Annotated in this window: 52 protein-coding genes, 1 pseudogene and 1 other annotated feature (1 of these 54 running past the window's edge); of the genes and pseudogenes, 10 read left to right on the top strand and 43 right to left on the bottom strand. The window is 32.3% G+C overall.

All coding sequences use genetic code 11. The annotated features are described in order from the left end of the window. The 5 genes from ABV008_RS04690 to glnA all read right to left on the bottom strand — a co-directional run. Positions 1 to 371: the 5' portion of a LolA family protein gene (locus ABV008_RS04690; protein ID WP_352418661.1), read on the bottom strand. Its footprint begins 280 nt before the window's first position; only the first 371 of its 651 coding nucleotides appear in the window; it begins with the start codon at positions 369 to 371; its stop codon lies off the left edge, out of view. A 16-nt stretch (positions 372 to 387) separates the two neighbouring features. Then, positions 388 to 1,698 carry an NAD(P)H-hydrate dehydratase gene (locus ABV008_RS04685; RefSeq protein WP_352418660.1) on the bottom strand — a complete coding sequence of 437 codons (1,311 nt, stop codon included), beginning with the start codon at positions 1,696 to 1,698 and terminating at the stop codon, positions 388 to 390. 71 nt (positions 1,699 to 1,769) lie between these two features. Then, positions 1,770 to 2,036 (bottom strand): hypothetical protein, encoded by a 267-nt coding sequence (locus ABV008_RS04680; RefSeq protein WP_352418659.1) that lies wholly within the window; start codon positions 2,034 to 2,036, stop codon positions 1,770 to 1,772. A 91-nt stretch (positions 2,037 to 2,127) separates the two neighbouring features. Then, the gene (locus tag ABV008_RS04675; RefSeq protein ID WP_352418658.1) at positions 2,128 to 2,739 is read right to left on the bottom strand and encodes a hypothetical protein; all 612 of its coding nucleotides are present in this window, start codon (positions 2,737 to 2,739) and stop codon (positions 2,128 to 2,130) included. A 170-nt stretch (positions 2,740 to 2,909) separates the two neighbouring features. Continuing rightward, the gene (gene glnA / locus ABV008_RS04670) at positions 2,910 to 4,262 is read right to left on the bottom strand and encodes a type I glutamate--ammonia ligase (RefSeq protein ID WP_352418657.1); all 1,353 of its coding nucleotides are present in this window, start codon (positions 4,260 to 4,262) and stop codon (positions 2,910 to 2,912) included. A gap of 332 nt (positions 4,263 to 4,594) precedes the next feature. Here glnA and ABV008_RS04665 point away from each other — a divergent pair, with 332 nt between their 5' ends. Further along, on the top strand, positions 4,595 to 6,235 hold the full coding sequence (locus ABV008_RS04665) for a SulP family inorganic anion transporter (protein WP_352418656.1): 1,641 nt from the start codon (positions 4,595 to 4,597) through the stop codon (positions 6,233 to 6,235). Between the two features lie 89 nt (positions 6,236 to 6,324). Here ABV008_RS04665 and ABV008_RS04660 read toward each other — a convergent pair whose 3' ends face one another. The 12 genes from ABV008_RS04660 to ABV008_RS04605 all read right to left on the bottom strand — a co-directional run bounded on the left by ABV008_RS04660 (position 6,325) and on the right by ABV008_RS04605 (position 18,512). Beyond that, positions 6,325 to 6,570: a FeoA family protein gene (locus ABV008_RS04660; protein ID WP_352418655.1), complete on the bottom strand. Its 246-nt coding sequence runs from the start codon at positions 6,568 to 6,570 to the stop codon at positions 6,325 to 6,327. After that, a complete protein-coding gene (locus ABV008_RS04655) occupies positions 6,551 to 6,742 on the bottom strand; it encodes a hypothetical protein (RefSeq protein WP_352418654.1) in 192 nt (63 codons plus the stop codon). Before ABV008_RS04655 ends, ABV008_RS04660 begins: the two co-directional genes overlap by 20 nt. Further along, positions 6,739 to 8,193: a nucleoside recognition domain-containing protein gene (locus tag ABV008_RS04650; protein ID WP_352418653.1), complete on the bottom strand. Its 1,455-nt coding sequence runs from the start codon at positions 8,191 to 8,193 to the stop codon at positions 6,739 to 6,741. The genes ABV008_RS04655 and ABV008_RS04650 overlap by 4 nt, the downstream gene beginning before the upstream one ends. Continuing rightward, positions 8,177 to 8,773: a FeoB small GTPase domain-containing protein gene (locus tag ABV008_RS04645; protein WP_352418652.1), complete on the bottom strand. Its 597-nt coding sequence runs from the start codon at positions 8,771 to 8,773 to the stop codon at positions 8,177 to 8,179. The genes ABV008_RS04650 and ABV008_RS04645 overlap by 17 nt, the downstream gene beginning before the upstream one ends. Before the next feature lie 320 nt (positions 8,774 to 9,093). Then, positions 9,094 to 9,732: an L-fuculose-phosphate aldolase gene (locus ABV008_RS04640; RefSeq protein ID WP_352418651.1), complete on the bottom strand. Its 639-nt coding sequence runs from the start codon at positions 9,730 to 9,732 to the stop codon at positions 9,094 to 9,096. A gap of 53 nt (positions 9,733 to 9,785) precedes the next feature. Next, the gene (locus ABV008_RS04635; RefSeq protein ID WP_352418650.1) at positions 9,786 to 10,979 is read right to left on the bottom strand and encodes a trans-sulfuration enzyme family protein; all 1,194 of its coding nucleotides are present in this window, start codon (positions 10,977 to 10,979) and stop codon (positions 9,786 to 9,788) included. Positions 10,980 to 11,035: 56 nt separating this feature from the next. Beyond that, entirely contained in the window at positions 11,036 to 11,803 is a 768-nt protein-coding gene (locus ABV008_RS04630) for an MTAP family purine nucleoside phosphorylase (RefSeq protein WP_352418649.1), read from the bottom strand. A 13-nt stretch (positions 11,804 to 11,816) separates the two neighbouring features. Then, positions 11,817 to 12,872 carry an S-methyl-5-thioribose-1-phosphate isomerase gene (gene mtnA, locus ABV008_RS04625; protein ID WP_352418648.1) on the bottom strand — a complete coding sequence of 352 codons (1,056 nt, stop codon included), beginning with the start codon at positions 12,870 to 12,872 and terminating at the stop codon, positions 11,817 to 11,819. Positions 12,873 to 12,908: 36 nt separating this feature from the next. Next, on the bottom strand, positions 12,909 to 14,192 hold the full coding sequence (locus tag ABV008_RS04620) for an amidohydrolase (RefSeq protein ID WP_352418647.1): 1,284 nt from the start codon (positions 14,190 to 14,192) through the stop codon (positions 12,909 to 12,911). 206 nt (positions 14,193 to 14,398) lie between these two features. Then, positions 14,399 to 14,686, bottom strand: a complete 288-nt coding sequence (locus tag ABV008_RS04615) for a hypothetical protein (RefSeq protein ID WP_352418646.1) — start codon at positions 14,684 to 14,686, stop codon at positions 14,399 to 14,401. A gap of 143 nt (positions 14,687 to 14,829) precedes the next feature. Further along, positions 14,830 to 16,689, bottom strand: coding sequence for an ABC transporter ATP-binding protein (locus tag ABV008_RS04610; RefSeq protein WP_352418645.1), 1,860 nt, complete (start codon positions 16,687 to 16,689; stop codon positions 14,830 to 14,832). A 35-nt stretch (positions 16,690 to 16,724) separates the two neighbouring features. After that, positions 16,725 to 18,512 carry an ABC transporter ATP-binding protein gene (locus tag ABV008_RS04605; RefSeq protein ID WP_352418644.1) on the bottom strand — a complete coding sequence of 596 codons (1,788 nt, stop codon included), beginning with the start codon at positions 18,510 to 18,512 and terminating at the stop codon, positions 16,725 to 16,727. 1,026 nt (positions 18,513 to 19,538) lie between these two features. Here ABV008_RS04605 and ABV008_RS04600 point away from each other — a divergent pair. From ABV008_RS04600 to ABV008_RS04590, 3 genes are all read left to right on the top strand, one after another. Further along, on the top strand, positions 19,539 to 20,750 hold the full coding sequence (locus ABV008_RS04600; protein WP_352418643.1) for an efflux RND transporter periplasmic adaptor subunit: 1,212 nt from the start codon (positions 19,539 to 19,541) through the stop codon (positions 20,748 to 20,750). 14 nt (positions 20,751 to 20,764) lie between these two features. After that, on the top strand, positions 20,765 to 23,827 hold the full coding sequence (locus ABV008_RS04595) for an efflux RND transporter permease subunit (protein ID WP_352418642.1): 3,063 nt from the start codon (positions 20,765 to 20,767) through the stop codon (positions 23,825 to 23,827). 340 nt (positions 23,828 to 24,167) lie between these two features. Further along, on the top strand, positions 24,168 to 24,629 hold the full coding sequence (locus ABV008_RS04590; RefSeq protein WP_352418641.1) for an Hsp20/alpha crystallin family protein: 462 nt from the start codon (positions 24,168 to 24,170) through the stop codon (positions 24,627 to 24,629). A gap of 84 nt (positions 24,630 to 24,713) precedes the next feature. Here the strand turns inward: ABV008_RS04590 and leuS are convergent, their stop codons facing one another. From leuS to ABV008_RS04565, 5 genes are all read right to left on the bottom strand, one after another. Continuing rightward, complete coding sequence (gene leuS / locus ABV008_RS04585; RefSeq protein WP_352418640.1) at positions 24,714 to 27,122, bottom strand: leucine--tRNA ligase; 2,409 nt, start codon at positions 27,120 to 27,122, stop codon at positions 24,714 to 24,716. A gap of 256 nt (positions 27,123 to 27,378) precedes the next feature. Next, positions 27,379 to 27,592 (bottom strand) — a binding site (T-box leader). A gap of 144 nt (positions 27,593 to 27,736) precedes the next feature. Beyond that, positions 27,737 to 28,273 (bottom strand): hypothetical protein, encoded by a 537-nt coding sequence (locus ABV008_RS04580; protein ID WP_352418639.1) that lies wholly within the window; start codon positions 28,271 to 28,273, stop codon positions 27,737 to 27,739. Positions 28,274 to 28,333: 60 nt separating this feature from the next. After that, positions 28,334 to 29,410, bottom strand: a complete 1,077-nt coding sequence (locus ABV008_RS04575; RefSeq protein ID WP_352418638.1) for a DUF58 domain-containing protein — start codon at positions 29,408 to 29,410, stop codon at positions 28,334 to 28,336. 8 nt (positions 29,411 to 29,418) lie between these two features. Further along, on the bottom strand, positions 29,419 to 30,360 hold the full coding sequence (locus tag ABV008_RS04570; protein ID WP_352418637.1) for an AAA family ATPase: 942 nt from the start codon (positions 30,358 to 30,360) through the stop codon (positions 29,419 to 29,421). Between the two features lie 390 nt (positions 30,361 to 30,750). Then, positions 30,751 to 31,071, bottom strand: coding sequence for an ATP-binding cassette domain-containing protein (locus ABV008_RS04565; RefSeq protein WP_352418745.1), 321 nt, complete (start codon positions 31,069 to 31,071; stop codon positions 30,751 to 30,753). A gap of 91 nt (positions 31,072 to 31,162) precedes the next feature. Here ABV008_RS04565 and ABV008_RS04560 point away from each other — a divergent pair, with 91 nt between their 5' ends. The 4 genes and pseudogenes from ABV008_RS04560 (at position 31,163) to ABV008_RS04545 (ending at position 34,859) form a co-directional block, all read left to right on the top strand. Next, positions 31,163 to 32,380, top strand: a complete 1,218-nt coding sequence (locus ABV008_RS04560) for a helix-turn-helix domain-containing protein (protein ID WP_352418636.1) — start codon at positions 31,163 to 31,165, stop codon at positions 32,378 to 32,380. Positions 32,381 to 32,888: 508 nt separating this feature from the next. After that, positions 32,889 to 33,008, top strand: a pseudogene (locus tag ABV008_RS04555) (helix-turn-helix domain-containing protein); the annotation flags it as partial. A 76-nt stretch (positions 33,009 to 33,084) separates the two neighbouring features. Beyond that, the gene (locus ABV008_RS04550; RefSeq protein WP_352418751.1) at positions 33,085 to 33,528 is read left to right on the top strand and encodes a hypothetical protein; all 444 of its coding nucleotides are present in this window, start codon (positions 33,085 to 33,087) and stop codon (positions 33,526 to 33,528) included. A gap of 542 nt (positions 33,529 to 34,070) precedes the next feature. Then, complete coding sequence (locus tag ABV008_RS04545) at positions 34,071 to 34,859, top strand: formate/nitrite transporter family protein (protein ID WP_352418635.1); 789 nt, start codon at positions 34,071 to 34,073, stop codon at positions 34,857 to 34,859. Positions 34,860 to 34,912: 53 nt separating this feature from the next. On the opposite strand, the gene ABV008_RS04540 is transcribed toward ABV008_RS04545, so the two are convergent. The 6 genes from ABV008_RS04540 to ABV008_RS04515 form a co-directional block, all read right to left on the bottom strand. Continuing rightward, positions 34,913 to 35,629, bottom strand: coding sequence for a hypothetical protein (locus ABV008_RS04540; RefSeq protein WP_352418634.1), 717 nt, complete (start codon positions 35,627 to 35,629; stop codon positions 34,913 to 34,915). A 2-nt stretch (positions 35,630 to 35,631) separates the two neighbouring features. Then, positions 35,632 to 35,973, bottom strand: a complete 342-nt coding sequence (locus ABV008_RS04535) for a PadR family transcriptional regulator (RefSeq protein WP_352418633.1) — start codon at positions 35,971 to 35,973, stop codon at positions 35,632 to 35,634. 259 nt (positions 35,974 to 36,232) lie between these two features. Further along, positions 36,233 to 37,408, bottom strand: coding sequence for a beta-aspartyl-peptidase (gene iadA, locus ABV008_RS04530; RefSeq protein WP_352418632.1), 1,176 nt, complete (start codon positions 37,406 to 37,408; stop codon positions 36,233 to 36,235). A 175-nt stretch (positions 37,409 to 37,583) separates the two neighbouring features. Continuing rightward, positions 37,584 to 39,413 carry an LTA synthase family protein gene (locus ABV008_RS04525; protein WP_352418631.1) on the bottom strand — a complete coding sequence of 610 codons (1,830 nt, stop codon included), beginning with the start codon at positions 39,411 to 39,413 and terminating at the stop codon, positions 37,584 to 37,586. A 135-nt stretch (positions 39,414 to 39,548) separates the two neighbouring features. After that, complete coding sequence (locus ABV008_RS04520) at positions 39,549 to 40,142, bottom strand: LysO family transporter (RefSeq protein ID WP_352418630.1); 594 nt, start codon at positions 40,140 to 40,142, stop codon at positions 39,549 to 39,551. Continuing rightward, positions 40,132 to 40,443: a LysO family transporter gene (locus tag ABV008_RS04515; protein ID WP_352418629.1), complete on the bottom strand. Its 312-nt coding sequence runs from the start codon at positions 40,441 to 40,443 to the stop codon at positions 40,132 to 40,134. Before ABV008_RS04515 ends, ABV008_RS04520 begins: the two co-directional genes overlap by 11 nt. Before the next feature lie 334 nt (positions 40,444 to 40,777). On the opposite strand from ABV008_RS04515, the gene lplA reads away from it, so the two are divergent. Beyond that, on the top strand, positions 40,778 to 41,770 hold the full coding sequence (gene lplA, locus ABV008_RS04510) for a lipoate--protein ligase (protein ID WP_352418628.1): 993 nt from the start codon (positions 40,778 to 40,780) through the stop codon (positions 41,768 to 41,770). 71 nt (positions 41,771 to 41,841) lie between these two features. Here lplA and ABV008_RS04505 read toward each other — a convergent pair whose 3' ends face one another. The 8 genes from ABV008_RS04505 to ABV008_RS04470 all read right to left on the bottom strand — a co-directional run bounded on the left by ABV008_RS04505 (position 41,842) and on the right by ABV008_RS04470 (position 47,919). Next, complete coding sequence (locus ABV008_RS04505; RefSeq protein WP_352418627.1) at positions 41,842 to 42,168, bottom strand: P-II family nitrogen regulator; 327 nt, start codon at positions 42,166 to 42,168, stop codon at positions 41,842 to 41,844. A 13-nt stretch (positions 42,169 to 42,181) separates the two neighbouring features. Continuing rightward, positions 42,182 to 42,880 (bottom strand): DUF1538 domain-containing protein, encoded by a 699-nt coding sequence (locus tag ABV008_RS04500; RefSeq protein ID WP_352418626.1) that lies wholly within the window; start codon positions 42,878 to 42,880, stop codon positions 42,182 to 42,184. Between the two features lie 124 nt (positions 42,881 to 43,004). Beyond that, positions 43,005 to 43,361 (bottom strand): hypothetical protein, encoded by a 357-nt coding sequence (locus tag ABV008_RS04495; RefSeq protein WP_352418625.1) that lies wholly within the window; start codon positions 43,359 to 43,361, stop codon positions 43,005 to 43,007. Positions 43,362 to 43,613: 252 nt separating this feature from the next. Beyond that, positions 43,614 to 43,994, bottom strand: coding sequence for an ATP-binding cassette domain-containing protein (locus ABV008_RS04490; protein WP_352418744.1), 381 nt, complete (start codon positions 43,992 to 43,994; stop codon positions 43,614 to 43,616). Continuing rightward, positions 43,984 to 44,427, bottom strand: a complete 444-nt coding sequence (locus tag ABV008_RS04485) for a hypothetical protein (RefSeq protein WP_352418624.1) — start codon at positions 44,425 to 44,427, stop codon at positions 43,984 to 43,986. Before ABV008_RS04485 ends, ABV008_RS04490 begins: the two co-directional genes overlap by 11 nt. Before the next feature lie 2 nt (positions 44,428 to 44,429). Further along, on the bottom strand, positions 44,430 to 45,641 hold the full coding sequence (locus ABV008_RS04480; protein ID WP_352418743.1) for an ABC transporter permease subunit: 1,212 nt from the start codon (positions 45,639 to 45,641) through the stop codon (positions 44,430 to 44,432). Further along, complete coding sequence (locus ABV008_RS04475; RefSeq protein ID WP_352418623.1) at positions 45,625 to 46,548, bottom strand: ABC transporter ATP-binding protein; 924 nt, start codon at positions 46,546 to 46,548, stop codon at positions 45,625 to 45,627. Before ABV008_RS04475 ends, ABV008_RS04480 begins: the two co-directional genes overlap by 17 nt. 9 nt (positions 46,549 to 46,557) lie before the next feature. After that, positions 46,558 to 47,919: a hypothetical protein gene (locus ABV008_RS04470; protein WP_352418622.1), complete on the bottom strand. Its 1,362-nt coding sequence runs from the start codon at positions 47,917 to 47,919 to the stop codon at positions 46,558 to 46,560. A gap of 415 nt (positions 47,920 to 48,334) precedes the next feature. On the opposite strand from ABV008_RS04470, the gene ABV008_RS04465 reads away from it, so the two are divergent. Then, entirely contained in the window at positions 48,335 to 49,639 is a 1,305-nt protein-coding gene (locus ABV008_RS04465) for a helix-turn-helix domain-containing protein (RefSeq protein ID WP_352418621.1), read from the top strand. A 79-nt stretch (positions 49,640 to 49,718) separates the two neighbouring features. Here the strand turns inward: ABV008_RS04465 and lpdA are convergent, their stop codons facing one another. The 7 genes from lpdA to ABV008_RS04430 all read right to left on the bottom strand — a co-directional run bounded on the left by lpdA (position 49,719) and on the right by ABV008_RS04430 (position 57,358). Beyond that, positions 49,719 to 51,104: a dihydrolipoyl dehydrogenase gene (gene lpdA, locus ABV008_RS04460; RefSeq protein WP_352418620.1), complete on the bottom strand. Its 1,386-nt coding sequence runs from the start codon at positions 51,102 to 51,104 to the stop codon at positions 49,719 to 49,721. 13 nt (positions 51,105 to 51,117) lie between these two features. Next, on the bottom strand, positions 51,118 to 52,431 hold the full coding sequence (locus ABV008_RS04455) for a dihydrolipoamide acetyltransferase family protein (RefSeq protein WP_352418619.1): 1,314 nt from the start codon (positions 52,429 to 52,431) through the stop codon (positions 51,118 to 51,120). Positions 52,432 to 52,444: 13 nt separating this feature from the next. Beyond that, positions 52,445 to 53,422: an alpha-ketoacid dehydrogenase subunit beta gene (locus ABV008_RS04450; RefSeq protein WP_352418618.1), complete on the bottom strand. Its 978-nt coding sequence runs from the start codon at positions 53,420 to 53,422 to the stop codon at positions 52,445 to 52,447. Further along, positions 53,422 to 54,507 (bottom strand): pyruvate dehydrogenase (acetyl-transferring) E1 component subunit alpha, encoded by a 1,086-nt coding sequence (pdhA, locus tag ABV008_RS04445; protein WP_352418617.1) that lies wholly within the window; start codon positions 54,505 to 54,507, stop codon positions 53,422 to 53,424. Before pdhA ends, ABV008_RS04450 begins: the two co-directional genes overlap by 1 nt. 205 nt (positions 54,508 to 54,712) lie before the next feature. Then, positions 54,713 to 55,405 carry a response regulator gene (locus ABV008_RS04440; protein ID WP_352418616.1) on the bottom strand — a complete coding sequence of 231 codons (693 nt, stop codon included), beginning with the start codon at positions 55,403 to 55,405 and terminating at the stop codon, positions 54,713 to 54,715. Between the two features lies 1 nt (position 55,406). After that, complete coding sequence (locus ABV008_RS04435; RefSeq protein WP_352418615.1) at positions 55,407 to 56,981, bottom strand: ATP-binding protein; 1,575 nt, start codon at positions 56,979 to 56,981, stop codon at positions 55,407 to 55,409. Between the two features lie 26 nt (positions 56,982 to 57,007). Beyond that, entirely contained in the window at positions 57,008 to 57,358 is a 351-nt protein-coding gene (locus ABV008_RS04430) for an FMN-binding protein (RefSeq protein WP_352418614.1), read from the bottom strand. Positions 57,359 to 57,671: the final 313 nt, after the last annotated feature.

Raw genomic sequence — 57,671 nt, 5'->3', positions numbered from 1 at the left:
CTTAAGAAATATCCAACGAAAAGATTTTTGTCTAAGGATTGTTCAAAATCCTTAATTATAAATGATTCGTCTATTTGTTTATTATATAGCCAAGCTTGTTGTCCATTATATAAGACAATATTTCCTTTATTGTCTGAAGGTTCTAGAATTTCTATTACATACTTGTCTGGTTTTTTAAATACATGCTTTGACTTATAAGATTCAGCATCTTTGTTTCCCTTTACCATAACATCTGCAATACATCTATAAGTATCTATCTTATTGAAAAATTTCTGTGCTTCATAAAAAACATCCTCTTCTGAAGGCTTTGAACAGCCATAAGTATTAAAAATTAGTATCATTACTAAAAAAAAAGCTAACCAGTATTTCATAAAGCACTAAAACCTCCTAATCATTTATAGAATAAGACTTTATATATTTAATAGCATAAGGTATATTTTCTACTATATCTCCTGCAATAAGACCATATTCCCCTTTTTCCTTAGCTCCTATATCTCCAGCTAATCCATGTAAAAAAACTCCTGCAATGGCTGCATATAGAGGTGCTATTTTTTGCCCTATAAAGCTTGCAATCATTCCGCTTAAAACATCTCCACTTCCTGCAGTAGCCATTCCTGGGTTTCCAGTAGTATTAATATAAGTATTACCACTTGGACTAGAAATTACTGTATTAGCTCCTTTTAATACAGTGATTGCGTTGAATTTTCTAGCAGCATATCTGCAGTAATGCACCCTGTTTGATTGAATTTCTTCAACTGATACACCTAATAATCTTGATAATTCTGCTGGATGGGGAGTGATTACTGTTATGCCTTGTCTTAGAGATAAAGCCTCATTGTCCATTGAAATGCAATTTAAACCATCAGCATCTAAAACTATTGGCTTATTGGTAAAAAGCAAAATCTCTTTGACAATCTCTATCCTTTCCTTGCCTACTCCCATACCTGGCCCTAGGACTATACAATCCAACTTATCAATTGCTTTTTTAATATCATCAATAGAATTTCTATTGAAATATTTTTTATTATCACAGTTTATAGGATAATTCACTGATTCCGTAACTAAAATTTCAACTATATTATTTAATGGTTCAGGTACAAATGAATAAACTAATCCACTTCCACTTCTAAGACAAGCTTTTAGGGCTAAAGCAACAGCACCTGTCATTCCATTGCTACCTCCGATTATTCCTACCCTACCATATGTTCCCTTATGAGTGTCCTTTTTTCTTTTGGGGATAATACCACTTATCAGCTTCTTGTCAAGAATAAAGCAATCTTCTCCTGTGTAAGGTTTGTAAATAATTTCTTCTTGTAAACCATCAATATCTTTTTCTGCTACTGCAAAAGCTACTGCATCGTCCTTGCTATGACTTATTGAAATATGTATATTAGATATCTCCTTTTTCTCTGCAAGTTCCAATGCTTTGCCATGTAGCCTTATAGATGGTTTACCTGATGCTTCTAAGTAAATCTCGATATCAGTCCATTTAAAACCACTGATTCCGCTTCCTAAGGCTTTGCTTACTGCTTCTTTTGCAGCAAAGAGTCCAGATATAGTATTCATACTATTGTTTTTTGACTCAATATAGTTGATTTCATTTTTTGTAAATATTCTCTCTATAAATCTATTATTATTATTTATAGCTTTACGTATTCTTTCTATTTCTATTATATCTATTCCACTACCTTTAATCATTATTCCACACCACCATAAAACTAATAATAAGTAAAAATATTGTTCAACATCTCATTTTCTATTATTCAAAGTTATTCAAAAATATCTAAAATGCTTTTATTAAGATTTATTCCAAGCCATGCTGCCATCACCTTTACAAATTCAGCCAAAAAAAATATCACTGAAATCATAAAAATAATAACAAAAAAAAACTTTAGAATACTAGCAGTTTTCTCTTTAATCTTAAAATTTTTATAAAACAGACCTATAAATTTATTCAATAAAACAGATATAATATTAAAAAAGATTTCTAATATACCAATAATTAGAAGTATTAGCATAATAAATTTTATAGTCAATTTTAATCCTTCCTTTTCAAAGATATATTAGAATTATATCACAAAAGCTTACAAAAAATAGGCATAAAAAAAGAATGCTTTAAAGCATTCTTTAATCCAGTATGTCTTTGTCTAGCTTTTCCATTTCCTCACTACCTAATATCCCATGCAAAAAACTATATGTAGTATTTATTTTTTCCTCATAATCATTCTTTTTTTCAATTAACTCTCTTAATTTATTTCTCAAAAATTCTATTTCAGAATTAAAGGGCTCTATGCTGCTTTCCCAATCAGCTAGTTGCTTATATGCTAGCTTTACAGTGGCTTTAATTAAATTAAGGTTTGCCTCTCTTATATCCTTTGGAAGCATTTCTAGCTCAAATGTTAGATTGTCTATTTCATCATTTAATGAATATATTTCTTGTTGATACTGTCCTAACAATTCTGTTCCTTCAGTATAAGAATTATTATTATTTATTTCATCTGAAAGCATTATTATTTTAGTCATTACTTTTTTCTTTTCTCTGTCTTTGTCCTTAAGCTGTTTCTCTGTTAAATGTTGTTTTTCAAGAAGCTCCTCTAGCTCTTTTCTAGCATTATTAATTAGCCTGTCTCCTGTATCTCCAAACAGTTTTAGCCATGTAGCATCTTTAATTAGAATAGGGATTCTATTTTTAGCAATTATAGTTTCTTCTATGTCAATTTCTGGACCTTTTAAAAACATATGCAACCCCTCCTAGTATAATACTACTAGAAAAAAAGCTATAATCATATAAGCTGTTATTACTAATTTAGACAATGATTGTTGTGTTCTACTATTATACCATTTTTATATAAATAAAAATACATGCTATGAACAATAGTCTATTATTCATAGCATATACTTAAGTGTAGTTAATATGCTCTTAAATATCGTTCTATCTCCCATTTATGAACCTTAGCCACATATTCTTCCCACTCTCCTAGTTTGGCAGAAATAAATTTATTAGTTACATGATTTCCTAGTGCTTCTTTGACTACCTCATTTTTAGACAATTCAGCTATTGCTTCATATAAGCTCTTAGGTAAAGCTTCAATATGATTTTCTTGTCTTTCCTCTAAGCACATTTTATATATATTTTTGTTTACAGGTTCAGGTGGTGAAATTCTATTTTCTATTCCATCAAGTCCAGCAGTTAAAGCTGTAGCAAGTGCTAAATATGGATTACATGATGGATCTGGATTCCTCAGCTCGACTCTTGTGCTTAAGCCTCTTTTAGCAGGTATTCTAATAAGGGGGCTTCTATTTTTTTCTGACCAAGCTATGTTTACTGGAGCTTCAAACCCACTTACTAGTCTTTTATATGAGTTTATCAAAGGATTTGTAATAGCTGTAAAGCCCTTCACATTTTTCAATAATCCTCCTATAAAATACATTGTCTCATCGCTAAGGCCATTTTCCTTGTTTTCATCAAAGAATATATTCTTTTCATTATTGAATAAGGACATATTAAGATGCATTCCAGACCCTGCAATACCTTCTACTGGCTTGGGCATAAAACTAGCAAATAATCCAAAGTCATCAGCTATTTTTTTTACAACATATCTAAAAGTCATAATATTATCTGCTGTAGTAAGTGCATCTGCATATTTGAAATCTATTTCATGCTGGCCTGGGCCACATTCGTGATGAGCAGCTTCAACCTCAAAACCAAAACCTTCTAACGCAATAGTTATAGCTTCTCTTACATCTTCACCTTTATCTAAAGGCGCCATATCAAAGTATCCTGCCTTGTCATTATTCTCTAATACAGGATTCCCTTTTTCATCTACATTAAACATATAAAACTCAGGCTCTGGTCCAACATGAAAGGTAAATCCCATGCTTTCAGCTTTCTCTAATGCTCTTTTAAGCACATATCTAGGGCATCCTTCAAAAGGCTCCCCGTTAGGCATATATACATCACAAATCATTCTAGCTGTTGTATATCCATTATGAGTTTGCCATGGTAAAATAATAAAGGTAGATAAGTCTGGATGAAGATACATATCAGATTCTTCTATACGCGCAAATCCATCGATTGATGAACCATCAAACATAACTTCATTGTTAATAATTTTATCAATCTGACTTACAGGTAGTGTAGTACTTTTTACAGAACCAAGTATATCTGCAATCTGTAATAGAATGAATCTAACATTTTTTTCTTTAATTAAGGCTTTAATAGACTTAATTTGTTCATCTCTTTTTGCTAATGCTTTTTTCATATGCAACTTCCCTTCCATAGAAAATAAAATCATATAATACATTATACATTATCCTTAATAAATATAAATACATTTTTTATATATTAGATAGTTTTACTTTAAAATTAGTATTGACTTCCCTCTAACTATTATGTTTCTAAACTCGCTATTTAAACTATAGTCAAATTATTATTTTAAAACTAAATTGAAGCATTTAACTAATATGCCATTTTTTAAATTCTAAAAAACGACAAAAACTATAAATATTCGAGGTTTTTTTCAAAAGCAATATTTACATTACAAGCAGATAGGATTATAATGCTAGTGGTAATAAAACGAAGGGAGTTTTTACATTGAAACCAAAACTGTGTACAACATTAAAAAAGTATTCGAAGCAAGAATTTTTCAAAGATTTAAGTGCAGGCGTCATCGTGGGTATCATTGCCATTCCTCTTTCCATAGCACTGAGTATAGCTTCGGGAGTTCCCATTGAAATGGGTCTCATCACAGCAATTGTGGCAGGATTTTTCGCCTCACTACTAGGAGGAAGTAGAGTTCAAATTGGAGGACCTACTGGAGCCTTTGTAGTCATTGTCTATGGCATTGTAGTTCAATACGGTATAGAAGGTCTAGTAGTAGCCACCATTATGGCTGGACTTATCATGATTTTACTAGGTATCCTCAAGCTAGGCACCATAATCCAATTTATTCCTTATCCTATTACCACAGGATTCACCACAGGAATTGCATTTATTATTTTTTCATCTCAATTGAAAGACTTTTTTGGACTGACCATGGCAGAAGTACCTTCAGAAATAGTACCTAAGTATGTGGCTTATTTTAACGCATTGGGCAGCATCAATTGGATCAACTTAGCCATAGGTGTTCTAGCCATTTTGATTATTTCATATTGGCCTAAAATCAATCAAAAAATACCAGGTTCACTGATTGCTATTATTTTAACTACTGTTATTGTCACCGTGTTTCAATTAGATATAGATACTATAGGTAGCCGATTTGGAGTATTGGGATCCCCTGTCCCACATTTTCAGTTACCTGTCTTAAACTTGGATATGGTGCAAAGCTTAATTCAACCAGCCATATCAATAGCATTGTTGGCAGCTATAGAATCTCTGTTGTCAGCAGTCGTAGCAGATGGCATGATTGGAGACAAGCATGATTCTAATATGGAACTTGTAGCCCAAGGTTTTGCAAATATTGCTTCAGGATTTTTAGGAGGCATCCCAGCTACAGGAGCTATAGCTAGAACTGCCGCAAATATAAAAAACGGCGGACGTACACCTATTGCTGGTATTGTCCACGCTTTGACAGTACTTGTGGCCATGGTAATATTCATGCCATTAGTTAAACTTATTCCAATGACTACATTAGCTGCTATTTTGATTGTTGTGGCTTATAATATGAGTGAAATTCACAGATTTGTAGGTTTGTTTAAATCAACTAAAAGCGACATAGCCATTTTGCTGATAACTTTCTTATTGACTGTATTCATGGATTTAGTTGTAGCTATTGAAGTAGGAATGGTATTGGCAGCACTTTTATTTATGAAGCGTATGGCAGATGTCACAGAAGTTGGCTCTATAGAAAAGATGCTCCATGAACGCTATTCAGAGTCTGAGCATATACGCAAGACATTGATGGATAAAGATGTTCTCTTCTATCAAATCAAAGGACCATTTTTCTTTGGGGCAGCAAGTAAATTTATTGATACTATAGATGAAATAAAGGTAAGACCTAGAACATTGGTGCTTAAAATGAAGGATGTATCAGTTATGGACGCTACTGGCTTTAATGCACTGAACACTATCCAAAAGAGATGCGAAAAGCATAATGTAAGGCTAGTCCTTACTAATGTACAAAAACAACCCTATGAATTAATGAAGAAAAATGGATTTTTTGAAAAAGTAGGCGAAAAGAATATTTTCGTGAATATTGATTTAGCTCTTAAGGAATTAACATCAAAAGCGTCATAAAAAATACCTCCAAGTAGATAGTCTTATTTTAATTAATTAGACTGTCTACTTTGGAAGTATCATATCACATCTAGACACCTTTTTTTCATTTATTTATCTATTATTATCACAGAAGCTATTTCCTTATCTACTGCTACTTGAGTGTAGCCTACTTGAAATACATAAGATGGAAATGTTTGAATCATTTTAAGATTCATGCCAGGCATTATTCCCATAGCCATTAGTTTTCTTAGTATGTTGCTACTTTTAGTGTTAAGCTCTGCTATAATTCCTTCTTCACCTTTTTTTAAATTAGTTACTGATATTAAGTCCTTATTAGTTTCTAATCTCTGCATCTTTTTTACCCCATTTCTTAAGAACTTTTATTAGCTTAGGCTCTTTTAAAACTTCGTAGCCACAGTTAGGGCATTTGTGCTTGTTACATGATTTATGCATAGGACAGCTTGCGCAACCAGCTACACTTTGTTCTTCTGTGAATTCATGACCACAAAAGCTACATTTTATCATGCTAACACCCCAGTTATCAATAATATTTTATTTAGAAAATATCCTGCTGTAAATGAGAATACCAATATAAATGCTGACATAGCTAATGCTACCTTTAAGCCTCTTTCTTTTATCATCATTGCAAACTGTGCTACACAAGGTAAGAACAATGTAAGCGTAGCAGCTGATACTACAAGCTGTCTAGGATTTAGAATATTTGCCTTTTGCAAATCAAATAATCCTGCTGCACCATAGTCTCTTCTAAAGAATCCAAATAAAAACACCTCTGCAGCTTCATTCGGGAGTCCAAGTGCATTTACAATAGGTTCAAGCCAACTAATTAATAAACCAAATAAGCCTGTAATATTTCCAATCCATATTAATACACTAGCAAATATGAATAGTGGAATGATTTCAACAAAATACCATTGCATTCTAGTATATGTTTTTGAAAGTACATTTGTAAGCTTTGGTAGTCTTAGCGGTGGCACTTCCATATAAAAGCTTGGTCCATCTCCTGGTAAAATCTTCGAAGTAAGGAAGCCTATAAATAGAAATACTAGCATAATAAATATAAACCAAATACCTAATGCACCTGAATTACCTGATAATAGTGACATAATAACTCCTAGTTGAGCTGAGCAAGGAATTGCTAATGCAAGTAAGAGAGTTGCAATAACTCTTTCTCTTTTAGTTTCTAATGTTCTACTTACCATAGTAGCCATAGTGTCACAGCCAAATCCTAAAACCATAGGAATAACTGCACGTCCATTAAGACCAATTTTCTTAAATACTCTGTCAACAAGCATTGCAAGTCTTGGTAAATATCCACTGTCTTCAATGATTGAAAACACTAGGAAGAATGCTCCTACAATAGGTAGTACGATAGCTACTGCATACCTGACTCCAAGAGTAATTATTCCATATTCATTAGCAACTAAATCCTGTAGCCAAGTCCAAGGTATTATAGAATTTACTATATTGTCTACCCACGGGTTAATATAGGCTTCAAATATATTGGTTTCTAAAAAATCTACTACTGTTCCTGCTCCAAACTCTCCAACAAACTTATAGAAGCCAAAATACACTACTAATATAAGTATAGGTATGCCTGTAATAGGATTCATTGTTAATTTGCTTAAAAACTCTGATACACAATTCTTTTCAGTTTTTTCTTTTTTAGTAACTACTTTATTAGTCAACTTGTCTACTTCTTTTTGTCTAGACAAGGATATTATATAGCTTAATGGTTTATCACTCTTTGACTTTGTATTTTTAATAATATCTATAATTTTAGTATAATTACTTCCTTCTTTAGTCCTGACTAGTTCTAACATATCTTCATCTTCTTGTAGTAATAATAAAGCAACAGATCTTTTTGAGATGACATAATTATGTTTCAAAATATCTACTATTTTTCTAGTAGAATTTTCTACTAGTTCATCATAAGAAATGCTAAGCTGATTTGACATATTTATCTACCCTTTCTTTTAATTCATCTAATCCTTTGTTTAATGCGGCAACAGTAGATATTACAGGTATTCCTAGTTCTCTTTGAAGTCCCTCTATATCTATTTTCAGTCCCATTTTTTCAGCTTCATCCATTATATTCAATACTAATATTACTGGACTACCTGCTTCTATTAATTGCATAGTTAGAGGCAGCATCCTATTAATGTTTTTTGCATCTATTACATGTAATAAAGCCTTAGGTTTCTCACTAAACAATAGCTCCTTTGTTACTTTTTCTTCCTCTGTTATACACATGAGGGAGTACATGCCGGGAGTGTCAATGATTTCATATTGAGTTCCTCCTATTATTCCTTTACCTCTTGATACTTCAACTGTTGTTCCTGGGTAGTTTGAAACAGTCACATAGGCACCTGTAAGCTTGTTAAAAATAACACTCTTACCTACATTAGGACTCCCTACTAAAGCTATTTTTTCTAAACCATATGTGTTTTGACTTACTTCTCCATGGCAGTTTCCTGTTCCAAGTAGTACACTTGCAAGTTTTTTATACCAAGGCACTTTGTTTTCGCAGCAATCCATGCTTATCCCTCCTGTCTTATTGATAATAATTCTCAATGATAATTTAAAAATATACTCTCTATTTAAAAATATCTATTAGAGAGTTAAAAGAATTTTTAAATTAAATTATTGATTATGTATGCTAAATGATATTGATTTTCATTGTAATATTAGTTTACATTATATAAGATAAAATTGCAATATTTTTTAACAAAAAGATGTAAAACTTATTTAAAGAAGCTGTCCAAAATTATTAAATCAATTCTAGACAGCTCTACTTATTTGCTTAAAGATTTTAGAAATAAGTATCTTACTTTGTTAGATTTAACTTAATATCCTTATTATCTTTTTTGCCCATATGTTTTAAATTTATCTAGCATTAAAGTCATTTCTTCTACTGGAAGTATAACAGGCTCTCCTATGCATTTAGTTCTATAGTAAAGTTCTGCACAGTACTCTATTTCCTCAGTAATATTGAAAGCATTTAGTAAATCATTTGCTCCTGCTAAAAGACCATGATTTGCCAATAACACTGCCTTTCTATCCTTCATAGCCTCAAAGGCATTTTCAGCTAATTCCTTCGTTCCATAAGTAGCGTATTTTGCACATCTTACATCTAATCCTGCTAATGCTACCATATAGTGAACTGGTGGCAATAACCAGTTTAGACATGCTAAGGTTGTAGCATACATAGTATGGGTGTGAATAATGGCATCTATATCAGTTCTTCTTTCATAAAACACTCTATGCATTTCAACTTCACTTGAAGGTTTTTTATCTCCATCTATCTGTTCACCTTTAATATTCAATACAACTACATCCTCTGGTTTAATCTGAAAATAATCAATTCCAGTTGGACTTATTGCAAATAATCCTTTTTCACGATTAAATATGCTCAAGTTCCCACCTGTTCCTTTTGTTAAACCAGATGTCAAAAGCTTTTTACCATACTCTACAATTAGCTCTCTTTCTTCCTTCATTAACATGTAAGCATCAGTCCTTTTCAATTTTTAATAAAATGCACAATCTTAATCTACTTAATTACCGATAATGCATTATCTAAATCTTCGATTATATCTTTTACATTTTCCAACCCTACAGATATTCTTATCATACTTTCGGTTAATCCAAACTTTGCTAACTCCTCTTTTGGATATCCTATGTGTGTCATGGCTGCAGGAAGTTCTATTAAGGTTTCGCAATCCCCTAAGCTTACAGCAAGCTGTGCTAGTTTAACAGAGTTAACAACCTTTTTGGCATCTTCTAAGTTACCATCTATTTCAAAACTAATAATAGCTCCGAATCCACTCATCTGTGCTTTAGCTATTTCATGGCCTTTAAAATCTTCAAGTCCAGGATACATAACTTCTTTAACTTTTGGATGATTTCTCAAAAATCTTGCTACTTCTAGCGCATTTTTCTCATGCTCTCTCATTCTCACTCCAAGAGTTTTAAGACCTCTAAGTAAAAGCCAAGCGTTAAATGGACTCATGACTCCACCAAATTCGCACATGTAATCAAATTTTAGTGAGTGAATATAATCTAAGTTTTTAGAAACTGCTACACCTCCTACTACATCTCCATGACCACATATGTATTTAGTAGCACTATGAACTACTACATCTGCTCCTAGAGTTAATGGTCTTTGAAAATATGGTGTAGCAAAAGTGTTATCTACTACTACCTTAACATTTTTCTCCTCTGCTATCTGAGAAATCTTCTTGATATCTATAATAGTCAAATTAGGATTTGAAGGTGTTTCAAAGTAAATAACTTTTGTATTTTCGTCTATTAGTTCTGAAAGCTTATCTGTATTGCTTAAATCGACAATTTTATAGCTAACATTATATTGAGGAAGAACATGAGTAACTACATTGTAGCTAGAACCATATAATGTTCTATTTACTATTACATTGTCACCAGGTTTGAGAAATGAAAATAGTACAGAACTTATAGCTGCCATACCTGAAGCAAAAGCAACTGCTCCATTTCCTTCCTCCAAGGCAGCCATTCTATTTTCGAAGAGTCTTAGGGTAGGGTTATTTCCTCTAGTATACACATAGTCATCGCTTTCAAAGGACATCACTTTTTCTACATGCTCAATATTATCAAATACAAAAGTAGATGTCTGATAAATAGGTGGATTCAATGCATTATTTGCATTTCTACCTTCACTTCCAGCATGTATTGACATGGTTTCAAATTTATATTTTTTATTCTTGTCCATGGGTTTCCCTCTTTTCTATCATATTCGATTATTTGAAAACAGCTGTTTGTAGTAGATTAAAGCTCAATAATGGAGTTATTACACCGGCAATGCTCTTGATTAAGTTTTCCAGCAAAAGCTCTTAAAAAGGCTCTACTAATTTTCTCCTTGTTTGCAGACAAAGTTCCTTGAATGTCATGTATAGTAATATCTCCTTTTATACCTGTACACCAATTGGTGATTATTCCAACAGCTGCATAGCACATTCCTAGTTCCTTTGCTAATATTACTTCCGGTATATTTGTCATACCTACGACATCTCCACCTAAGCTTTTATACATCCTAATTTCATATTCTGTTTCAAATCTAGGTCCTTCAGTACATACATAGACAGCATCACCTTTTACATCAATTCCTTCAACTTTTGCTACTTCATAAAATTTATTGCTTAGATTTTTACAGTATGGATCTCGCATATCTGTATGCTTAACAGGCTCATCTCCACCTTCGAAGAAAGTAACAGGTCTTTGTTTAGTAAAGTCAATGAAGTTCTTTATAACGACAATATCACCAGGAGAGTAACTTTCGTTACAAGAACCAACTGCAGCAGTTGCATAGATATACTTAATTCCTAATTGCTCTAAAGCTTTCATGTTTCCTCTATAGTTTATTAAATGTGGAGGAGTTGAATGTCTTTTTCCATGTCTTGCTAAGAATGCTATTTCTTCACCATTAATATTAACTATATCTAGTTCTACGTTTCCATACTTTGTTTCAACTACTTTAGTGTAACTTCCTTCTCCTATGTCATATACTCCCGTACCACCAATAATTGCTTTTCTCATAAAATTCCTCTCCCTACTTAAGCTTCAATATGTTTTCTTTATATGGTGCTCTTACTATTCCTTTTTCCGTTATAATACCTGTAATATTTTCACTTGGAGTCACATCAAATGCAGGATTAAACACTTCCATTCCCTCAGGTGCTATTCTAATATTTTCTATATGAGTCACTTCTTCACTGCCTCTTTCCTCAATCTCTATCTCTTCTCCCGTTTCTATATCAAAATCTATAGTAGTAGTTGGGGCAACCACATAAAATGGTACATTATAAGCTTTTGCAACTACTGATAACATAAATGTTCCTATTTTGTTTGCTGTATCTCCATTTAAAGCTATTCTATCTGCTCCCACAAGTATTACGTCTATCTTCCCATCCCTTATTAAAGTAGCAGCAACGTTATCTGCAATAAGCTTTGATGGAATTCCCTCTTGCTTTAATTCCCATGCAGTTAGTCTTCCCCCTTGAAGTCTTGGTCTTGTCTCATCTGCATAAACAAATATATCCTTTCCACCGTAAAATGCCTCTCTGACTACTCCTAAAGCTGTTCCAAAGCCTGCTGTAGCCAATGCACCAGTATTGCAATGAGTAAGAATAGTAGCTTTTTCGGGAATAACCTGATTCCCATGTTTGCCCATTTTCTTGTTAGTTTCTATGTCTTCATTAAAAATGTTATCCGCTTCAATTTTAATTTTTTCGTATATTTCATTTACTGATAATTCTTTATTTTCTTCTATAAGATTTCTCATTCTCTTTATAGCCCACATTAGATTAACAGCTGTCGGTCTTGAATTATTTAATACTTCTAATGCTTCTTCTGTCTTTTCGATAAAGCTTTCTTTATTGTCATTTAAAAATTCTTTTGCTGCCAATACTACTCCATATGCTGCAGTTGCTCCTATGGCAGGTGCTCCCCTAACAATCATATCCTTAATAGCAAATTCTACTTCTTTATATGTTTTACACTCAAATATTTCGTATGTAATTGGAATCTTTCTTTGGTCTATTAGGTAAAGAATATCATTTTTAAATTCAATTGCTTTTATTGCTTTTATTATTTTTACTTCTTTCATGTGTAATTCCTCTCCTTATCTAAACAACTAAGAAAATTATTTTATTAAGCTCTTTGCACATCTTTCTGCATTAAAAATAACTTTTTCTAAGTCAACTGTCTTAAGCTCATAGTTTTCCATTAGTACTTTCCCATCAACTATAACTGTCTCTACATCTGATGCTTGGGCTGAATACGCCAATGATGCAACTAAATTGTATCTTGGATAAAAATGTGGTTTATTTAAGTCAATAATAATTATATCTGCTTTTTTCCCTACTTCTATTGTGCCTACTTCTTTGTCTATACCTAAGGCCTTTGCACCGTTGAAAGTAGCCATTTCAACAGCAGTTGTAGCTGGTATTGAAGTAGTATCTCCTTTTAGAGCCTTATTTACTAGAGCAGCTAAATTGATTTCTTCGAACATGTTTAAGTTGTTATTGCTTGCCGAACCGTCCGTTCCAAGTGCTACATTTACTCCTTTTTTAAGCATATCTTCTACCCTTGCAAATCCATTTCCTAGTTTAAGATTACTACCAGGGTTATTTGCTACACTCACTTTCTTTTCAGCTAATATTTCTATGTCCTCGTCTGACAAATGCACACAATGTGCAGCTAATGTGGGTAGTTCAAAAAGACCTAAGTCATTAACATGCTTTATAGGAGACTTCCCTCGTAAGCTATAGCTATCTTCTATTTCTTTTTTACTTTCTGACAAATGTATATGTATTCCCATTCTTTTTTCTGATGCCATATCTATTACTTTGCTTAAAAATGAAGGCCCACAGGAATAAGGTGCATGAGGACCTGCCATCACTGTTATTCTTCCATCAGCTTTCCCATGCCAGTTATCGAAGTATGCCTTAGCATTTTTTATCTTCTTATCTTGATCTCCACTTTCAGACATACCTATTGACAAGCTTGCTCTTATGCCCGTTTCTTCTACCGCTTTAGCTACCTCATCCATAAAGAAGTACATGTCTGCAAATGAAGTTACACCTGACTTAATCATCTCTACTATACTTAACAAAGAACCCCAATAAACATGCTCTGGTATTAGTTTTTCTTCAAGAGGCATTATTCTTTCGGTTAGCCATGGCCAGAATGGTAAGTCATCTGCATAGTTTCTAAAAAGAGACATAGCTATGTGAGTATGTGAATTTACTAAACCTGGCATAGCTAGTTTGTTTGCACCATCTATAATTTTGTCTGCCTCAAAATCAGCTGGAGCTAACCCTACGCTTTTGATTATTCCGTTTTCTATGGTTATGCTGGCATTGCCCATGAGTTCAACTTCTTCTCCCATAGTAAGAACTGAAGTATTCTTAATTAAAATCTTCATTTTTTTCCTCCTTATTTATTACCTATATAATTTAGCAATATATATTTTGCTAGTTATGTCTTTATTAATTTAATACATTCTATATTAAATTATATCTGAAAACAAACAAAAATATAAGATAGCTATTTATTTAGCTATCTTATTTAAAATTTACAATATTCATTTTCAAATTCATTAGAATGAACTTCTTTAATTTTTAGGTTAGATTAATGAAAGGTTGAATTTATTGTGTCTTGAAGTAAGTCTCTGATGCTATTGGCAGTAAAATCCTTTACATCAACCCATCCATCAGAAGAATTATTGCTTTTACTTCTACCATTATTATAAATATACCCTTCTCCTCCTTCATTAAACCCTTTTGCTACAAGCTTATGTGTGTTATTTTCTGATAAATAATAGGAATATTCATTATTATCATCTTTCACTTCTACAATATTATTAAAGGAATTTAGGATTGCTCTTTTTTCTTTTAAAGTCACAAAGAACATTCTCATAAAAATACAGCCTCCTTGGTAAATATATTTAGTTCAATATACCCTAAATAATATTCTACCTAAAGTGAGGCTGTTTTATGCTATTTAGTTGACGCAATAGAAATATACTGCACGGTTTCAAATAAGGGTTACTCAATTATATTTTAGCCTTTAAGAATTTTAGCGTTCTGCTCTTCTATGAACTGATTAGTATATAGTCTATAGTAGTATCCCTTTTTCTGTAATAGCTTATGATGATTTCCTTCTTCTAATATCTTTCCATCCTTTATTACAAGAATTCTATCTGCTGTGCGTATTGTAGAAAGTCTGTGGGCTATAATAAAGCTAGTTCTTCCTTTTAATACCTTGTGTATAGCATCTTGTATTTTTTGCTCTGCTTCTGTATCGATTGATGAGGTAGCTTCGTCTAATACAAATATCCTTGGATTAGCAAGTACTGCTCTAGCAAATGAAATTAGCTGCTTCTCACCTGTAGATAGCTTACCTCCACCTTCTCCAACTTCAGTGTCATAGCCTTTTTCTAGCTTTTTGATAAAGTCGTGAGCATTTACTAGCTTTGCTGCCCTTATTATATCTAACTCACTAGCATCTAGATTACCATATCTTATATTATCCTTTATAGTTCCACTAAATAAGTGAGGTCCTTGCAACACATAGCCTAAATTAGAGTGTAGCCAAAGTAATGGCATCTTTTTATAATCAATACCATCTATTAATATTTGACCCTTTGTAGGTTCATAAAATCTACAAGCTAAATTAACTATTGTGCTTTTACCTGAACCAGTTTCTCCTACTAAAGCTATAGTTTCTCCTGCTTTTATATGCAAATTAAAGTTTTCTAACACCTTTTCGCCTGTGTTATAAGCAAATGTGACATCATTAAATATTATATCTCCTTTTATTTCTGGCCATTTGTCTTTATTTGGATTTAATGAACTTCCATATTCTTTTATTACATCTTCATTATCCTTTATTTCAAGCTCAGTATCTATCATAGACATAACCCTTTCAGCAGAAGCCTGTGCTGATTGCAATTCTGCAAAAACACGTGCTACCTCTCTGACAGGCTCAAAGAACTGTACTGTATATGATATGAAGGCTACTAATGTACCATAACTAATAGCTTCTAAGAACACGCTCTCTCCACCATACCAAATTGCTAAACCAGTTCCTATTGAAGAAAGAATCAATACTACTGGCTGAAATAATGATGAAAACACTGCTGCTCGTATAGAGTTGGCCTTCATGTTTGTAGTCAATTCAATAAACTCATTTAGATTTTCTTCTTCTCTAACTAGAGTTTTTGTAGTTCTAGCACCCATTATTCCTTCGTTGAAAGCACCAGTAATACGTGAATTTATTTTTCTAGTTTGTCTATGTGCTTTTAAAATTTTATTTTGGAAATACATACTTACTACTGCTAGTATTGGCATCACTAATAGCACAAGTAATGCGAGCTTCCAGTTTAGAGAAAACATTACAATGGTCATAACGATCATTAGAACAAATCCCCAAACCATGTCAACAATACCCCATGCAATAGTATCTCCTAGTCTCTGCACATCTGATGTCATACGAGCCATTATCCATCCTACAGGAGTAGTATCGTAGTATGAGAATGATAACTCTTGTAAGTGTTTAAAGCCCTTTCTTCTAATAATATAAACAAGTCCGGTTTCCACTTTCCCAGCTATAGCTATGAAAAATCCTATTGTAAATACCTGAATCACAATTAGAAGAAAATAAGCTATTCCAAAAATTATAATTCCATCAATATATATATCATTAAAAATTGTAATTCCTTTAAGATTGTTTTCTACTACATAATTATCAACTATAAATCTTGTCATTAGTGGAAAAATTGCATCTGTAACTGCTAAGCTCACCATTAAAAAACATAATATTATTAATTGCTTTTTTAATGGCTTTGCATAAGAAAAAATTTTTTTCCACAGTTTTAAGTCAAATTTACTATTATAATCTTGTTCTTGAAAAGAACTCATTTATTACACCACCTTTTTCGTCGAAACCTCTATGTCTAAACTGTTTTAGTCCCTATTAAAAGCTCTTCCTCCAAGGAATTCTGGATTTCCCAAATACGTCTGTATAATCCTTGTTGTGCAACTAGCTCTTCATGAGTACCTGATTGCACTAGCTCTCCACCATCTAACACGAGTATAATATCTGCCTCTGATAGTGTTGAAATTCTATGGGAAATTATAAATGTTGTCGTATTTTCCTTCCTTGTTTTTAAAGCCTTTCTTATGTTTGCATCAGTTTCAGTGTCTACTGCACTAAGGGAATCATCAAATACAAGAACTGGATAGTCATTTATTATAGTTCTAGCTATGGCTACTCTTTGCTTTTGTCCTCCCGAAAGAGTAACTCCACGTTCTCCTACTAATGTGTCATAGCCTTTTTCAAAATCTAATATTACATCATGAATGGAAGCCATTTGTGCTGCTTCAAAAACCTGAGAGTCAGGAGCATCCTTCCATGCAATTCTAATATTATCTTTGATATTCTTTGAATATAAAAAAGGCTCTTGTAGAATTATGCCTACATTTTTCCTAATCCATTTTTTATCTATTTCCTTAAGCTCTATGCCGTCAATCTTAATAGAACCACTCTGATAATCATAAAGCCTTCCTAGAAGATGAATTAAAGTAGATTTACCAGAGCCTGTAGGTCCTAATATAGCCACTGTTTGCCCTTGCTTTACTTTAAAGGATACATTCTTTAGAATAGGTCTATCTTTTTCATATTCAAAACAGACATCCTTGAACTCTATATCTCCTTTTATTTCAGGCTTTAGTTGATTCTCATCAGTAATTTCCAAAGGTTCATCTAATATTTCTGCAATTCTCTTCAAGGAAACTATCATTTTCCCGAAATCTGCTAGAATTCTACCCATTTGTCTTATTGGCCATAGCAGCATTCCTTCATAAGTAGTGAATACTACTAATGTACCTAAAGATAATTCTCCTGTAGCAGCCCAATATGCACCAAATACTAGCACTGCTCCAATTTGTAATAGGCATACCAAATCTGATAATGCCCAATACCAAGCAAGTAATTTAATCAGTCTATAAGTTAAACCTCTATACTCAGTATTCTTTTCATCAAATTTATCTATTTCATATTGTTGACGAGCAAAAGCTCTAACAACTCTTATTCCAGTAAGATTTTCCTGAAGAACATTTGAAAGTCTACCTTCAGCCTCATCTGATTTTTGGAATGCGTCCCTCATTTTTATAAAGAAAACTATTGCTGCAACGAAAATAATAGGAACTACTATCATTGCAATTAAAGTAAGCTTAACATTTAAAGAAAGTAATATACTTAATACAAATGTAACCATAAATATGGCATAACCTATTTCAACAAACTGAACTGCAAGGAATCTCCTTATAGTTTCAATATCCGAAGTACATCTTTGTATTAAATCGCCTGTTTCAGCCTTTACATGGTATTCATAGGATAAATACTGTAAGTGATCGTATACTTCCTCCCTGATATTTTTAGCTATGGACTCAGAAGCTACTGCAGACCATTTACCTCTTAAGTAAGTAAATAGTCCTCTTCCTATAGTTAGAATAATGAGTGCTAAGCTACATATCCAAAGATTTTGAACTAATGTGTTTTTACCACCTATTGAATTTATTATATTTTTTATCCAAATTGGTACGTCCATTGGTTTGTTCCCTATTACTGAGTCAATAGTAAAGCTAATAACTAAAGGTCCTGCCAATGTAAAAGCTGTAGCCAATGCTACGCTTAATATTGCACCAATATATAATAACTTATTACCTTTCATTGATTTCATTAATAATTTTAAACTGTCCATTAATTATTCACCGTCCCTTTGATGTTTTTGTAAATGAATTTGTCAACCCGATTCGAGAATAAAATTCCATTCCATTTTTCTTTTTAATAGCTTTGTCATAATAATTCCTCCTTCTTTATCGCAGTCTCGCAACACAAATTTATTTGTTCGACTACCCTCCATAAATTTGGTCCTAACGGACACACCGATCATAAACTTATAATAAGGTTGGTGCTCGGTGCGTTTGACCTACCATCGATTTTCTGATAGAAGCATTCAGAAAATCGGGTTAGGTCATTTTCCGCAGTCTCGCAACACAAATTTATTTGTTCGCTATCGCTCACATAAATTTGGTGCTCGGTGCGTTTGACCTACCATCGATTTTCTGATAGAAGCGTTCAGAAAATCGGGTTAGGTCATAAAAAAAGCCACAGGATTAATATTTCCTATGGCTTATAGAATACAAGGGTAGTGTAAAATGCAGAAAAGCATCAAAATACCTTATAGACACAAAAAAACCATAGGATAATATGCACACCCTATGGCTATTTTTTCCTGGATTAATGTTAAAAAACTACATCAGTATCTGAGTTGCTTGGGTCGTGCATAAAATTGTCATATTCTTTTTTATTAGTAAAATATTTATTCTGATGCTCATGACACGACCTCCTTCTGAAATATTTATTAACATAATTTAGTATATAAAATAAAGTTGAAAAATACAACTATTTTTCCAATTTGTAATATAAATGTAATATTTGCCAGTATAAATACTAAATATAATAAAATTTTTACATAAGTTTAGATAACTTTTGGGTAACTATAGTGTATTAAAATAATTAATGATTTCTTTTATTAATAGTATGCTCACTTTGCCAAAAATCATACAGTAATTATAACTATCTTATATGCGTGTATGTTAGCAATAAATCTTTTTAAATACCATTTGACATAATATCAATATGATAATACTATTATTATATAAACTAAGATAAATCTGATTAAAGCTTATATGGAGGGGATAAAGTGAAAAAAGTTTTATGCTTTATAATAATACTTTCTCTTGTTTTTTCAATAGGTTGTTCTAGTGAAAATAAAAATAATAACCTAGAAGAAAATATTAGGCCAGTAGTTGTTGAAAAATTAGAAACAAAAACCTTTCCAATACTACTAAATTACATAGGTACTCTACAGTCAAAGGATTTAAAAAAATATAGCTTTAAAAGTAGTGCAAAAATTAAAAGCGTCCATGTTGAAGCAGGTCAATATGTAAAAAAAGGTGATTTACTTATTGAACTAGATACTGCTGATTTAAATAAAGCCGTAGATGTAGCAAAATATCAAATGGATGCTGCTAAAGCAGTGTATGATAAGTCACTAAAGGGTGCAACTCCTGAACAAAAAAAACAAGCAGAATTGACAGTAAAACAGGCTCAAGACGGATATAACTTCGCATTAGACTCTTATAATAAAATACTAGAACTTTATGAGGCAGGAAGCGTTTCGAAACAAAAACTTGATGAAGTAAAATTACAGCTAGATAATTCAGAAAGCTCTTTAAAGCTTGCAAATGAAGGTTTAAACCAAGTAAAAAGCGGTGTCTCTGAGGAAGATAAGAAAGCAGCATTCTCTCAATATGAACAAGCTAAAACTGCATATGAGGCACAGCTTAGCTTGCTAGATGATGCTTCTTTGATATCAGATGCGGACGGATATATAGTCGATATATTATATAAAGAAGGTGAGCTAATACCCCAGGGCTATCCTGCAATAGTTCTTCGTACAGATGAACAAATTATTAGCGTTGGTTTATCGCAACAAGATGTGAAAAAAATAGATATTGGCACTAAAGCATATATAACAATAGATGATATAAATATGCAGGCTCATGTTTCTAACATAAATAGAGCAGTTGATATGGAAACATTGACTTATAAAGTTGAATTAACAATAGAAGACAAAATGTCTAATAAAGATTTTTTATTAGGCTCTATTGTTAATGTAGATTTTCAAATAGGTGAAGAAAAAGGTATATGGATTCCAATAGTAAATGTAATGAGTGATGCAAATGACTATGTTTACATAGTTGAAGATGAACATGTAGTTAGAAAGGATATTAAGATAAAAAGCATCTATGAAGACAAGGTGCTTACAGAAGAACTAAAGCCTGGAGAAAAGCTTATAGTTAAGGGCATGAAAAACGTAAAAGAAGGATATAAAGTCATTGTAGAAGACTAAAGAGGGGTGAGATAATGAAAGGTGTTACTCATTTTTCAGTAAAAAACAGAAGGATTACATTATTTTTAGCCTTAATACTTACTGTTGTTGGTATATATAGCTATTACATAGTTCCAAAACAAGATAATCCAGATGTAGCCCCTTCTGTTGCATTAGTGACAGCCATATATCCTGGCGCCTCACCAGAAGATGTCCAAAAACTAGTTACCACAAAGTTAGAAGATAAGATAGAACAAATTGAAGGTTTTGATAAGGTTGTTTCATATTCTAAAAATAGCCTTTCGATTTTAGTTGTCTATTTAGTTAATGATGCTGATGTAAATAAATCTTGGACTGAATTAATAAATAAAATGAATGAAGCTAAATCTGAACTTCCTGAAGAAGTCACAGATATTAAAGTAAACACTCAGTTAGCAGATACATCTGGAATCATTATTAGTTTCTCTGGTGAAAACTACAGCTATGAACAACTGGCAGCCTATGCAGAAAACATAAAAAATGAATTAACTAAAATAAATGGAGTTTCTAGATTTGAGGTAAATGGAAAACTAGAAAAGGAAATTGTTTTTACAATTGACGTAGCTAAAATAAATCAATTAGATATCTCTTTAGACGAAGTTGTACAGCTATTAAACATACAAAACATGGAGATACCTTCAGGTAGTATAAAAACTGAAAGCTCGAAAATAAATGTTAAAATCCCTGGCTCCTTTAACTCGATTAGTGACATTGAAAACACTATAATTGGCATTTCGAGAGAAACGGGGGCTGAAGTTCGTATAAAGGATATTGGGAAAGTTTCACTTGAGCTAGAAGAAGGTACTCTAAAGTATAAAAAAAATGGTAAAAATGCAGTACTATTAACAGGATATTTTGATGATGATAAAAACATAGTATTAATAGGTAAAGAGGTTAGAAAGACATTAAATGAATTAAAGGAAAGTGTTCCAGAAGATATTATATTTGACGAAGTTTTATTTCAGCCTGAGGATGTAAGTAAAGCAGTTTCTAGCTTTATGAGCAGTTTAATACAAGGAGTAATATTTGTCCTTATTGTAGTTTTTATAGGAATGGGACTCAGAAATGCTTTAGTAGTGTCAACAGCCATACCTTTTTCAATTATCTTAGCATTTATAGCTATGAATCTAATGAAAATTAAGGTTCATCAAATTTCTACTGCTGCCTTAATAATCGCTCTTGGTATGCTGGTAGATAATGCAATAGTAGTCAGTGATGCTATTCAATATTTAATTGATGAAGGCCATGATAAATTATATGCAGTTGTTGAAGGTACCCGTAAATCTATGATACCCATATTTACTTCCACATTAACTACTGTAGCTGCTTTTATTCCCTTACTCTTACTTCCTGGTATGGTTGGTGAGTTTGTATACAGTCTTCCTATGGTAGTAATAATATCTCTTAGTGCTTCATTTTTAGTAGCTATGATAATAACACCTACACTAGCTTATATTTTCTTTAAGCCTTCAAAGAAAAAAGCCTTTTTCCTTGAAAGCCTATATCCTCTTTTTAATAAGATGCTATTATGGGGATTAAAAAAGAAAAAAACTATCATTTCAATATCTTTTGTTGTCTTATTTTTAACAGCATTTTTAACTTATCAAATAGGTCTTCAATTTTTTCCCTATATTGATAAAAATGTTATCTATATAGATATTCAATCTGAAACAGTTGGTAATATAGGAGAAACAGAAAAATTAACTGAAAATATAGAAGAAATATTAATTCAACAAAAAGAAATAATTGACTATACTACTTCAATTGGTGGAGGTTTACCTAAGTTTTATCTAACAGTGACTCCAACTATCCCATCTACAGATCAAGCTCAAATACTATTAAAGCTAGATTTGAAAAAAGGAGGTCGTTTTAAAACTAATGAGAAGTTTGCGAATTATCTACAAGAAACCTTAGAGCATAGTATTGTGGGAGGTACTGCCACAGTTAAGCTATTAGAATATGCAGAGCCAATAGGAGCACCTGTTAGGATAAGGGTATCTGGGGAAAGCCTCGATAGAGTCATAAAAGCAGCAGAAGACCTTCAGACTGAAATCAGAAATATACCTGGTACTATAAATATAAGAGATGATGCTCCTAGAAAAAGCTATGAATATGTTGTAGATATAAATCCTGATATTGCTATGCATCACGGAATTACAAAAATAGATGTCCAAAGGCAGGTCAACATAGCACTGATGGGAGCTAAGGCAACTACCTTTAGAAAAGCTGGCAATGAGTATTCAGTAATAGTAAAAAGTGATATTGATGCTAAAAGTCAATTAGAAAACCTTGCTATTAAATCATCTATAGCAGGAAATAAGGTTCTTCTAAAACAAATAGCTGAAATTAAACTGGGAGCACAAACAGATACTATAACCTCATACAATAAAGATGTTGCTGTTACTGTATATAGTGATGTAAGAGATGGATATAGTTCAGTAGATATACAAAACATCATTGAAAAAGATAAGCTAGAAAATATAAATACCGAAGACGTAATTATTACTTTTGATGGTGAAAGAGAACAGATAATAGATAAGTTCAGTAATGTAGGTTTTTCAGCTGTATTTGCTGTGCTAGCAATTTACATAATACTAATGTTTCAATTTAAATCATTTACAAAACCTATTGTTATACTTATCACTCTCCCTCTATCTCTAATAGGTTCAATAGTTGGTCTATCTGTGTTTAGACAGCCATTGTCCTTTATGGCCTTTTTAGGAATAGTAAGCCTATTTGGAGTAGTAGTAAATAACGCCATACTCTTAATTGAATATATAAACGATGCTAGAAATAGTGGTCATGGCGCAAATGAAGCTTGTATAGATGCAGTAGATAAAAGATTTAGACCTATTATATTAACTACTACAACAACTGTAATTGGTCTAGTTCCCTTAGTACTTTCAGGTAGTCCTATGTTTACACCAATGGCAGTTTCACTGATGAGTGGACTTATGGTATCTACTATATTAACTTTGGTTATCATCCCCGTAGTGTATAGTTTGATGGCTGAGTTTACAGAAAAACGTCATTGCGAAAGGCAAAACAAGACAAGGTAGATTCATAGCTTAACCACTCTGTTACTAAAATGCACCCAAATGTTGATATGCTCCCCTTGTGGTAGACAGAAAACTGTTTATCATAAGGAGGAGCTATTTTTATGGGCAATATACTATTTTTAAAAAATAACATATACCCGCTGTTTCTCTTATTAAGAAAATTTACAAAAAACCAAGTAATTCCAAGTATTATTGAGTTATAAGTAAATATTCCTATTTATTGCCTTATTTATATTATATTTGCCTCTAAATCAAACTTGAATATCATATAAAATATCATATAATATAAATACAAGGTCAAAGAAAGTCAAAGTCAAATAATCTAAAGGAGGTCTTTTATATGTTTAATTTAGTTCCATATAACAGAAAGAATAGAGGCATGGTAAATAGGCCAAGTGACTTCTTTAGTTTTGATAGCTTCAATAACTTTATAGACAGCTTCTTTAATACAGATTTCTTCCCAGCAGCACAAAATTATGGTCAAATGAAGGTTGACATAAAAGAGCAAGAGAATAAATATATCTTAGAAGCTGAACTACCAGGAGCAAATAAAGATGAAATAACAGTAGAGCTTAAAGACGATATGCTTACTATATCCGTAGAAAGAAATGAACAAGTTGAAGAGACTAAAGAAAACTACATTAGAAGGGAACGTAGATATGGTTCTCAATCAAGAAGCTTCTATGTAGAAAATGTAAAAGCTGAAGATATCAAAGCTAATTTTGAAAATGGGATTTTATCAATCTCTCTACCAAAAAAAGAAGTCAAAGCAAATAGCAGTAAAAAAATCGATATAAACTAAAAATCCCCCTTTTTATCGTTATCTATAACATTAAAAGCCCAGCTTGAATCAAGCTGGGCTTTTAATATTGTTTTAGTATTTTAGCTACTTCACAACTATATTAAATATTCTACCTGGTACATATATTTCTTTTATTATATTTTTACCTTCTATTAGACTATATAGTTTTTCATCTCCAGCAAATTTGGCTTTTGCCACTTCTTGAGTTGCATCTGCTGGAATTGATATAGTACCCTTTACTTTACCATTGATTTGAACTGCTATTTCTATTACATCTTCTACTGTTTTAGCTTCATCCCAAGTAGGCCAAGCTTGTTCGTTTAACATTCCGCCAAATCCATTTATATCCCATAGCTCTTCTGTTATGTGTGGAGCAACTGGGTTTAGAAGTGTAAGGAATATTTTAAACTCTGCTTCATTGACTCTTCCTGCACCATTAAATTCATTCAGTAGGCTCATAAGTGCAGCAATGGCTGTATTATATTTCAATGTTTCAAAATCTTCACTTACTTTTTTAATTGTTTTATGAATACTTGTTTCAAGCTCTTTTGAATATTCGTCTCCATCAACTAATAATTCTTGAAGTCTCCATACCCTATCTAAGAATCTTCTACAGCCTTTAACCCCATTTTGAGACCAAGGAACACTCTTTTCAAAATCACCTATAAACATTTCATATAATCTTAAAGTATCTGCGCCAAATTCATTTACTACATCATCTGGATTTATAACATTTCCTCTTGATTTTGACATCTTTTCATTGTTACCTCCAAGTATCATACCATGTGAGGTTCTTTTTTGATATGGTTCTGGACAAGGCACTATACCACAGTCATATAAGAATTTATGCCAAAATCTTGAGTACAATAGATGTAGCGTTGTATGCTCCATTCCACCATTATACCAATCTATTGGTATCCAATAGTCTAAGTTTTCCTTACTTGCAAGTTCTTTATCATTATGAGGGTCAGTATATCTTAAGAAATACCAGGATGAACCTGCCCATTGAGGCATAGTATCTGTTTCTCTTTCAGCATATCCTCCGCATTTAGGACAAGTAGTTTCTACCCAGTCTCTAATATTGGCTAATGGAGACTCACCATTATCTGTAGGCTCATAGCTTTCTACTTCTGGCAATAATACTGGAAGTTGATCCTCTGGTACTGGAACCCAACCACATTTTTCACAATAAACTAAAGGTATAGGCTCTCCCCAATATCTTTGTCTTGAGAATACCCAATCTCTTAACTTATAGTTTGTTTGCCTATGTCCTATTCCTTTTTCTTCTAGCCAATCACTTATTTTTTCTTTTGCTTCCTTTACTGGAAGTCCATTAATGAAATCAGAGTTAACTATTATACCATTCTCAATATCAGTAAATGCTTCCTTTTCTACATTACCTCCTGCTACTACTTCAAGTATAGGAAGCCCAAATTTATTAGCAAATTCCCAGTCTCTAGTATCATGTCCTGGTACAGCCATTATAGCTCCAGTACCATAGGACATAAGTACATAGTCTGATATCCAAATAGGCATTTCCTTATTACTTGCTGGATTTATTGCATTTATTCCTTTAACTTGTACTCCTGTCTTTTCTTTAACTAGTTCAGTTCTTTCAAAATCTGATTTCTTTTGAGCATATTCCCTATATTCTTCGATTTCTTTAAAGTTTTCAATTTTATCTTTTAGTTCGTCTATCAGTGGGTGTTCTGGTGATACAACCATATATGTTGCACCAAACAAGGTATCTGGTCTTGTAGTGTAAACTGTAATTTTCCTACCTCCAGTAATATTAAAATCTACCTCCATACCTTCTGAGCGGCCTATCCAATTTCTCTGCTGTATTTTAACTCTATCTATATAGTCAACTAAATCTAAGTCTTTAATTAGTCTTTCTGCATATTCGGTTATTTTAAGCATCCATTGATTTTTAGTTTTCCTAACTACTTCTCCACCGCAGCGCTCACATCCACCATTGACTACTTCTTCATTAGCAAGACCAACCTTACATTTTGTGCACCAGTTTATGGAAGCTTCTTTCTTATATGCTAGTCCTTTTTCAAATAATTTAAGGAATATCCATTGTGTCCATTTGAAATATTCAGGATCAGTTGTATTTATTTCTCTGGACCAATCAAAGGATAGACCTAAGGATTTTAGCTGCTCCTTAAACCTAGCAACATTTTTCTTTGTTACAATGGTAGGATGAATTTTATTTTGTATTGCATAATTTTCAGTAGGCAACCCAAAAGCATCCCAACCCATTGGATATAAAACATTATATCCTTGCATCCTTCTTTTTCTTGCTACTACATCTAGGGCTGTATATGGTCTAGGATGACCTACGTGAAGCCCTTGTCCTGATGGATAAGGGAATTCTATTAGTGCATAGAATTTTGGCTTTGATTTGTCCTCAGAAGCATAAAATGTTCCTTTCTCATCCCAAATATCATGCCACTTTTTCTCAACTAACTTTGGATTATACTCTTTCATATCTCTCACTCCTCAACACACATAATAATATTTTTGAGTTTTTAATAGAATACTAAACGAACATTTGCAGGACATGACTATAATTCTTAGCGAATGTAAGTAAAAAATCTGTTAAGCAGCTTGCACTATTTAAGCGAAGCGAGTTTGCAAGCTGTAGGATTTTTTGCTGGAATGAGCTTTAGAATTATTCATGGCCGAAACCGTGAGTGTGTATTCTATTAAAAACTCTACAAAAATAAAAAAACCTTTCAACTCATATAGAGACGAAAGGTTCGCGGTACCACTCTAATTGACAGCAAAAACTAACTTACTGTCCACTTAATAACTTTAACGGATTTATCCGATTAGAGCTAATAAACTTCACTCTAATAGCTCAGAGACGAGTTCGAATATGGTTGCTGCCGTTTTTCACCAAGCAACGGCTCTCTAAAAACAACTTATAGCCTACTACTTCTCTTCAAAGCAATTATATTAATTATATGGTATTGTACCAAATTTTATTATATAAAGCAAATGTTTTTTATATTGGGTGAATGGACAAAGTAAATGCAACCTTTGTCCATTCACCTATCTCTAACTCTCTATCTCTATCTCTAACTCTATAGCTTTCCTCTCTATAGCTTTTTATATAAGCTTTCCATCTCTTCTACTAATTTTTTATCTGTCTCCGTATTTCCATATCGACTATTAATATAGATTTCTCTTATTTTATGAATATCATCATCAAAAACTTCTTTTGCTTTTTCATTAATCTCTGAGGAAGAATCTGTTTTCAGAATCTCTATATCCCTTTTTATTAATTTACCCAAAAATCTTCTATAATAATATCTTATTTGTTCACTTAATTCCTTTGGATATTTATCCCTTTTAAATCTCTTTTTCTTGTCTTTGGTCCCTTTGATATTTTCTCTTTCCTCTACATATTCTATTCCTTCATATCTTCCATTTCCTACTTTAATAATTAATCTATAAACAATATAAATAACAACTATGATAACTATTAATCCCAATATTCTCTTAAGTATTGTGAAGTCCCAAACCTGTTCTTCTACTATCTCTTCCAAAGCTTCTATATTTTCTATATTTTCTATATCAAATTCTTCTACTATTTTCTTTGTGTTTTCTGGAGTTTCTTGTTCTCTTTTTATCATCTCAAAAGGTATTTTTATTTTCGTACCTAGCCAATAAAAATGAAAATTATCTCTATCATTTTACTTACTCCTATACTTAATAATATTATTATTTAACTTTTCCAAATGCTCTTCCTCTACAGATACAACTACTGTTCTGCTTACACTTCTGCTTAACAAATTTATAGGCTCTATATAGGTGTCTAGTATTCTAGGTGTAATGAGCACTGCTGTAGTGTAATTACCCTGTCTTTTACTGATATCATTTATTGTAGTCTCAAAGAACAATGGTATTCTGTAGTCTATCTTTCCTAACACTCTAAGCATACTGTCTAAGTGATTCTGCCCTAAGCCCGAGTGATAGAAGTATCCTCTCTCATTAGACGAATCCACATTATATGCATTAGTCGCAAATCCATAAGGAATTTTTAAATCTTCAAACTCCTCCATGACCGCTCTTGCCAAGGATATGACCTTTTCAATCAATTCCTCCTCTGGTGCCTTCCAGCAGGGCTTCATAGTTTCCATATTTAAGACTACAACAACACTATTATCAGTAGTAAAATCAAAATTCTTGACCATCAAATTGCCATATTTAACTGAAGAAGGCCAGTGAATAAATCTTTCAGGTTCATTACCTGTGTATTCCCTTATTCCAATAGTCATGAGGGGATCATCTATTATCCATCTCTTAACAGATACGTCTCCACTTAGTGAGCCAAGAGGAACAACGCTGTTCTCTAGCTTTGTCTTCATTGGAAAAACTATTATTTCTTTTTCCACTGATATTTTTTGTTCCACTGTTTTAAAACCAACAAAGTCTCCTATTTCCAACTCCACATCCCTAATAAAATATCTACCTCTTTTATTTATATGCATTTTATATGTTCTTCTTACTCTTTGATAAGGCATTACAAACAATGTGTAGATATTACTTATCTTATTAAAGCCCTTTGGGAATTTTTCATATACCTTTAAGAATGAAACTGTTAAGGGCTTTTTATTCTCAATTATTGAGGTTATCTCTATGTCCTCCCCTATCTCAGAAGTTCCTTTTTTTACTTCCATGCTATAGGTTAAATTTCTAAAACCATAGTTTAACGTCAGCCTGTTTATTAGGTAAACAAATACTATTAATCCGACTAAATACCAAATCATGGCTATACCTACATATTCTCTAAGGGAACTTCCACAGTTTCAACTATTCCCTTGATTAATTCAAATGAATCTTCTATTCCATTTGTACCTCTGGCAATTATCCTATGGTTTAGTACATATGGTGCCATAGCCTTTATATCTTCTGGTATTATGTAATCTCGCCCATTGATTGCTGCATAGGCTTGACAGGCTTTAAATAAAGCTATTGCTCCCCTAGGGCTTACTCCTAAAACAATATTATCTTTATTTCTAGTTTCATCTATTATATTTAACAAATAATCCATGACATCGTCATGGATTGAGACCTCAGATACACTCAATAAAAGGTAATTTAACTCATCAGAATCAACAATTGGCTCAATATTATCTAATGGATTTCCTATATTTTTTTTGATTATAATCTTTTCTTCTTCCTTTGTTGGATATCCTAATTTGATACGCATAAAGAACCTATCTAGCTGTGCTTCTGGTAATGGGAATGTTCCAAAGGATTCTACAGGATTTTGAGTAGCTAGTACCATAAATGGTTTATTTAGTTTTCTAGTGACTCCATCGGCTGTAATTTGCTTTTCTTCCATGGCTTCTAGTAGAGATGATTGAGTTCTAGGTGTGGCTCTATTTATTTCATCAGTCAGTACAATGTTTGAAAACAGTGGTCCTTCTCTAAATTGAAAATCTCCAGTTTTTTGATTATAAAAATTAATTCCTGTGATATCAGAAGGTAATAGATCTGGTGTAAATTGAATTCTCTTAAATGGTAGATTTAGTGTCTTTGAGAAGGCTTTTATCATCATAGTCTTTCCCATACCAGGTATATCTTCTAGTAGAACGTGTCCCCCTGATAGAATTGACACTATAATTAGCTCAATTTCTTTTTCTTTTCCTATTATTACTTTTGATACATTTTTTACTATTTTTTCTTTAAAATCAGTAAATCTTTGTATACCCATATATACCCCCACTCCATTCTTATTATCTGAGTATTATACTACTGAATTCATATCTCAGAAATACCACAATTAAATATATTGCAATAACTTAGCCCCTTAATTCTAATTTCAGTACAGTCTATTTATCTAATATGTATTCAATCAAATTGTTAATTCTACTGATACTTAGGTGTAAATAAACAAATTATTTTAACGCTATGAATAAATATACTGATTTAATTTTGAACATAAGATATAGATGGAAATATATTTCTATGTTTAAAACTTTCTTGGAGTCTATTTTCAACTATATCCAATTCAACATATTTTCATAACGTATACTCTATTCTATACCTGACTAGACTACTATTTTAATTTAAAATAGCCTACATTACTTTTTTGTTCTGTAATTCATAAAGATATTTGTAATGACTGTGTAATCTCATCAAGTATATAACAGTCAGCATCTCTTAGAAACGCTCTTGATAATGCTATCTTTTGCCACTGGCCTCCTGAAAGTTGTACGCCATTGTTAAACCATACACCCAGTTGAGTGTCTATCCCATTTGGTAAGCTGTTAACCATTTTATTTGCAAAAGCCCTCAACATAGCATCATTTAGTTTTATGTCATTATTCAGATATTCTAAATTACCAGTTCCGATATTTTCCCTACAAGTTAATTCATACTTATTAAAATCTTGCCTTGAATGAAAAACTAAATTCCACTTTATTGAATTAGGTGTGGAATTTACTCTTTCTTAAATTCCAGTACTCCTTTACAATAATATTGATTTCTCAATTCACAGTGAAAGGAGTTTTTTTATGTGTAAATTAATACCAGGAAACCATAAGCATCTTACCCTAGATAACAGGATTTACATTGAAAAGTCTCTGGATAACAACATGCCTTTTAAGGAGATTGCAAAATATATTTGCAAGGATCCTACTACAATTTCTAAAGAGGTTAAAAAACACCGTATTCTTAAGAAAAAGAATGATTTTGTAAACTTTAATCTTTGTATTCATCGACGCAACTGTAGTCTTAAAAATGTCTGTAATCGCACCATCCCTTGTAAAAAGCAATGTAGTTCTCGTATTGAATGCAACTCACGTTGTAACAGGTTTGCGAAAGAAGTATGCCAGACTATATTGAAGGCTCCTTATGTCTGCAATGGGTGCCATAAAAAGGCTCAATGTAGACTTGATAAGTACTTTTACAAGGCAGTTACTTCAAACCGCGAGTATAAAACTATACTGGTGGAATCTAGAAATGGTATCAATATTTCGGAAGAAGATCTTAAACAAATGGACACTATCGTCACTCCTCTAATACTACAGGGTCAGACTCCTTTTCAGATCATTGAAAATCATCCAGAAATTAAATGTACAGAAAAAACTATCTATAATTATATTGCCTTGGGAGCTCTCTCTGTAAAAAATGTAGATCTTCCAAGAAAGGTCAAATATAAACCTCGTAAATCAAATGTTAGTCCAAAACTCAATGATAAAGGTGTTTTTGAAGGTAGCCACAAAGTTCTCCTTACTTTATTCTTCCGAAATTGTAAACTAATGCTGATTTATCTTCTTCCAGATAAAACGTCAGCTTCTGTTAAAAAGGTACTTGATAACCTTGAAAAAAGTTTGTCTCCTCTTGGATTCCGTATTGCCTTTCCTCTTATCTTAACTGACAGAGGTTCTGAGTTTACGAAGCCAAATGAACTAGAAAGCGGCATTGATAACATCATACGTACATCCATTTATTATTGTGACCCAATGGCCTCTTGGCAAAAACCAGGCATTGAGAAAAATCATGAATATATACGGTATGTTCTGCCTAAGGGCACCTCTTTTGATGCTTTAACACAGCGAGATGTAACAAAGTTGGCTAGTCATATAAATAGCACAGCAAGAGCCAGTCTAAATGGCCTTCCCCCCATTAAACTGGCCAAATTGCTGCTTGGAGAAAATACAGTCAATAGGTTCGGACTAAGGGAGATATCACCCGATGATATCATTCTGACTCCAAAACTGCTGAAATAACAACACTTAATTATTTTCTAATCTGCGAATGAAGAAATCGCTATAACTTATCCCAGATGGGTGGAATTTAGTTTTTCACAAAAATCTCCAGCCGTCTATTTGCCATGCGGTTTTTTGTCCAAACCACTTTCTGCAAGTCTATTATACTATATTTTTTTAATGAAATATAGAGCTCAAACCCTTATAAAGTGGATTTTAGTCTTCACAGTGGAACTTAATTTTACGCTGGAATTTAAATTTTCACTCAACGCTTGAGTATGTTATTTAAATATGCCTCAGTTGACAAAGTAAATGCAACCTTATCGAATCAAGGTGGTTGCATTAAATCTTACAAAGCGGTAGGGTGCATTTAGTCCTACAAATCCAATCGATAATTTATTAGGTATTCCCCCATGGGGGAATGGTTGCGTTTAGTCTGGCAAAAACCTCAGTTTTTTTGTCAGTAATATATATATGGTAACTACTACCATATGTGTCTTGCGCAAATTAGAAAACGGAGGAAATTGCCATGGCTAAAAACAAACATTTAACAGATGCTGAGCGTCTACAAATCGAACAATGGCTGAGAGATGGAGTATCTATCAAGCAGATTGCCCTTAAACTTGATAAGAGTACATCAACTGTTTCAAGGGAGATACGTTCCCGTGCCATAACCAGCGACAAGTATGCACCATACCGCGTCCACAATAGGTGCGTGAAACGTTATGATTGCAAAAAACGCTATCTTTGCATCGATAAACCTAACTGCACAAGGCTCTGCTCCACATGCAATCTTTGCAATGAATTATGCGAAGATTACCAGGAACAGCCCTGTTACAAACTCTTTGAGCCGTTATATCTCAGGCGGCCTTTTAAAAGCCAGAAATATTGATATGCCTCGTGTTTGTCGAACAAAACCACGAAAATCCAAGCCAGTGGAGCATAAGGTTGACAAAAGTTGCAGAATTGGACGCACATATGCCGAGTTTCTTGCTTTTGTAGAACAATCAGGCGCTTCGGTTGTGGAAATGGACTCGGTTATCGGACGAATCGGTGGCAAGGTTCAGAATTTTCAAACCCGAAGGCGTTGGAATATGACGCACAAGGTAATCGCAGAACAAGGTTATATTACTGTGACCCCTGTGCATCATTCCAAAAGCCTAATGTAGAGTTGAATCACGAGTTCATAAGGAGAATACTACCCAAGGGCAGATCCTTCGATGACCTCACGCAAAATGACGTCTCACTTATGATGTCACATATCAATTCATATTCCAGAGAGAAACTGAATGATAAGTCACCTTTTGACGCATTCGGCTTTCTCTATGGATACGACGTCCTTGAAAAGCTGGGAATTAGCAAGGTGCCAGCAAACGAGATATTGGTTAAACCATCCTTGCTGAAAAAATAATTTAAGCTAACTTTCTGAGCAAGACACAGCTAACTGAACAGTCGTTTTGGGGGGCGCATTTACTCTGACAAAGGTTACATTTACTTTGTCCATTCACCTTTATATGATATTTCTTTGTTTTTCTGTATTATTTGTAATAACTAGTGAGAAAATACTTGTATATATATTTATATTGAAAGCAAGTTGATGTGGTTTATTATGTAGTGTTCTTGAGTAAATTATGGGATATAAAATCAAACTAAATTAGAGATAAAAAAGCTATTCCTTACAAGACAAAAATAACAGAAAGTAGGAGCTAGCATGGAAAAAAAGTATCTGGCACCATCTGAAATTACAAAAGCAATAATTTTTTCTGCAGAAACAAAAGCCAATTTGTCAATAACTAGAATGCTTATCCTAGGAGTGATGGCAGGTGTTTATGTTGGTTTTGGAGGATTTGCATATATTGTAGTTATACAGACCTTAGGCAATGTAGATATTGGTTTAGCAAAATTATTAGGTGCCTCAGTGTTCCCTGTAGGTCTAATGCTAGTAGTTTTTTCAGGAAGTGAGCTTTTTACTGGAAATAATTTAATGACACTAGCCCTAATGGATAAAAAAATAACATTAGCTGGAATGTTAAGAAATTGGATTTTTGTTTATTTGGGAAATTTTATAGGTTCTATTGCCTTAGCATATATAATTTACAATTCACAATTAGTAACCAAAGATTTACTGCTCTCTACCCTTAATGTAGGGCTTGCCAAAACATCCATAAGTTTTCAAACAGCTTTTCTTAGAGGAATCCTTTGCAATATATTAGTTGTGCTTGCAGTATGGTCAGCTACTGCTTCACTTGATATTGGCTCAAGAGTACTATCAATATGGTTTCCTATCATGCTTTTTGTATTATCAGGGTTTGAGCATTGTATTGCTAATATGTTCTTTCTTCCTTTAGCTAAGTTTTCAGGACTTGCTATTTCATGGAGCAATATTTGGGTGTTAAATCTAATTCCAGTTTCTTTAGGCAATATAGTTGGCGGAGCAATAATTATCCCAGTAGTATATTATATTTCTTATGTTTTGCCTGAAAGAAAAAGCAAAAGTTAGGTTTTTAAGTAAACCGCAAGGACACAGCTCTTGCGGTTTAGATATAGTATTATTTACATATTACTAGCAAAGAAGTTTATTATTTTAAAAGTAATTCTATCTATATTAGGATAAAAGTCATGTACCGCCTTTGAAAATTCCTTAATATCCACAGGAGCTTTTAAAAGAACATTACCTGTGCCTTTTGTTTTAAATAATGATACTATACCTTTTACAGTATCTCCAATAGCTACATTTGCTTGAGCATACCCTCCCATTGCAAAATGTTGAGCTATTGCTGCACCTCCAATTGCCATATAATATCCAAAAGCAGCTCCTCCCATTGCAAAGCCTAAAGATCCAGATAATCCACCTAAAGCTATCAACAGCCCTATTGAAAGACCCCCAAAACTAATTAAACCAATTGATATACCTCCCAAGCTTATTATACCAATTGATAATCCTCCAATTGCTATTATACCCTTTGCTAGACCGTTCCTTCTACTATTTATATGAATTAAAGGAATGCCAAAAACCCTTGTTTTTGACTTATATTCGTATTCTGAATAATAATATCTATTGTCATATTTAGAGTCCATATTTTCTCCAAATTCTTTAGCAACTTCATAAGGATCTCCCATTAGCTTCCAAGGGTCTTCTTCTCCTGTTTCTAAAGACTTTATCTGAATATGATTAAGTAAATCTTCTTTTATCTTATTTCTTGTAGCACCACTACAGTTAATGTTATTAATTACAGATTTTACATACCTTTCATGACTTAGATTTTTCATTCTCATATTCCTCCTTTCAATATGCCTTTAGTACCATCTAAAAAATCGTTCCATTCTTCAATATATACTTTAAATACTGCTACACCCTTTTTCGTAATTTTATAGTACTTCCGAGGTACAGTTCTCTTAGAGGGCTCTTTGTTCCAATAGCTTTCAATAAGCCCTTCATCTTCTAATCTATATAATACAGGATAAAGGGAACCTTCCTTTAATTTAAAATATCCATTGCTTTTTTCATCCATTACTTGAATTAACTCATATCCATACATATCTTTTTCACTTATCATTTTTAGAATTAAAATGTTCAAAACACCTTTTTTTAGCTGCTTATCAATTTCACTCAAAACTCCACCTCACAATCTTAAGTATTTAGTATTACTAAGTATAGTATAATACTAATTATTTTATTATGCAAGCATTTATTTAGTTTTATTTTGCAAGTTAAAGGCATAAAAAAGCAAGACTTCTTCACGATTAATAATTAACACGTGCAAAAATCTTGCTTATATCTTCAATAGATAAACCTATGAACTAGTCCTATAATTTAAAAATAACGCTGTCAATAAATCCCCTGTCACTTTATTCTTTTACACTCTTAGACCCTTACTTTTCAAAAGTACCTTTTACCTTCACTTCACCATTATGATACATAACTTTCCCTCTAGATATTACAGAATTAATATTTAAATCATCTTTATTTAACAATACTATGTCTGCATCTTTTCCAACTTCAATATGCCCTTTGTCTTTAAGCATATAGTTGTTAGCAGGATTTGATGTAATGACTTTTATGGCGTCTTCTATAGCTACTTTTTCCTTTATTATTGCCTCTCTTACAGCATTATAAAGAGAAGTTACTTTTCCAACTCCTAGTCCAATATATCTTCTTTCTTTGTCAAAAATAGGTAGACTTCCCTGACCATCAGAAGTAAAGGTTATATTTTCAATATTTACTCCTTCTTCTAACATTATTTTCAATGCTTTTCCTGGAGTTAGCTTATCTTCATCAGTAGATGTATTTGAAGTACTTGTAGTGAAATCTACAAGTCCTCCTCTTTTAGCATAGTCTATTGAAACTTTAAATAATTCTGGATTACGCAATACATGAGTCAATACAAATTGTCTAGGTGGTATTTCTGTTTCATCTAATATTTGTTCTATAAATCTTATGTTCCTCGCTCCATCTCCCATATGAATATTTACAACTCCTGCTTTCCCAGACAGTATACCTCCAACTCTAGCTTCTGCAGCTATTTTAGCTATATCCTCCATTGTAGGCTGAGAGGATCTATGGTCTGATAAAGCTATTTCCCCTACGCCTATTATCTTCTCAATGAGTATTATATCATCTTGAATACTTCCTGTAATAGTTCTAACTGGAACCTGATATGAGCCTGTTAAAACATAGCAAGTTATACCTTCTTCATCTAGAGCATAAGCTTTTGCTAATAGGTTTGTCATAGTCCTTGTAGTTCCGTCTGTTCCAAGAACTCCTACAATAGTAGTAACTCCACCTGTTGTAATATCTGAAAGCTGTATTTCTGGTGTTCTAGTTTTAAATCCACCTTCTCCCCCACCACCAGTTATGTGAACATGTCCATCAATAAAACCTGGAACTACGAGACTTCTTGCTGCATCTATGATTTCAATATCTACAAAATTATCTGGTATATTGATACAATCATCTATATATCCAATCTTATCTCCTATTAGCAAAATGTCTTTTATGCCTAGATATTTTGGTGAATATACTTCTCCGTTTTTGATTAATTTAAGCATTCATATTCTCCTCTCTAGATTTTTCTGCGTTTCTCCTAAAGATTCATTGTAAATATCAGATCCTTAGTTAGAGACCCTTCGTAAGTAATACTTATCCTGCCCATCTCAGAGTGACAAAATGCGAATGGGTGAGCACTGACCCCGTCCCCTTGCTTATCCTTGCTTCACCCTTGCTTCACTCTTTAAAATTAAGGCTATAATAGTGTTGTACATTCAAGAAATCAGTCCAAGCTTCTTTATTCTCTATTTCAGACTTATTCTTATACTCTCCATTTTCTTTAAAGAAGATTTCATGGTTTACATCAAGTTTTTCTTTAAGGTTTGATACATATTGCATATATTCATTACCTTCCCATCCAATATAATCAAACAACTCTGTCATCAAGAAATTAGGGCTTATGGTATTACCTTCTCCAACAAACTCTTTATTAAGGGTTTTCCTTGCAGTATCATTTGCCCAAATCAAGTACGGAGTTTGATAATAATTCTTAAATCCTTGTATATCCGACAAATCTAAGTTAATATCTAACATTTTATAACCACTATTATCAGTTCCTAGCCAAGGATTGTGATCCCCAAATAAAACTATTATAGTAGGTTCATCTTCACTTCTAAAATAGTCAACTAGCTCTTTTATTGCCTTATCGGTTTCATTAATTCCATGTAGATAATTATTTATAATATTATAATTAGCATCATCATAACCTGTTTGTTTCTTTAAAAACTGCTCTTCTGTATATTTTTCGCTTGAATATGGTCCATGATTTTGATAAGTCACAGAAAAATTAAAATATGACTCCCCATTATTTTTACTGTTCTCATGTCCTTCAATAATATAATCGAAAAAATCTTTGTCCCATAAATATTCACTTTGAACTTCTTTATACTTATTATCAAAATGCTCAAATTCACTAAACCCTAAATAGTTATTTACATTCCTTCTGTTGTAGAATGATCCTGTAATAGGGTGCATAGCTTCTGTTTTGTATCCTTGTTCATTAAGATACCAGACAAATGAATTGGTTTTCCTATAATATTTTGGATGAGTATAGTATCCTGTAAGAAATGCTCTTTCAGTATCTATAGTACCTCCAGCAAAAATATTAGTTACTAATTTACCATGAATAGATTCCTTCTGTAATTCATGGTAATTCTTATATACGTCGATACCTAATTCCAGATTTTCAAATTCAGAGAAGTCATTATATGCCTCCAACATAATAGCAATAATATTTACTTTTTCTCCTTCCGGAATATTTGTATATTCATATTGGTTTAAGTCTTTTATGGCTCTTTCCTCGTCATATCCTTCTAACTCAACCTCTTTAGAATAAGTAGCGCTGTAAATAAAAGGATATATAAAGCCCTTTGATTGAAATTGCTGAGATTGTATCCATATGTTTATTGTACTTTTATCTCCAACTTCTGCATAAATTTTGGAATCGAAATAAAATCCATTGAAAATAATATAAGTTATAATACACAATAATACTATAAAAATTGTTCTTACTTTAAATGAATTAACTTTTAAGTCAAAAAACTTTCTCAATAATAATGCAATTATGAATAATCCAACTATCATAATTATTACTTTAGGACTTAATCCTAAGCTATATTTTTCTGCCATAATTAACGACTCTTTAAATAACTTTAAATCCATAAATGTAAAAGGATCGTCTCTATAAGTTAATTTAAATTTATTAACTAAAGACATAGTGACAAAAACAAAGCTATTTACAATAAAGCTAATCCACAACCTATTGGATATTAAATACACAAAAGCCATAAGTATAAAAACAGGGATAAAGTTCATTAATACGAGTAAGCCTTCTCTGCAATATATAGATAGATATCTTAAATCTGACACAGATCTAGAAAACAAGAAAGTAATTGTAGTTATTATTAAACTCAGTATAATAATAGTAAATAATATAGTTATGCCTTTAATAAACTTATTTAATTTTAGTTTTGAATCTTTTTCTATTAAAGATAATATGCTATTCATTTCAATTCCCCCTAGAACATAAAAACAGAATTTATACCTTCTAAAATTCTACTTCAAATAAATGTAATCTTACCTTGTTTATTTTATAGTATTAATTGAAATAGGTCAAGAAAACAGAAAACAGTCATATCAAGCTTAAAGCTTAATAATGACTGATACTAATAAAGGTACAGAAGTGGACACTATTACTCCACTAATAAATGCTATTATTGCTGTTTGCGGGTTTGTAGACTTTGCTATTAGTGGTAGTGATGTATCCATTGAAGTAGCTCCTGCAGGAGCTATACTTTCAATATGGCCTATATATTTGGCAATAAAAGGTATTGTAAGAAGTGCTATAATCTCTCTTGTCACATTTGATATAAATGCTAATGCACTAAGTTTTGACGAATATGTGACAAGCATCATTGAAGATAATGAATACCATCCTAAGCCTGCTCCAACTGCTCCGGCCTCATTTACTGGCATACCAAGTATAAAACCTGCTATAATGCTTCCAAATATACTTCCTATTATTATCATAACAGGAACTAAAAGCACTCTAAATCCAATTTTCTTTATTTTCTCAAGAACACCTTTATTTTTTCCTATATCAATTCCTACAAAGAATAAAAGTAAGCATAAGCCTATATCTAGAATATAATCAGTATATTGAAGCATCTCACCTGGCAATATAAAATAACCTGCTCCTATACCTGCTACTACTGCTAATATAATTTTAAAACTCATCTTTTTGCTCTCCTTGCTGAATATTTTTCAAAACAAAACCCTTGATTAATTTTACAAACACAACGCTAAAAGTAATTGTAAAAATTGAAATCACCAGTGCTTGAAATCCTAATTCAAAAAATGAAGATATTACTTTTTCATCTAATCCCATTCTAAGTCCCATAATAAAAAGCAAGAATAAAAGACATATATTCTGTATAATTCCAAGCTTTGAATTTAGCTTTTCGCCACCAAAACCTTTATATCCAAAAAATCCACCAATAATTAATATTCCTAAATATAATAACAGTCTAGCACTCATGTATTTCCTCCTTCATTTTTACTCCTAGAATAAGATTATCATTAGTGTCCATATGAGGTCAATAAGTTGTATATCAAAAAAATTCATAATATAATCCAGTTTTTTGAACATATTATTTCATATCTGCTATAATTATAAATTTGACTAGCTATTAAATAATAATTTTTAAAGGAAAAAGAAAAGGTAGTGACCTTATTAATGACTATAATGTTAGAAAAGCATATCTAGAAGAAGCTTAGAAACAAATCTTTTTATTAACTATACCTTTTCAACACAATGCTTTTAGGGTATATTATTATATGTATAAAAAAGTATTGTGAGGGACGTGATAGTTTTGATAAACATTATAAATGAATCTAACAATCCATATTTTAACTTGGCATTAGAAGAGTATGCTCTAAAGAATCTGAACCTTGGAGATGACATGTTAATATTATGGATAAATGAACCAACTGTAGTTATCGGAAGAAACCAAAATACTATCGAGGAAATCAATAGTAAATACATCAAAGAACATAATATTAATGTTGTTAGAAGAATGTCTGGTGGTGGAGCAGTCTATCACGACTTTGGAAATGTGAATTATACTTTTATAACTTCTAGCGAAGGAGATAGTGCAAATAACTTTAGGAAATTTACACAGCCAGTCATAGATCTTTTAAGCGACCTTGGAGTTAAGGCAGAGTTCTCAGGAAGAAATGATATTACTATAGATGGTAAAAAGGTTTCTGGTACTGCTCAATACTACCTTAAGGATAGAATGCTTCATCATGGGGCTATATTATTTCATACAAATTTAGATATACTTAAAGATGTTTTAAATGTTAAGCTGGATAAAATAGAATCAAAAGGTATAAAATCTGTTAGAAGCAGAGTTGCAAATGTTTACGACTATCTTCCAAATAAGATGAGTCCTGTAGAATTTAAAGAAGCACTTTCAAATTTTATACTTAGTTCTAGCGACAAAAACAAAGAGTATAATCTAACAGATGAAGACCTTGCTGCTATAAATAAAATGAAGGATGAAAAATATAATACTTGGGAATGGGTATACGGAGAGTCTCCTAACTTTGACCTTCAAAAATCTAAAAGATATGCAGGTGGTAGCTTAGATATAAGACTTGATATTCAAAATGGAAGCATTAAAGAATGTAAAATATTTGGTGATTTCTTTGGTAAAAAAGATAAATCTGAACTAGAAAACCTATTAACCGGTACCAATTTTAAAGAGGATTCTGTTCGAAATGTACTTAATTCAGCTAACTTTGAAGACTATTTTTATGGAATAACTATTGAAGATTTTATAGATTGTATGTTTTTTGAATAGTAAAGAAAAGTGAACGAGTTATTTCTTCATAAATTGAAGCCGCTATTTTTAGTAAAGTAGCGGCTTTTTCTCTATTCATTTATATTATCTCTATGATGCAATCCTAAAAGGTTACCAATAGGTACTGTAAATATAATACCTGTTCCAGGCTCATTTAATTTTCCTGCTTCTACTACTGCATCATAAATAGGTTTCATTATTTCCTTCTGAACTAATATGATGATTATTTCCTTAGATGACTCTATATGAATATTGAATAACTTACGAGCTTCATTAGCACCAGTTCCTCTCCCGTACATAATGGTAGCTCCTTGAGCTCCGGCTTCTTTTGCTTTTTTTACAACATAATCAGCTTTTCCTCTTTCGACTATAGCAAAAATTCCTAATACGTCTATCATTTTAAAACCTCCATTACCTAATAATAATACCTAATGCCAATACTGCAATAATAGGCATTAAAGAAGTTATACCGATGACACCGAATCCATCTATCAAGGCATCTGTAGACCCAACTATCCGCGCCAAACCTACTGCTATCGCCATGTTTAAAGGAATATTTACAGGGCCAGTAGTAGATGTTGCAGAATCAAATGCAACTCCTACAAACTCTTTTGGTGTAAAATATACTAATATAGCTGCTACTAAAAGCATTGGTATAACAAGCATTGAAGTAGGTATTTTATTAAGAATTTTAAATATACCTATTGCCATTCCAATTCCGAAACCTAATGCTACTGTATGTATCAATACTTTGCTAGGTATAGATCCTATTGATACTTCCTCAACTTCAAAGGCTAAAGCCCTCAAAGCAGGCTCAACTAAAGTAGAAGCATACCCTAATAAAAATGCAATAATAGTAATTAAGATTTTATTATCAATATTTACAAGTCCTTCTCCAACAGAATCCCCTAACGGAATAATAGTCATATATACACCCTTTAAAAATAGATGTAATCCGATCACAGAAAGTAAAAATCCTAATGCTAATTCCTTGATATTAGTTAGTGGTTTTCTTAGTATGATTATTTGAAAAGCTATAAGTACTGCTAATATTGGAATAATACTTTTTGCTGTCCCCCACAAATCCTTTAAAATGTCAAATGCTCTCAAATCTGTAAGTCCCCCTTTTTCTTATTTAGTCCTAAAAATACTGTTTCGTTTCTTACTCTTCTACAATATATTTTACAGTATATAAATATATTGTCAATTGAAGAAAAGGAGGCAAATAGTAATATTAAAATAGTGAAGATATAAAATATAAAATAGCTGCTGATATAACCATAAATAAGCAAAACCCAATACTACTATCAAGTAGTTTTTTCTCTTCTTTTGTAGAGTGTATCAATCCAGTAGCTACTCTCCTATAATTATAATCATTATTATAAGTTGATTTCATGCCTCCTAATACAGAAAAAGCACCTATTACAAATATTGCATAAGAAAAATATCTAAGAATTGTTGCAAAACCAGTTTCGAGAAGTAAGCTTAATGTAAAGACTATAGCAATAGTTATAACCACCAAAATAATTATCTTTTGTAGATAACCTATTAGTCCATCTTTTAAAAACCTATTATGTCTATATCTTCTCACCTAGTCATCCCCCTTCTTTTCTAACTTCTCTTTCATTATTCATCCTACAGTTTTATTATATAATTTTACTCTACATATCATAACACATACTCAATGAAAGATACATTTATCAGTCTGAAATGTCATTTATAATACTGACAATTAAATAGGATCCTTATGGCCCCTATTTATATCTGCTAATATTCTATTTTAGTGTATGAATCGGACTACCAATGCTAAATGTGCTGCTTCCATAATTGTTTCTGAATGCGTCTAAAACTCAACTATTTCATCGTATAAATCAAGGTTTTCGTGAGATATAATAATGATTAGTTTCGTATTTTTGTACTTTTCAATCAAATAATAAAAACTCTTTTTACTTTCTTTATCTAACGCTGAGGTAGGTTCATCAAATAGCCATACATCTGCAGACGATAGAAAAGTACGAGCTAAAGCAATCTTTTGACGTTCTCCACCAGATACTTCATCATTCAGTGAATCAAGTTCACCATCAAATCCATCTTTTTTGGAATTAGCAATATTTGCAATATTAAAGTTATCAAGAATAAATTCTATTTCATAATCTCGTTCCTTTAAAGGATTTTCAAACACACTCTTACAAAATAGATTATCAGTTAATGATTCACTTAAAATAAATGGTCTTTGTTCTACAATAGATATATTTGATGTTATTACCTTTGAGAAGTTTATGTCTTTTAGTGGATAATCTAAGTGATGAAGGGTTCACATTACATACTTCCCTGTAAGAAGCATTGTATATTTTTTCAATGCTTAAAATATTTGCTATATAACCTGATTCACTTTGTATTCTAATATATTGTAAATTAGTAATATACGATAGAACAACTTGAATGAATATTAAAGCTACAAAAGTTCCAACCAGCTGTTGTAAACTAACCATTGTATTTTTTCCAGTAATTAAGTCTACAATCTGACCAGTTATCAAAGGTATAAAAACACCTATCAAACTAATTAATAAGGACAAAATTATGTAAAGCAAATAGCTATATCCATGTTTATTTATATGTTTAAAACCAAATTTAAGAATATCTCTAATATTTTTCATCTCTACTCCTTATAATTAACCCATAATATATTGACAAAGTATAAAAAGAGATTGCTTAAAGCAAAAACACTCAATGCCCAAGTCCATGAAAAGCCTAAATCTCCTGATAGTAATTTATTCATGTCTATAAATTGTAATAAGTTAAGTGCTGAACTTTTAGCATCTGTAGGTACTAAAAGAGTGACAGCTAGCATAACTATTCCTACCATGGAGATTAGTATTGATATTTGCTGATTCTTTGATATATAAGATACAAAATTTGTTAATAAGTATGTTAAAAATAAAAACAAAATGAATATAAGACTACTATACATGACTAGCTTACCTATACTGATTACCATATCATAGGCTTGCAAGAATTCATTAGCTGAATCAAAATTGCCAAAAGCATGCAATCCTTGACTGTTTATTACTGTAAAATTTTCTAATCCCAAACCATATTTATAGAAGCCAATTGAGCATAGAATTAGAATCGGAATTATTACTGAAAATAGTGACAGAATAAATCTGGTGATAAATCTTATGTTAAAGATTTTTGTTTTACTATAGGGAAGTGTAAAAATTAACCTTACTGTTTCATTGTCAAAGTCTTTTGACCATATATCAAAGTTAAAGAGAATAATTAGTACAATAATAAGTAAACTTATGTAGCTTCTCCCATTGATTGAATCATTTAATAAATACATCGCTGTTGGCCTTAAAGGATTAATTTCTGCTTTTAGGCCCGACTCCTTAGATTCACCTAACAGCATCATTCTTTTATTCCAATCTCTTTCTACATCTCTATACAAACGGGTAATACCTGTATCAATCTTCATTTCATTTACTTCAATTAGACTTTCATCTAATCTCTGTTCAACGTTAATAATTTTTTCTTTATTTTCTTCAGACTCTTTCCACAAAAGACTAAGTGTTGTTAGGTTCTTTAAGTGACTTTTCCATGTTTGATCCATAAGTTTTGCTTCTGGAGTACTAGGATGTCCGGGGAGCTCATCTATTAATCGCTCAAGTCGTCTTGTATAACGAGCTGACCATACTGTTGCATTATTAATTTCTTCAGATAGCTCCTGTAGACGCTGTTGTGGATACCTCTCGTATTGCCTTTCATAACTTACTTGAAATATTAAAACTGCTATAATACAAGATATTATTATAAGTATAATGTTTTTTCTAGAAAAAAACATTTTAATTTCATTTTTAAATAGCCCCTTCATATTTATCACCATACACTTTTTTATAATAACTTTCTAGGTCACTGTGTTCCTTTCTAATATCAAGAACATAAATATTCTCTTTTGACAAAGTCATTAAAAGCTTTCCAAGAGCTTTTTCTTCTTTACATGTAAAATAAATCCAAGTATCGTTTTCCTGCTCTGAAAGTAAATTAACTTCAGAAATATTTTGTATATGTTTTCTAGCTTCTTCACGCTCATGAACTAATATGCTATATGCAGCTTCTGATAACAAATCTTCTGGCAATGACCCGTCATACAGCTTATTCCCTTTATTAATGAAAATTACTCTGTCAACTATCTTCTCGACTTCCCCAAGCTGGTGTGAAGAAAATAGAATAGAAGAACCTTCTTGTCGTATAAACTCCATCTGCTGACGCAGATTAAAAACAGCCTGTGGGTCTAAACCGTTTGTTGGCTCATCTAGTATTACTAATTTGGGTTTATGCATAATGGATAGAGCTAACATAAGCCTCATTTTCATACCCATGGAATATTTGCCAGTGACTTTTTTTATCTGTATTCCTAAGCCACTAAACTCTACCATCTCCTGAATTCTTTCTTTATCTATCCCACGCCAATTTGCCATCATCTTCAGATGTTCCAAACCCGAAAGCTCTGGATACAGTGTAGGATGCTCGATGCTGACACCCATATGAGCTAAAGCCTTTTGTCTCTCTTTGAAAATGGAGTGACCGTTGATCTCAATATGTCCTCCATTGATCCTATATAAGCCACAAATGCATTTTAGTGTAGTGGATTTTCCACTGCCATTAGGGCCTAAAAAACCTACTATCTCTTGTTCCTTAACTATAAAACTCAAATCTGGAATAATGCTCTCCTTCCTAAAACTTTTTTTTAAATGTTCTACCTTTAATATATCTTTCATCATACCCTCCTAGCCCACATAATCTCTTTTTTCATTTATGGCATGAAATACGATATGTATAATAATAATGGATACTAACAGTACAAGTGCTGATTTAAACCATGTATATGTGGCTGACCCTGTCGTAACATCCCAAGATGAAGTAATGGAAAACGGATTAAACTTAAGCTTTTCTAAGAATCTCTGTGATACTAAATAGAAAACTGAAATTATAGTCAGTGCAAAAGATGAACGCATGACACTAGTAAAGCTAAGTCCTATACCTACTCCTAATATGGTGAAGAAAATGACCTTTAATAAACTAATAACTAAAGAAATTAGCATAACCTTCCATAAAGGATAGATTGTAAGTATAGTTGCCGGATAATACCCTCCTTCAAACCATGGTCTCGTTCCATAAAATTTACCTAATCCATAATAGGAATATTCCTGAACATGTGTATATCCTGTAAATGAAGTAAATCCCTGTTCATAGACAAATATAGGGTTTTGTAGCCCATTGAACCCATACTTAAAGCCAAAATAAAGTATAGGCAATATAAGTGTAATAACCAGAATACTCATTACAGATATAAGACCTAATTTGTAATAATAGCTTATTATATAGCTTCTTTTTTCAGGCAACATCTCAATAAGCTTGTTACTTCTATTTTTACGTTCTTCTAAAATAACAGCACCTGTAAAAATGATTACAAGTACAGCAAGTAATTGGTATGAATACTCTTCCAAGCCTACTTTATTGATATAAAATGTCCAAGGGGAAGCTGTTCCTGAATCTAAATGTTTATCACCTGATTTTGCTAATTCAAATCTTGCCTTTAGCGTTTGTTTAAGTCCATTATATACATACTCACAGGTTTCTTCACTCCAGCTATTGTCAATGCCCTTTATTCTGCTAAGCTCTTCTATAAAATGAAGCTGACTTGAATCAAAAGGATAATTAATATTTAAATTCAGAAGTTCTATTTCTTCCTTAAATACATCATGTGATAATGGTCTTCCTTTTTCAAAATTAGCTACAGTGTCCATATATGCCATAGTTATCTCAATATCACAGTATAGTTCATCCTTCCATGTGTCAGATGAAGTACTATTTTCTAATTTTTCAGCTAAGCCCTTATACCTTTCTAATATCCATTCTTTATATTTAATGTAGTTATCATACAACGGTTTCTCTGAATCAGTCAGTTTCAAGAGCTCTATCCCTGCTTTTTCCATTCTGATATTTTCTTCTTGATTGAGAGCAAATAGTTCATACTGGGAAACAAAATTATCGTTTGAGTCATTAGCAGTTCTTTCTATACGAATAACAGTATAGGTATTTAATATGATAAGTATAATAGCAAATGCTAAAGTAATTTTACTTTTCATAATAGATTTTATTGAGTATTTGATAGAAATTCCCCCTTTCTATGATATTTTTAAGTAGTGTTATAGGGATCCCAGCTAGTATTCCTAGGCTTTATATTTTTGATTTCATTCCCTTTGGTAATATTTGACTTAGGTATACGTAAAAACACTTCAAAATACTTCAATATTCTATTAAATATATTTCACCCTTGTTCCTACACTTCAACATTATACTAGTTTAGGTTAATAGAGAATGGTGAATTTTATTTACCTTTATTGTATGTTTTTTTGATTCATACGTCAACTATAGACTCTCGACAATATTTTACATCACTAATCTCTTATTAGATCTTAATAGGATAAATGTTATTGATTATAATCCCATACTCTGATAAAATAACAGTAAACTACATTTACTCATGGCGGTGGTTAAATAATGACTGAGCTAACCTTAGGACAAAAAGTAAAAAAGGCACGATTAGAAAAAAAATTTTCACAGAGTGAACTGGTAGGGAACTTTATTACAAGAAATATGTTAAGCAAAATAGAAAATGATTCTGCTAATCCTTCACTAAAAACAATTGAATACCTTGCAGAGAAACTTGAAAAGCCAATTTCTTATTTTCTTGATAATTCAATTGTAATTGAAAACAAAAAAAAGAATAGTATTGAGCTGGCATTTGAACATTCAATATATTTGTTTAAGAATAAGGAATATGATGACTGCATCACTTATATAAAAAATATGTTAAAAGAATATGATTGTTCAACTGACAAAATAAGTTATCCTAGAATTCTAAATATTCTAGGCAGGTGTTATGTTTACATTAATAAACCAGAGGATGCACAAAAAACTTTTGAAGAATGTATTAAGATTCTAGATATAAATAATGACTATTATTATTTAATTTGTTCATATCTAAATCTTAGCTATATTTATTTTAATAGCAGTAGATTCAAAGATTCAGAAAAGTTATCCAGAAAAACTATTGAACTACTTAGCAATTCCCATACAGATAACGAATTAATGGAAATTAAATTGTATTATGTCTTAGGATATTCTCTATTCGAGCAGCAAAGGTACACTGAAGCAATACCTCCTCTTTTATATTCTTTAGATATTTCTAAGCAATACAATTGCTTCTATAATGCAGGTAATATCCATATGCTTTTAGGCTTGGTATATGAACGAAATGATGATATAAAAAAAGCAATATACCACACACAAAAGTCCATTGCTTTTTATGATTTCACAGAAAAATATGAGCTAAAGGCCGCAAGTCAAAAAAATTTAGGTAATTACTATATTGCAGAAGGTAATTATTCTGGTGCAAAGTTATATTTAAGTGAAAGCCTGAAATATTACGAAAGTACTAACAATCAATTAAAGGTTAATACAATAAAATCTGATATTATAGAAGTCTTAACTAAAGAGGAAAAGTATGCAGATGCAATAAAATTCTCAGAAGAAGTAGATATTAACATTATCAAGGATACGGATAAAGCTTCTGTATATAAAAACTTAGGCAAATGCAACATTTATTTAGATGAGTATAGCAAAGCAGAAAACTATCTTAATAAAGCTTTAGAAATACTAGAAAAAAACGAAAAGCTGAATACTCTTTACGATACCTATACTTTTTTAGCTGAGTTATATTCTTTGACTGATGATTTTAAAAAAGCCTATGAATTTTCTAATAAGTCAAAAGATGTACTAAAAAGAAATATAAGGCATAGTTAAGCAAAGCTAAAAAATAAGCTGGCATACGATTTTATCCTTGCCAGCTTTGTTTTTATCTATAATTGGAGTTACATATTTTCTATGATTTTAGTGTATGAATCGGACTACCTAGTGCCAAATGCGCTGCTTCCATAACAGTTTCAGAAAGAGTTGGATGTGGATGGATGCCTCTTGCTAGGTCTTCTAGTGTTCCTTCTAGTTCCATAGTCATTACTCCTTCTGCTATCATGTCTGTAGCTGTGGAAGCCATCATGTGCATTCCTAGAATTTCTCCGTATTCTTTATTTGCAACTATCTTCACAAATCCGTCTCTATCTCCCTCTGCTAAAGCCTTTCCGTTTGCACTTAGTGGGAATGTTCCTACAACAATGTCATAACCTTTTTCTCTAGCCTCGTCTTCTGTCAAACCTACAGTTGCTATTTCTGGGAAGCTATAGATACATGAAGGTATTCTGTCATAGCTCATTTTACTATCTTTGCCCATAATGTTTTCAACTGCTATTATTCCTTCTGCTGAAGCAACATGGGCTAATAGATGCTTGCCATTTATGTCTCCTATCGCATATACTCCCTCAATGTTAGTACGTAGTCTTTCATCGGTAATGATACCTTTTCTATCTGTCTCAAGATTTAAGTTTTCAAGACCCTTTAGATTTGGAGTTCTTCCTAAGCTAACTAGTATCTTATCTCCTTCAAATGTCTTTTCTTCTCCATTTACCTCTACTGTAACCTTATTGCCTTCGAATTTCTTTTGTTTTACACCGTAAATTATCTTTACGCCTTTTTTAGTTAGAACCTTAGCCATAGCTTCGCTTAGGTCTTTGTCTATGCCAGACAATATTCTTGGAGAACGTTGAAGTATTGTAACCTTGCTGCCAAGTGCATTATACATTGTTGCAAATTCAATGCTGATAGTTCCTGCACCAATTACTATCAAGTGTTCAGGAAGCTCTTTTGGGTCAAGAACCTCTGTACTAGTAACAGCATAACCCTGATCGAAGGATTCCTTTATTCCTTCTATGTCTGGAATCATAGGAGATGATCCTGTTGCAATGATTAAGTTTTTAGTGCTTAGTGTTTCGTCATTTACTTTGACAGTATTCTTATCAACTACTTCACCAAAGCCTTTATAAATATCTACTCCATTTTTTTCTAGAAGCATTTTGACTCCGCCTGTAAGTCTTTTTACTGCTTGGTTTTTTCTCTTAACCATTGCATCTAGATTAACTGATACTGCACTCTTATCATTAATGTCAATACCATACTTTGATGCATTCATTACATATTCGTATACCTTCGCACTTTTAAGAAGTGTTTTTGTAGGTATACATCCTACATTAAGACAAACTCCTCCTACTTCTCCAGCTTCGATTACTGCTGTTTTTGCTCCCATTTGCGCTGCCTTTATGGCAGCTACATAGCCTCCTGGACCTGCTCCAAGAATTAAAATGTCGTACTGTTTCATTCTTTTTCCTCCCTTAGCTTAGTAACAGCAACATAGGGTTACTTAAAAGCTCCTTAAGTTTTAGTAAAAATCTTCCTGCATCTCCTCCATCGATAATCCTGTGGTCAATACTTAGTGATATAGGCATCATATGTCTAATTACTATTTCATCATCTAATACTACTGGTTTTTTGTCTATCTTGCCTATACCAAGTATACCTACTTCAGGATATCTGATTACAGGGACTCCATAAGATGAGCCTAATGCACCATAGTTAGTTATTGTAAATGTTCCACCGTACAATTCTTCTAGGCTTATAGTTTTATTTCTAGCCCTTTCAACAATGCCTTCAAGTTCCTTTGCAATCTCTAGAATCCCCTTATTATCTGCTTCCTTCAAAACCGGAACCATTAATCCCTCTGGTGTGTCTGTTGCTATACCTATATTATAGTATTTTTTATAGATAATTTCATCCTTTATATCATCAAAACTGGAATTAAATACAGGGAATTCCTTTAATGCTATAGCCAAGGCCTTTATAATAAATGGCATATAAGTTAAGCTAATGCCTCTATCTCTAGCCATTTCCTTTTGCTCAGCTCTTAGTTTAACTAACTCAGTTACATCGAAATCATCCATTACTGAAGTGTGAGGAATTACGGATTTAGACAATATCATGTTATCTGATATTGTCTTTCTTATTCTTGAAATTGGTACTCGCTCTACTTCTCCATAAATCTTAATCTCTTCACGTTTGATCTCTGGTCTTAAGAAAGTATCTCCTACTGGTTGGGCAAATACTTTAGCTTCTTTGATTTCCTTAGGCTTATCAGAGTCCTTAGCCTTTTCATTATATGCATAAATATCTTCCTTCATCACCCTACCAGCTGCCCCTGTACCCCTTACGAGGTTTATATCTATACCTAAATCCTTAGCCAGTTTTCTAGCTACAGGAGTAGCTAAAGCCTTAGTTCTAGTTTCTTTTTCTTCCTGTTTTCCTTCATCACTACTTTCAATGACTTCAGATGACACTTCTATTTCTCCAACTACGCCTGCTCCTTTTTCGTCTTCACTTAAAGGCTCTTGCTTTGCTTCTTCTTTATTATTTCCGCTACCATCATCTATTATGACTACTGTATTCCCAACATGGATTGTATCTCCCACTTCTCCTAAAAGCTTATTTATCTTACCGCCAACCGGTGATGGTATCTCTGCATTTACTTTGTCTGTTTCCACAAGGAAGAGTGAATCCCCTTCCTTAATTGTATCCCCTTCTTTTACAAACCATTTTAAAAGTACACCTTCGTGTATTCCTTCTCCTATATCTGCAAATTTAAATTCAAACATTATTTCACCTCCATTAAAACTCTACAACTTCTTTTATCTTTTTAGCAATTTGTCTAGGTTCTATTATAAAGTGATGCTCTCCTCTTGGTAATGGAACAGTTATGTCGAATCCAGTAAGCCTGGTTGGTGGTGCTTCAAGGTGTAGAAAAGCATTCTCATTTACTATTGATATAAGCTCTGCACCTGTTCCAAAGGATTTCACAGCTTCGTGTACTACTAAAAATCTTCCTGTTTTCTTAACAGATTCAATTATTGTTTCTCTATCTATTGGAGATATGGTTCTTAAATCTATTAACTCAACGCTTATTCCTTCTTTTTCTACTTCTTCTATTGCCTTTTGTGCTTCTCTAACTAATGCTCCCCAAGCTACTACAGTTATGTCTTCTCCTTTTTTAACTATCTTAGCCTTTCCTATTGGTACAGTATAATCTTCTTCTGGAACCTCTTGCTTGAATGCTCTATATATTCTCTTAGGCTCCATAAATATTACTGGATCTGGGTCTCTTATGGCGGATAATAGTAGACCTTTTGTATCATATGGTGTAGAAGGTATGACCACCTTAAGACCTGGAATATGGGAAAATATAGCTTCAAGACTTTCAGAGTGGTGTTCTAGAGCTCTTATCCCACCACCATACGGCATTCTTATTACCATAGGAAGATTATACTTTCCTCTACTCCTATTCCTCATTCTTGCAGCATGTGCAAGTATTTGATTTAGTGCTGGTAGTACAAAGCCTGAAAACTGTATCTCCACAACAGGCTTTAGCCCATTTATTGCTGCTCCTACTGCTGAACCTACTATGGCAGCTTCTGATAGTGGTGTATCAAAGCATCTGTCCTTGCCGTACTTCTCCTGTAAACCGACTGTAGCTCTGAATACTCCACCCTCATAGCCTACGTCTTCACCATATACTATAACTGAGCTATCTCTAGCCATCTCACTATCTAAAGCATGCGTTAGTGCCCCTATATTATTTAGTAAAGCCATTACATTCCCTCCTCTTGAAGATACTTCTTATATTCCTCGTATTGCTCGATTAAATTTGGAGTCATTTCAGCATAGGTGTATTTAAATATATCTTCTAGTGGTACAAGTCCTGAGCCTTCAACCTTTCTGAAGGTTTCACCAACGAAGTTTTCATATTCCTCATATTGTTTTTTGTCTTCTTCTTCACTCCATAAGCCTTTATCTATTAAATACTTCTTAAATCTCTCAATTGGATCTTTCTTTTCCCATTCTTTAACCTCATTATCATCACGATATATTGTCGGGTCATCTGATGTAGTATGAGGTCCTAGTCTATAGGTTACTGCCTCAATAAGTGTAGGTCCTTCTCCATTTCTGGCTCTCTCTACAGCTTCCTTAGTTGCTGCATACACTGCTAACACATCATTACCATCTACTTGGATTCCAGGTATTCCATAAGCAATTGCTTTTTGTGCTAGGGTTTTTGATTTAGTCTGTGTGCTTCTAGGCACTGATATGGCCCATTGATTATTTTGAATCAGGAATATTACAGGTGAGTTAAATACAGCCGCAAAATTAACTGCCTCATGGAACTCACCTTGAGAAGTTCCTCCGTCTCCAACATATGCCATAGCTATGTCTTTTTCTCCCTTTATTTTAGATGCCATTGCAATACCTGTAGCATGATTAAGCTGTGATGCTATGGGAACTGATACGGGAAGCATCTTTACATCATCAGGAAACTTACTTCCCATTTCATTTCCATACCAATATAAAAATACTTGTTCTAGTGATACTCCTTTGTATAACCATGCCCCTAATTCTCTAAATGCTGGAACCAGCCAGTCGTTCTTTTCTGTGGCTGCAATTGACCCTACCTGTGCAGCTTCTTGGCCTCTATTTGGCGCATAAGTTAGCATTCTTCCTTGGCGCTGATATTGAAGTGCTTTTATATCTGCTACTTTTGCAAGAAGCATCGTTTTATACATCTTCAATAGATTATCATTCTCAATAAAAGGTTCTAAATTTTCATCAATTATTTTTCCATCCTTATCTAGTATTTTAAGCATTTCATCTTTTAATGGATTAAATTTATCTGTAGGCATTAAACTAATCCTCCTTCTTATTCTTTGTTTTGTATTTTCTATAGTCAAAAACTAAATAGTTTTATTTTCGTATTTTAATAATACCCTATTTAAGGAAATCAAAACTTTAGTTAATTTTCTATCAACTTTTGATATTATAAGGTTCTCGTTAATTCAAAAAATAGTAAAGAGCGGATGAATCCGCTCCATAAAAATATTTATTATTCTAATCTTCCTTAGCTCTATATTTATTTTGTGGTCTTCCCACTTTACCATATTCTAACTCTAAAATTATCTTTTGCTCTTTTTCCAATAAATCTAAGTACCTTCGCGCTGTTATTCTTGAAACTCCAATGCTTTTTGCTACTTCTTGAGCTGTAAATGTTTTCCCTTTCATCTCTTCAATGTAGTCTATGACTTTTTCATAGGTATATTGACTAAATCCTTTTACATCTCCAATTTCCTCTAGAAGATTGTTAGTAGTTTTCTTTTCATTTAATACATATTTGTCTATTATTTCTTGATTTATAGATTCATTAGCTTCTAAACCTTTTTTTCTATTTCTATATTGAATCATTGCCTCTTTGAATCTGTCAAACACGAATGGTTTTACAATATAATCAACTGCTCCATACCTAAATGCCTCTTCTACAGACTCCATATTTCTATCAGCAGTAATAAGTATTACATCAATCTTTAGATCTTTTTTTCTTGTCCACTTCAAAAGATCTAATCCTTTACCCTGCGGAAAGAATATATCTAGTAGTATAAGATCCGGCTTCCCCTGTAAGATAATTTCCTTTGCTCTTTCTATGGAGCCTACACTATCATATATTTTATATCCATCTACTCTTTTTAAAAATTTTTCATTTATTTCTCTGACCATAGGATCATCTTCAACTATAAGAACTTTTATCATTTTAAATCCCCCTTTTCATGGGAATAGTCACTTCCCAGCAAGTCCCATTATCTGATTTTAGTTCTATTACCCCATCTGCTCCTTCAATGATTTTCTTAACTATATTTAACCCAAATCCTCTGTACCCAGATTTAGTTGTATATCCTTTATTGAAAATTTTATGCTTAATCTCATCGCTTATTCCTGGCCCGTTATCCTTGACTGTCATTCTTAATTGATTTATATCGGAATTAATTTTAATATACAATTTCCCGTTTTTTACTTTAACTAGCTCATCTATGGCATTATCAATTAAATTACCTAGAATAGAGCATACCTCATCAACATTTATTGTTTCAGGTAATGCTGTTAAATTCGAGCTGGAGTCTATTATCATTTCTATTTTTGCTTCAGCAGCCTTGTTATATTTTGAAAGAAGTATTCCTGCTATGTGAACATCCTTTATCTTATATGTTAATGTCCCTAAAATTTCATGTCTTTGCTCAGTTAAATCACATATATATTTTATAGCCTTATCATACTCCTCTAGCTGTATAAGCCCAGATATAGTATGAAGTTTGTTAGAAAATTCGTGACTTTGAGCTCTTAGCTCATTTGTTAACTTCCTTATACCTGTAAGCTCTTCAGCCATTCTCTTAACCTCTGATAAGTCTTGGAAACTAGATACAACACCTATAATTTCATTTCTATGATTTTTCATAATAGTATGACTACAAAGGAGTATCCGTTTTGGGCTTAATTTTACCTCTTCATTATAAACTGATTCTTCACTTTCTAATACTTCTATTACCTGACTAATATATGGTAAATTAAAATTAGAAATGTTTTTGCCAACGTCACTGTCCTTAAATCCAAGTATATCTTTAGCATTTTTATTTAATAAAATTATATTGCCCTTTTCATCTACTGCCATGATACCATTTTTTAAGCTATGGAGTATATTGTCTCTCTGGCCAAGTAAAAGTGCAATTTCCTTTGGCTCCAGCCCAAAAATAGTTTTCTTTATATTAAATGATAAAATTGCTGCACATATAATTCCTACTAACATTCCAATTATAAGAGTCATTCTAAAGTTAAACATATACGGTCTTATTTCTTCGTAAACTGTATTATTTAAAAGTCCTACTAAAACCGCTCCAACTTGCTTTCCTTCATAATAAACAGGTACAAAAGCTCTAATTGCTGAAATTAAGACATTTTTATCAGCAGAAACATAGGATTCTCCAGTCTTTAGTACTCTCTCCTCGCCACCACTAATATATTTTTTTCCTAAGTCATATTCTATTGGATAAGAATACTTTATGCCATCCATGTCTATAACAATTATATATTGAAACCTTGTATCATGCCTAAAGCTTTCTATTTTATCTTGAATAACCCTATAGTCTTTAGTTGTAGCTAATGTTTCTTTTATCACATCCATAGAGGCTATAGTAACTGCCAAGTCCATAGCATTGTTTCCCATCTGATTTTCTATGGTATTTTCAACTTGCCTAAAAGTCAATAATCCTACTCCACCTATTACTGCAATGAGCATTAAGGTCATGAATATAGTAATTTTATATTGTAATTTCACATCAATACACCCTTTAAAATAGGATTTTAATCCGTAATATAAGCCTTACTAAGACCATCTTCAATAGCCTCAATAAGCCCAATGCTTGTATAGGATGCTCCTGCAACAACCTCCACATCTACATTATTATTCTTTATTACTTTAAGAGGTATTTTTTCATATACAATTACGGCGAGTTCAGGCATCTCATATTCTTCAACGATTTCTATATTTAATATGTTGTATTCATCAGTTGTCACTACTACTTTTATAGGTCCATGATGGCCTTCCCCAACCCCTATATATTCTCCAGGTTTATAAAGCTGTTTCTTTGGTTGACAGGATGTTAGTCCTAAAGTTATTAAAAAAACCATAATAAACAATAAAGCCTTTCTCATATTATCTTCCCCTTATTCTTAAAATAGAGGTGAAAAATTTATCTAGAAAATATAATTTTGGTCTTAATGTAAATAACCTTACAATAATTATAACATTTAGCGACTTTTTTGTCACATTTAAAATAGAAAACCTATAATATGTTCATTTACATACTATAGGTCCTTAATTTAGTAATTCTAATAATCTCTATTCAATAACTTTAAAATTGCATGTCTAATTATTTCTTTAGATTCGCAATCTGGTAGTTTTTCAATTTTTTCAATTGCCTTCTCTGTATATTTTTTCGCAACAGCTTTAGCCCTATTAATTCCA

This window comes from Proteiniborus sp., assembly GCF_040308045.1.
GTDB lineage: Bacteria > Bacillota > Clostridia > Tissierellales > Proteiniboraceae > Proteiniborus.
Note: the sequence above shows the minus strand (reverse complement) of the source record. Positions and strands in the feature narration are given on the sequence as shown.

Bases quoted from the DNA above. Each gene is read 5' to 3' on its own strand.
- lpdA (WP_352418620.1), bottom strand. From the start codon at position 51,104: ATGAAACAGTACGACATTTTAATTCTTGGAGCAGGTCCAGGAGGCTAT.
- ABV008_RS04520 (WP_352418630.1), bottom strand. From the start codon at position 40,142: ATGAGTTTTAAAATTATATTAGCAGTAGTAGCAGGTATAGGAGCAGGT.
- iadA (WP_352418632.1), bottom strand. From the start codon at position 37,408: ATGCTTAAATTAATCAAAAACGGAGAAGTATATTCACCAAAATATCTA.
- leuS (WP_352418640.1), bottom strand. From the start codon at position 27,122: ATGAAAGAGTATAATCCAAAGTTAGTTGAGAAAAAGTGGCATGATATT.
- ABV008_RS04515 (WP_352418629.1), bottom strand. From the start codon at position 40,443: ATGAGTGCTAGACTGTTATTATATTTAGGAATATTAATTATTGGTGGA.
- ABV008_RS04595 (WP_352418642.1), top strand. From the start codon at position 20,765: ATGAAAGGTGTTACTCATTTTTCAGTAAAAAACAGAAGGATTACATTA.
- ABV008_RS04660 (WP_352418655.1), bottom strand. From the start codon at position 6,570: ATGCAGAGATTAGAAACTAATAAGGACTTAATATCAGTAACTAATTTA.
- ABV008_RS04560 (WP_352418636.1), top strand. From the start codon at position 31,163: ATGTGTAAATTAATACCAGGAAACCATAAGCATCTTACCCTAGATAAC.
- ABV008_RS04545 (WP_352418635.1), top strand. From the start codon at position 34,071: ATGGAAAAAAAGTATCTGGCACCATCTGAAATTACAAAAGCAATAATT.
- ABV008_RS04685 (WP_352418660.1), bottom strand. From the start codon at position 1,698: ATGATTAAAGGTAGTGGAATAGATATAATAGAAATAGAAAGAATACGT.
- ABV008_RS04455 (WP_352418619.1), bottom strand. From the start codon at position 52,431: ATGTTTGAATTTAAATTTGCAGATATAGGAGAAGGAATACACGAAGGT.
- ABV008_RS04505 (WP_352418627.1), bottom strand. From the start codon at position 42,168: ATGATAGACGTATTAGGAATTTTTGCTATAGTCGAAAGAGGAAAAGCT.
- ABV008_RS04630 (WP_352418649.1), bottom strand. From the start codon at position 11,803: ATGAGAAAAGCAATTATTGGTGGTACGGGAGTATATGACATAGGAGAA.
- ABV008_RS04475 (WP_352418623.1), bottom strand. From the start codon at position 46,548: ATGAAAGATATATTAAAGGTAGAACATTTAAAAAAAAGTTTTAGGAAG.
- ABV008_RS04485 (WP_352418624.1), bottom strand. From the start codon at position 44,427: ATGAAAAATATTAGAGATATTCTTAAATTTGGTTTTAAACATATAAAT.
- ABV008_RS04480 (WP_352418743.1), bottom strand. From the start codon at position 45,641: ATGAAGGGGCTATTTAAAAATGAAATTAAAATGTTTTTTTCTAGAAAA.
- ABV008_RS04440 (WP_352418616.1), bottom strand. From the start codon at position 55,405: ATGATAAAAGTTCTTATAGTTGAAGATGATCCTATGGTCAGAGAAATA.
- ABV008_RS04605 (WP_352418644.1), bottom strand. From the start codon at position 18,512: ATGAAATCAATGAAAGGTAATAAGTTATTATATATTGGTGCAATATTA.
- ABV008_RS04635 (WP_352418650.1), bottom strand. From the start codon at position 10,979: ATGGACAAGAATAAAAAATATAAATTTGAAACCATGTCAATACATGCT.
- ABV008_RS04575 (WP_352418638.1), bottom strand. From the start codon at position 29,410: ATGATTTGGTATTTAGTCGGATTAATAGTATTTGTTTACCTAATAAAC.
- ABV008_RS04650 (WP_352418653.1), bottom strand. From the start codon at position 8,193: ATGTCAAATCAGCTTAGCATTTCTTATGATGAACTAGTAGAAAATTCT.
- ABV008_RS04645 (WP_352418652.1), bottom strand. From the start codon at position 8,773: ATGGATTGCTGCGAAAACAAAGTGCCTTGGTATAAAAAACTTGCAAGT.
- ABV008_RS04465 (WP_352418621.1), top strand. From the start codon at position 48,335: ATGACTGAGCTAACCTTAGGACAAAAAGTAAAAAAGGCACGATTAGAA.
- ABV008_RS04570 (WP_352418637.1), bottom strand. From the start codon at position 30,360: ATGGGTATACAAAGATTTACTGATTTTAAAGAAAAAATAGTAAAAAAT.
- ABV008_RS04550 (WP_352418751.1), top strand. From the start codon at position 33,085: ATGATTGCAAAAAACGCTATCTTTGCATCGATAAACCTAACTGCACAA.
- ABV008_RS04675 (WP_352418658.1), bottom strand. From the start codon at position 2,739: ATGTTTTTAAAAGGTCCAGAAATTGACATAGAAGAAACTATAATTGCT.
- ABV008_RS04615 (WP_352418646.1), bottom strand. From the start codon at position 14,686: ATGAGAATGTTCTTTGTGACTTTAAAAGAAAAAAGAGCAATCCTAAAT.
- ABV008_RS04580 (WP_352418639.1), bottom strand. From the start codon at position 28,273: ATGATAAAAAGAGAACAAGAAACTCCAGAAAACACAAAGAAAATAGTA.
- pdhA (WP_352418617.1), bottom strand. From the start codon at position 54,507: ATGCCTACAGATAAATTTAATCCATTAAAAGATGAAATGCTTAAAATA.
- ABV008_RS04620 (WP_352418647.1), bottom strand. From the start codon at position 14,192: ATGAAGATTTTAATTAAGAATACTTCAGTTCTTACTATGGGAGAAGAA.
- ABV008_RS04655 (WP_352418654.1), bottom strand. From the start codon at position 6,742: ATGATAAAATGTAGCTTTTGTGGTCATGAATTCACAGAAGAACAAAGT.
- ABV008_RS04640 (WP_352418651.1), bottom strand. From the start codon at position 9,732: ATGAAGGAAGAAAGAGAGCTAATTGTAGAGTATGGTAAAAAGCTTTTG.
- mtnA (WP_352418648.1), bottom strand. From the start codon at position 12,872: ATGAAAGAAGTAAAAATAATAAAAGCAATAAAAGCAATTGAATTTAAA.
- ABV008_RS04540 (WP_352418634.1), bottom strand. From the start codon at position 35,629: ATGAAAAATCTAAGTCATGAAAGGTATGTAAAATCTGTAATTAATAAC.
- ABV008_RS04430 (WP_352418614.1), bottom strand. From the start codon at position 57,358: ATGAGAAAGGCTTTATTGTTTATTATGGTTTTTTTAATAACTTTAGGA.
- ABV008_RS04525 (WP_352418631.1), bottom strand. From the start codon at position 39,413: ATGAATAGCATATTATCTTTAATAGAAAAAGATTCAAAACTAAAATTA.
- ABV008_RS04470 (WP_352418622.1), bottom strand. From the start codon at position 47,919: ATGAAAAGTAAAATTACTTTAGCATTTGCTATTATACTTATCATATTA.
- ABV008_RS04450 (WP_352418618.1), bottom strand. From the start codon at position 53,422: ATGGCTTTACTAAATAATATAGGGGCACTAACGCATGCTTTAGATAGT.
- ABV008_RS04610 (WP_352418645.1), bottom strand. From the start codon at position 16,689: ATGAGTTCTTTTCAAGAACAAGATTATAATAGTAAATTTGACTTAAAA.
- glnA (WP_352418657.1), bottom strand. From the start codon at position 4,262: ATGAAAAAAGCATTAGCAAAAAGAGATGAACAAATTAAGTCTATTAAA.
- ABV008_RS04590 (WP_352418641.1), top strand. From the start codon at position 24,168: ATGTTTAATTTAGTTCCATATAACAGAAAGAATAGAGGCATGGTAAAT.